This window comes from Streptomyces sp. NPDC000941 (genome assembly GCF_053599555.1).
This window is the reverse complement of the sequence record NZ_JBSFMM010000097.1, coordinates 1-42,066: the sequence shown is the minus strand read 5'-3', so window position 1 is coordinate 42,066 and position 42,066 is coordinate 1. Positions and strand designations below refer to the sequence as shown.

The following is a 42,066-nucleotide window of genomic DNA, read 5'->3' as shown; positions in this document are numbered from 1 at the left end:
GTCCGGCGGGCAGCTTCAGCCGCAGCACGGTCGGGGCGCCGCCGCGTACGTAGTCCCGGCGGACGACATCGAACAGTCCGGTGTCCGTGACGGCGTGTCGCTGTCTCATACTCACCGCAAGTTGGCTACGGCGCCAGGATGTCCAGCTCCCGCAGCGCGCCGACCGTGATCTCCCGTGTGTACGCCTCCGCCAGCGCCGCGTCCCGCGCCCGTACGGCCTCGGCGACCCGTACGTGCAGGGTGACCGCCTCCGGGTCCGGGTCGCTGAACATCACCTGGTGCTCGGTGCGCCCCGTCAGCACCTCCGCGACCACATCGCCGAGGCGCGCGAACATCTCGTTGCCCGAGGACTTGAGGATCACCCGGTGGAACGCGATGTCGTGGATCAGGTAGGCGGGCAGCTGCTGGCCGCGTGAGGTGGCCACCATGTTGAGGGCGTGTTCGGTGAGCTCGGCGCACTGCTCGGGGGTGGCGTGCTCGGCGGCCAGCGCCGCCGCGGCCGGTTCGATCGCCGAGCGCAGCGCGGTCAGCGAGCGCAGCTGGCGCGGCCGGTCGGCGCCCGCCAGCCGCCAGCGGATGACCTGCGGGTCGAAGACGTCCCACTCGTCGGTCGGGCGCACCGTCACCCCGACCCGGCGGCGGGATTCCACCATGTGCATGGACTCCAGGACGCGCACCACCTCGCGTACGACGGTCCGGGAGACGTCGAAGCGCTGCTCCAGCTCGTCCGTACGCAGCACGGTGCCTGGTGGATATTCGCCTGCGGTGATCGCGGGCCCGAGGGATGCCAGCACGCGTGCGTGCTGTCCCCGCCCCTGGTTGTCCATGGGCTCAGCCTACGTGGCGAGCCGCATCTCAAATAAGTATGACTTTTAGGTCACGGACTCTTGAATACGTCGTACCTGTGGGGTTGAGTGTGCCGCGGCGCCGAGGTCGAAGAAGACAGCGCCGGAGAAGACAGCGAGGTATCGATGCAGACCCCCCAGGTTGTCGTGGTCATGGGAGTGTCCGGCACGGGCAAGTCCACGGTCGGCGAGCAGCTGGCCGCCGAGCTCGGCGTTCCGTACGCCGAGGCCGACGACTTCCACCCTCCGGCCAACATCGCCAAGATGTCGGCCGGTGTCCCGCTCGACGACGACGACCGCCGACCCTGGCTGGACGCCATCGGCGCATGGGCCCACGAACACTCCGCGGGTGGCGGAGTGGTCAGCTGCTCCGCGCTCAAGCGCGCCTACCGCGACCGGCTCCGCGCCGCCGCCCCCGGCATCTTCTTCCTCCACCTCACCGGCGGTCGCGAGCAGATCGCCGAGCGGCTGGAGGCCCGCAAGGGCCACTTCTTCAAGCTCGGTCTGCTCGACTCGCAGCTGGCCACCCTCGAACCGCTCCAGCCGGACGAGAACGGCGTCGTGGTGGACATCACCCCGAACCCCGAGGCCATCACCGAGCTGGCCGTCGCCGCGCTGCGGCGGCTCGAAGTCCAGCGCTAGCGCCCGCCCGGTCCCCTATCCCGTCCCTCATCCCGTCCCTCATCCCGTCCCCCTCTCCGTCCCCTCTGCCCCGTCCCCGGGCCGTATCCGGCATACCCGGATAAACAAACGTACGGCCAAGACACACACGGCCAACACACGCACGCAAAGGAAGCCTCCGTGACCAGTCTCAGCGTCGAGATGCTGGCAGCGGATCCCGTCGACCCGATCACGTCGGCCGGTCACGCCCAGCTGGGAATCGCCGTCCTCGTCGGCATCGCCGTCATCGTCCTCCTCATCACCAAGTTCAAGCTGCACGCCTTTCTGTCGCTGACCATCGGCTCGCTGGCCCTCGGGGCCGTCGCGGGCGCGCCGCTGGACAAGGCGATCGCCAGCTTCACGGCCGGGCTCGGCACTACGGTCGCGGGCGTCGGCGTGCTGATCGCGCTCGGCTCCATACTCGGCAAGCTCCTCGCGGACTCCGGGGGAGCGGACGAGATCGTCGACACGATCCTCGCCAAGGCGAACAACCGCACCATGCCGTGGGCGATGGCGCTGATCGCAGGCATCATCGGGCTGCCGCTCTTCTTCGAGGTCGGCATGGTGCTGCTGATCCCGGTCGTGCTGCTGGTCGCCAAGCGCGGCAACTACTCGCTGATGCGCATCGGTATCCCGGCCCTCGCCGGTCTGTCCGTCATGCACGGCCTGGTGCCGCCGCACCCTGGCCCGCTCGCCGCGATCGACGCGGTCAAGGCCAACCTGGGCGTCACCCTCGCGCTGGGTGTGCTGGTCGCGCTGCCCACCGTCGTGATCGCCGGACCGCTCTTCGCGCGTGTCGCCGCCCGCTGGGTGGATGTCACCCCGCCCGACCGGCTCATCCCGGCCCGCCCCTCGGAGGAGCTGGAGCGCCGCCCCGGGTTCGGGGTCACCGTGGCCACGGTGCTGCTGCCCGTCGTCCTGATGCTCGGCAAGGCGCTCGTCGACATCGTCGTGGACGACCCTTCGAGCGGCGTCCAGCGGGTTGCCGACGTCGTCGGCTCGCCGCTGATCGCGCTGCTCGCGGCGGTCATCGTCGGAATGTTCACGCTCGGCCGGGCGGCCGGCTTCACCAAGGACCGGCTGACGTCCACGGTCGAGACCTCGCTCGCCCCGATCGCCTCCATCCTGCTGATCGTCGGCGCGGGCGGCGGCTTCAAGGCGACGCTGGTCGACATCGGCGTCGGCGACATGATCATGGACGTCTCCAAGGACTGGAACGTCTCCGCGCTGCTGCTCGGCTGGCTGATCGCGGTGGGCATCCGGCTGGCGACCGGCTCGGCGACCGTGGCCACGATCTCCGCCGCCGGACTGATGGGCCCGCTCGCGGCCGATATGAGCACCACGCACACCGCGCTGCTCGTCCTTGCCATCGGCGCCGGGTCGCTGTTCTTCAGCCATGTCAACGACGCCGGGTTCTGGCTGGTCAAGGAGTACTTCGGGATGAGCGTCGGCCAGACCCTACGGACCTGGTCGGTGATGGAGACCATCATCTCCGTCGTCTCGCTCGGCTTCGTCCTGCTGCTCTCACTGGTCATCTAGCGACCTGGTCATCTAGCGACCCGGTCATCGCAACCAGCGACACAGCTCATCCAGCGAGACAGCTCATCCAGCGAACTGGGGGAACGCATACCCATGGCGACACATCCGCTCTTCGACATCGCGGGCCGCACCGCCCTCGTCACCGGCTCCAGCCGGGGCATCGGCCACGCGCTCGCCCGGGGCCTGCTGGAGGCGGGCTGCACGGTGGTGCTCAACGGCCGTGACCCGGAACGGCTCAAGGCCGCGGCGGCCGAGCTCACCGAAAGCGTCGACTCCGTGGAGGCGACGAGGAACACCGCCACCGTCCACGCCGCCACCGTCCACACCGCCGCCTTCGACGTCACCGACGGCCCCTCCGTCACCGCGGGGATCGCCGAGGTGGAGGAGCGGGTCGGCCCGCTCGACATCCTGGTCAACAACGCGGGTATGCAGAACCGCGCCCCGCTGCTGGAGTTCACCGACGCCGACTGGCACCAGATCCTGGACACCAACCTCACCAGCGCGTTCCTGGTGGGCCGCGAGGCCGCCCGGCGGATGACCGAGCGCGGACACGGAAAGATCGTCAACATCTGCTCGCTGCAGAGCGAGGTGGTGCGCCCCGGTATCGCCCCCTACGCGGCCACCAAGGGCGCGCTGAAGATGCTGACCAAGGGCATGTGCGCCGACTGGGGCCCGTACGGAATCCAGGTCAACGGGCTGGGCCCCGGCTATATCGAGACGGAGCTGACTCGGCCGCTCGTCGAGGACGAGAAGTTCAGCGCCTGGGTGCGCGGCCGGACCCCGGCGGGCCGCTGGGGGCGCACCGAGGACCTGGTCGGCGCGCTGCTCTATCTCGCGTCCCCCGCGGCGGACTTCGTGAGCGGGCAGATCCTGTACGTAGACGGCGGCATGACGAGCGTGCTCTGAACACGGATGAGCACGATGAGCACAGAGAGGTGTGGGTGGAGGACATGGTGCTTGGCTGTGTGATCCATGGGCAGGGCGATCTGCGGGTCGACGAGCTCCCCGAGCCGACCCCGGCTCCCGGGCAGGCCGTCGTCGCGATCCGCTACGGCGGGATCTGTGGATCCGATCTGCACTACCACCGCCACGGCGGGGTCGGCGACTTCCGGCTGAGCGAGCCGATGGTGCTGGGCCATGAGGTCGTCGGCACGGTCGTCGGATACGGAGAGGGCGCGAGCGGGCCCGCGCCCGGTACGCCCGTCGCCGTCCACCCGGCCACGCCCTGCGGGGTGTGCCCCGAGTGCGCGGACGGCCGGGCCAACGTCTGCCGCGACACCCGCTACCTGGGCAGCGCCGCGCGGACCCCGCACGTCCAGGGCGGCTTCGCGGGCCGTATAGCCGTCCCGGCGGAGCAGCTGCGGGCCCTGCCCGAGGGTCTTGAGCTGCGCCGCGCCGCGCTCGCTGAGCCGCTTGCGGTCGGTCTGCACGCGGTACGGCGCGCCGGTGATCTCAAGGGCCGTCATGTGCTGGTCACGGGCGCCGGGCCGATCGGCTGTCTGGTCGTGGCCGCGGCGCGCGCGGCGGGCGCCGCGCGGATCACGGTGACCGATCTGCTGCCGCGGGCCCTGGAGTTCGCGGCCTCGGCCGGGGCCACCGCATGCGTACGGGCCGACGACCCGGCCGACCCGAACTGGCCGGACGGCGAGGTGGACGTGGCGATCGAGGCGTCCGGCGTGGCGGCAGGCCTCGACACCTGTGTGCGCCTGATCCGGCGCGGCGGCGTCGTCGTACAGCTGGGCATGCTGCCGCCCGGGCAGAGCCCGATCGCGGGGAACCTGCTGGTCAGCCGGGAGATCGAGGTGCGCGGGGCGTTCCGTTTCCACGCGGAGTTCGATGACGCGCTGCGGCTGCTGGCGGCCGAGCCGTCCCTGGAGTCGCTGATCAGCGCGGTCCGGCCGGTACGGGAGTCGGTCGACGCCTTCGCGCTGGCCGCCGACCGCAGCCGCTCCTGCAAGGTGCTGCTGGAGTTCGGCGCGGAGTAGAGCGGTACGGAGTAGAGCGGTACGGAGTAGAGCGGTACGGGGTGGCGCGGTAAGGAGTAGAGCGGTACGGCGTGGCGGAGCTGACTCCGCCACGCCGTCCGTCGTTTGCGGACACGGATGCGGATACGGATGCGCCGCATGCCATGGACATGCCTAGACCAATCGTGGCAGGCTTTCCGCGACGCGGGTTGGACAACGTTGTCGGGCCAGCTCGCGCGGCAATCCGAACGCACCACGCACCCCCCTCAACGGACGTGGAGCCCCTTCCATGAGACGTGCCATCACCTTCTTAAGCGCGATAACCGTCGCCGCCATGGGCTGGACCCTCGGTACCGCCCAGGCCGCGCCCACCCCGCCCCCGCCGCCCAGGTCCGCGCAGGAGACCTCCTTCTCCGCCGAGCAGCAGCGGTCCGCGCTGCGCTTCTGGACCGCCGAACGCCTGCGCACCGCACGGGACGTCACCACACTGCGCCAGACCGGCGCGTCGGCCGCCGGACCGTCGGACGCCGGCGGGTCGGCCGCCGGACCGTCGGCCGCCGGACCGCGGGTGACGGTCCCCCCGGTGTCCGCGCCCAAGTCCATCCCGGCCTCGGTGTCGTCCTCGGGCACCGCCCCCTCGGTGGCCGCCTCCTCGCCCACCCCCTGGACCGGGGGCGGCCTGATCGGCACCACGGCCGGCAAGGTGTTCTTCCAGAACGCCTCCGGAGGCACGTTCGCCTGCTCGGCCACCGTCGCCAACGCCGACAACAAGTCCGTCGTCCTCACCGCCGGGCACTGCGTCGTGGACGCGGGCAGCGGAGAGGTCTACCGCAACTGGGTCTTCATCCCGGGCTACGCCAACGGCAACCGCCCCTTCGGCACCTTCACCGCCAGGTCGCTGTTCCACCTCGGCCAGTACGTCTCCACGGGCGGCAACGCCAACTGGGACCTCGCCTTCGCCGTCATGGGCCAGGTGAACGGGCGGTCGCTGGTCGACACCGTCGGCGCCCAGGGCATCGCCTTCAACTCGCCCACCGGCCGCCACGTCCACTCCTTCGGCTACGGAGGCTCGGCCGCGGAGGGCAACGGCGAGCGCCTGAACCACTGCGAGGGCGACGAGTACCCCGACGCGGGGCGGCCCGGCTCCACGATGTGGGGCATCGACTGCGTACAGACCGGGGGTTCGAGCGGCGGCGGCTTCCTGGCCGACTTCGACACCTCGAACGGCGGCGGCTACCTCGTCGGCAACATCAGCGTGAGCGCGGGCAACAACGAGTACCACCCGACCCTCGGGAACGAGGCGCTGGATCTGTACCGTCAGGCGGGCGCGGCCTAGCCGCCGAGCCCGGCCAGATAGTCACGTAGCCCGGCTTCCTCGTCCGCCGCGAAACCGATGTAGCCGTCGGGGCGGACGAGGAAGAGCCCGCGCTCCCCGTAGCCGGCGCGGATATGCCCGTCGGGGTCGAGCAGATCGGGCTCGGGGCCGCCGATCCGGTACGTACGGACGAAGTCCGCGCGGACGGGCTGGAGTTCGGTGTCACCGAGGGCCAGCAGCGTGAAATGCGGGCCACGGAAGGCGTCGAACAGGCGGAACGGCTCGCCGTCGGGCCGGGCGCACGGCGCGTCCGGGGCCCGGTCGCCCGCGCGCGGACTTTCGTACCGGTCCGCGGAGCGTTCTGCCGCGGCGCTTTCGCGTACGGCGCCTGCCGCCGCAACGTCTTCCGCCGCAACGTCTTCCGCCGCAACGCCTTCTGCCGCAACGCCTGCCGCCGCACCGCCTGCCGCCGCAACGCCTTCTGCCGCGGGCCGTCGGTCCACCGCCAGTCGGCCGCCGCGGTAGTTCAGCCCGAGCTGCCGCACTTCGGGCCCGCGGCGCTCCCCCTCCTCGTCACCCGCCCGATGGGCGCGGTGGATACGGGTGCTGATGCCGAGCACCCCGGCGGCGACCGGCAGCCGCTCCTCCTCGTAGGTGTCCAGCAGCGCCGGGTCCGCCCCGTGCCGCAGCACCTGCCCCAGCTTCCAGCCGAGGTTGTACGCGTCCTGCACGCCGGTGTTGAGGCCCTGGCCGCCCGCGGGGGAGTGGATATGCGCCGCGTCCCCCACCAGGAAGGCCCGGCCCTCGGCGAACCGCTCCGCCATCGCCGCCCGCGCCCGGAAGTCCGAGGCCCACGACACCTCGCGCACATCGGACGCCGCGAGGTGGGTGCGCTCGGCGATCAGCTGCCGCACCGCCTCGGCCGAGGTGTCCGGCGCGGCGTCGGCGTCGGCGTCCTCGTATTGGGCGAACAGCTGGAAGTGGTCGGTCCCGGCGAGCGGGCACAGCGCGACCGTGCCGCCCTTCGCCTTCGGCCATGCGTGCCAGTGGCCGCGGTCGAGCCGGTCATCGTCCAGTCGGACGTCCGCGACCAGCATGGGGCTTGGGTCCACGGTTTTGCCGGTCATGGGGATGCCGAGCGTCCTGCGCACGGTGGAGCGGCCACCGTCGGCGGCCACCAGATAGGCGGCCCGTACGGTCGCGGCCGAGCCGTCGGCGCGGGACAGCCGCGCCTCGGCGCCGTCGGCGTTCTGTGTCAGGCCGGTGAGCTCGGTGCCGAACTCGACGGAGCCGCCCAGCTCTTGGAGCCGCGCGTACAGCAGCCGCGCGGTGCGCCACTGCGGGACCATCCACATGTCCGCGTACGGCGTGCCCGGCGTCGGCCGGCCCCGTTCGATCATGTCGTACGTGCCGAGCCGCGTGCCGTCCTCCCAGCCCAGCATCAGTGGATACGGCCCGCCCGCCCGCCGCACCGCGTCGATCACTCCCAGGTCGTCGAAGACCTCCTGCGTCCGTGGGTTCAGCCCCTTGCCACGCGACCCGGGGAACAGGTCCGCCCCTCGCTCGACCACGCGGGCGCGCACCCCGCGCCGGGCCAGGTCGATCGCGAGGGTCAGACCGGAGGGCCCGGCCCCGACGATCAGTACCGCTTCCTTAACGTTGTTAAGTTCCATGTCGCGAGAGTGCCCTTAACGGCGTTAAATTGTCAAGCGTCATCGGCCGGGCGACGGCCTGGGAGAATCGGCGCATGGCGACGCGACTGGACCGCGCGCAGGTGGTGGACACCGCGCTGCGGCTGCTGAACGAGGTGGGTCTCGAAGGGCTCACGCTGCGCCGGATCGCCAAGGAGCTGAACGTCCAGGCGCCCGCCCTCTACTGGCACTTCAAGAACAAGCAGGCCCTCCTCGACGAGATGGCCACCGCCATGTACCGCGAGATGGCGGCCGGTGCGGCGGCGGCCCCCGCCGCCACCTGGCAGGATCGCGTCGCGGACGCCCAGCGGGCGCTGCGCCGTGCGCTTCTGCGCTACCGCGACGGCGCCAAGGTCTTCAGCGGCAGCCATTTCACGGACACCTCACACGCCCCCGGCCAGAACGAGCACCTGCGCGCGCTCGTCTCGGCGGGCTTCACCCCCGGCACCGCCGCCCGCGCATCCTTCGTCGCGTACGCGTTCACCCTCGGGTTCGTGATCGAGGAACAGGCGGTGGAGCCGATGCCCGGCGAGCGGGCGGAGGGCTACGACGTCCAGGAGCGCGCGAAGCTCATCGGCGAGGAGTACGCGCTGGCGGCGGAGGCGGGCGCGGACCTGTTCACGGATTACGAGGCGCGCTTCGAGGAGGGGCTGCGCGCCATCGTCGCGGGCATCGAGGCGACCATGGGTCCTGACGCACGGTCTTGAGGCGCGGTCTTGAGGCGCCCGGCCCGGTGCCCTGCACAATGACTGCATGACACACCGAATCGAGGCCGACGCCGATACGGCCGCCGAGGCCGACGCCGATACGGCCGCCGAGACCGACGCCGATACGGCCGCCGAGACCGACGCCGATACGGCCGCCGAGGCCGACGCCGATACGGACGCCGCGACCGTGCACGCATGGACCGCCCTCGGTGGCGCCCCGGACCTGCTGGAGAAGGTGTCGTACGTCCCCGCCGGCGGTGTTCTGCCCGCCCGCCTGCCCGTACGCGAGCTGGCCCGCGCCACCGTCGGAGCGTGCTCCCTCGCCGCGGCCGAACTCGCGGCGCGGCGGTCCGGGGGAGCGGTCCCGGCCGTACGGGTGGCGGAGGCCGCGGTCGCCACCGCGTTCATCAGCGAGCGGCATCTGCGGATCGACGGTCGGAAGCCGACGAACTTCGCGCCGCTGTCCGGCTTCTGGCGCGCGGCCGACGGCTGGGTGCGCACCCACGCCAACTACCCCCACCACCGCGCCCGCCTGCTGCCCGCCCTCGGGATAGCCGACGACGGCGATGAGGACGTGCTCGTCAAGCGCCTCGCGGAGGAACTGGCGGCCCGCCCGGCCCAGTGGATCCAGGAGACGGTGTACGAAGCGGGCGGCCTGGCCGTAGCGGTAGCGCTGCCGCCGCAGCCCACCACCGGGGCCGCCGCAGCACCCGCCGCCGGGGCCGCCGCAGCACCCGCCACCGGTCCCGCCGCAGCGCCCGCCATCCCGCTGCCCGGTCCCGCGTTGATCGAATCCCGCCACATCGGAGAAGCCGCCGCCCGCCCCCTGCCGCCCGCGCCCCTGCCCGCGAGCGGGGTACGGGTCCTCGACCTGACCCGGGTCATCGCCGGGCCCGTGGCCACCCGCACCCTGGCGCTGCTCGGCGCGGACGTACTGCGTATCGACTCCCCGCACCTTCCGGAGGACCCGGACGCCCACACCGACACCGGCTTCGGTAAGCGCTCCACCCGGCTGGACCTCGCCGACCCCAGGGACCGGCGGACCTTCGAGGAACTGCTCGACCGCGCCGATGTCGTGGTCACCGGCTACCGCCCGGGCGCCCTCGACCGCTTCGGCCTCGCCCCCGACGCCCTGCTGGAACGCCGCCCCGGACTCGTCGTCGCCCAGGTGTCCGCATGGGGCTGGTCCGGCCCGTGGGCGGGCAGGCGCGGTTTCGACAGCCTCGTCCAGGCCGCATGCGGTATCGCCGCCCTCGAAGCCGCCCCCGACGGCCACCCCGGCGTACTGCCCGCGCAGGCTCTGGACCACGGCACGGGCTATCTGCTCGCCGCTGCGGTGCTGCGGTCCCTGGCCGAACGCCACGAGAGCGGCGGCGGACGCCATCTGCGCTTCTCCCTGGCCGCCACGGCCTCCTGGCTGATGCACGGCATCACCCCCGACACACTCGCCACCTCCGACACACTCGCCACCTCCGACACACTTGCCGCCTCCGCCGCCTCCGCCGCCCCGTACGACCCCGCCCCCTGGCTGGCCGAACGCCCCACCCCGTACGGCCGGCTGTGCTACGCCCGCCCACCCCTCGGCTACGCCGACGGCCCCCGCGACTGGGCCCACCCGCCGACCCTCTGGGGCACCGACGCCCCGGTCTGGCTCTGACACTTCGCGCGCACCTGCTTGCCTCAAGCGGGCTTGCTTGAAGCGCACTTGAAGCTCCTAGCGTGACCGGCATGAGCAACGCCATCGAAAGCAGCGCCATCGAACCGATCAGCAAGGTCGAGCTGGGCACCGGCGGCCCCCTCGTCGGTGTCCAGGGCTTCGGCGCCATGGGCATCAGCCACGCCTACGGACAGACGGACGACGCGGCCGCCCGCGACACCCTGGAGGCCACCGTCGAGGCGGGCGTCACCCTCATCGACACCGCCGATCTGTACGGCATCGGCGCCAACGAGGAATTCCTCGCGCCGTTCGTCGCCGCGCACCGCGACGAGATCACCCTGGCCACCAAGTTCGGCGTCGAGCGCCGCGCCGACGACCCGGGCTACCGGGCCATCCGCAACGATCCCGCTTACGTCAAAAAGGCCGTCGAGGCGAGCCTGCGCCGCCTGAACGTCGAGGTCATCGACCTCTACTACATGCACCGTCGCGACCCCGCCGTCCCGTTCGCCGAGTCCGTCGGCGCCATGGCCGACCTGATCCGGGAAGGCAAGGTCAAACACCTCGGCCTGAGCGAGGTCACCGGCGCCGAACTGCGCGAGGCGCACGCGGTGCACCCGATCACCGCCCTGCAGTCCGAGTGGTCGCTCTTCAGCCGGGACGCCGAGCGCAGCGCGGTGGGCGCGGCCGCCGAACTGGGCGTCGCCTTCGTGCCGTACTCGCCGCTCGGCAGGGGCTTTCTGGCCGGCGCCTTCGCCGACGCGGGCAAGGACCTCTCCAACGACGACTTCCGGCAGTCCCAACCGCGCCTCACCGGCGACAACGCCAAGACGAACGCCGCCCTCCTGGCCCCCCTCCACCAGATCGCAGCCGACCACGGCGCCACCACCGCCCAGATCGCCCTGGCCTGGGTCCAGCAGCGGGCCCAGACCCACGGCCTGACCGTCGTCCCCATCCCCGGGACCCGTAAGCGCAGCCGCCTCCTCGAGAACGCCGCGGCCACCCGGATCACGCTGACCTCCGAACAACTGGCGCTGCTTGAGCCGATCGCCGGCCGGGTGGCGGGCGACCGCGAAGCGGACATGTCACTCACCTCCGCGGCCCGGGAGGGCTAGCGCTATCAGATCGGCCGGTCGCCTTCTGCACGGCATGCGGAACGGCCCCGGAACGGGTGGGCATCCGTTCCAGGGCCGCATCAGAACCGCCCGCCCCCATCAGGCGGGGGATGGCGACACGGGGACGGGCGGTCGTTCTCAGTACCGGTGTCGGCCTCCTGGGTAGTGGACCGGCTGGCGGCATTCGGGTGCGTCTGCGGGTGGGGGCTGGTCGCCCAGTGCGTAGCAGAGGGCTGCGTGCAGTTGCTCGGCCTCGGCGGGGGTCAGTTCTAGTTCGGTGATGGCGTGGCGGTGTCCGTCGCTGCTGATGTGGAGCGGCAGTGCGAGCTCTCCATCGTGCGTACGGTGCAGTCCCCGCCCCGGGACGGGTCCGACCTGCCAGCCGGTCATGATGCCCCCTTGGCGCTCGCAGCGGCGGGGCCCCTGCCCTGGCTCGGGTCGTCCGGATCGGCCGCGCATCTGTCGTCGGGTGTGGGCAGGCGCCCGCCTCTGCTCTCTCGGCCACCCGCAGCACGTCGCGCAGCGCCTCACATGGCCGCTCCGCCAGGAACCGCAGTTCCCGCGCGTCCGCCTTGCAGTCCCCGAGCAGCGCACGGGCGTGGCCGAGGAGTTCCCTCCTCATCGACACCTGTAACGCCTCGATCTCGTCCGCCCTGCGGCTCAGTGGGCTGGTGCCGTCGTCCGTCGCCAGGTAGCACGGCTTGCCGTCGGGGTCGGACCACGGCAACAAGCGCAAGCCATTCATCCTGGGAATCCTGATCCCCCATGGCGGACGTATCGCCTGCCGAAGCAGGGACGGTTGGGGCGTTTCGGCGCTACCGTTGAAAACGCCCAAACGTCCCCAGGGGGAGCCTTGAACACGGCCCTACGATCGGCTATCGAGTCCGCTGGGCTGTCACCGAGGCAGCTCGCTATCCGGGTGGGCGTCTCCGGTAAGACCGTTGAACGATGGATCGCGGACGAAGAGCTCATCCCGCACGCCAGGAATCGGGTAGACACCTCTGAGGTGTTGGGAGCTGACGCAGAGATGCTGTGGCCGAAAGCTGTGAGGGACCGGCTGAAGACCGGCGGCGACCGGGAGCTCGTCCCAAGCTACGCCTACCGGTCCGCATGTCCTTCGACGGTCTGGGCCGACCTGATCGCCGGGGCGAAACGCTGCGGCGGAAGGTGGAGAGCGGTTGCGGGGTCCGCTTCCTGCTCGGCGACCCGGATGGACCGGTGGCCCGGCAGCGCGAAGAGATCGAGGATGTCGCTCTGACGGTCTCCACGCGTATCAAGATGACCCTGGAGCTACTTGCCAAGATAGGTGAGGTGCAGGGTCTGGAAGCACGGTTTTCCGCTCCGGTCGATGCCGTGAACCACGTTTCCCTCTCGGTCTTCCGCTTCGACGACGAGGCACTCGTCACTCCGCACTTGGCCCGGCTCGTCGGCCATGATTCGCCATTGATGCATCTGCGGCGCCATGGTGACGTGGGGATGTTCTCTCGCTTCGCGGAACACGCGGAGGAGCTGTGGTCCGGTGGCGTGCCCATCCCAGAACTCTCGTCGGCCGCCTCGCGATAGCGGCCGCATGCTCCGTGCCGCCGCTCGGGTCATTCGAGGTAGTTGTGGGGTGAGCTGGTGTAGCTGTGGCCAGTGGGCGCGGTCCACGTGGCGATCCCGGTGTCGGCATCCCGGGCGACTCGCCATCCCGGATGGTGGGTCTTCATCACATGGTGGCGTCGGCACAACGGACCCAGGTTTTCCGGAACGGTCTGCCCTCCTGCCGTCGGATCGTCGTGGTTGAAGGGTTGGATGTGGTCGAGGTCGCAGCGGTGGGCGGGCATTCGGCAGGTGGGGAAGGTGCACCGGCCGTCCCGGGCGATCACATGCCGCTCCGTCTCGGCCGTCGGCTTGTACGTCGTCGGGTCGGTCTTGACGAGCATCCCGGTCTTCGGCTCGATGATCAGACGCCGCCAGATCGTCCCCTCGGCGAACGCGATTTCCCTCGCCTGCCCCGCGGTGATCGGCCCGTACCCCTTGAGCTGCGCGGGCTCCTCGCTCTCCCCGATCAGAACATCCAGCGGGACGGTGACCTGCACGACGGCCGCCGACCGCCCACCCGGGACCTGGCCCACACCGCTGCCGCTGGTGCCGCTGGTAACGGCGCGGTTGACGACCAGGTCGAAGAGGGCGTCCACCCGCTTCTGCTCCAGCGTCCGCCCCTCATCCGGCAGCGTGGCCGCATGCGCGTCCACGGCCTGGTTCATGCGGGCAGCCTGCTCGGCCGGCAGGATCGCTCCCCACATCGCCATGCCGTCGTCCTGCGGATAGTGGACCATCTGCCGCTCACGCTTCCGCTTGCGATGCCGCTCCTCGGCCCCATGCGGATCCGCCCGTACGATCTCCCGGGCCAGCGCCCGCCGGGTCTGCCCGGTGGCCAGGCCCGGCATCTTCCCGGCCATGGCGGCTTCGACCTGCGCGGCAAGCAGCGGGTCGAGGACGCCGCAGGCCTCGGTGACAGCAACGGCCTGCATGTAGCAGATCTCACCGCGCTCCAGCATGCCCAGCGTGGTCGGGTAGTGGCTGTCCAGCTCACGGGCCACCTGCAGGCGCTTGGCGGCTGTCGTCCCCGACAGCTTCAGTGCGCAGGCCACTTCCTCACACGCGAAGTTCCATTCGCCCTCGATGCTCTCGTTCCATTTGCCGTCCGGCAGCGCAGCCTGCGCATCGGCGTCCAGGGCCGCCAGGATGTGTACCTGCTGCGCCTGGATCCACGCCGCATGCCGCTCCAGGGACTTCAGCGCGTCAATACGGCCCCCGTGGGACAGCTTCTCCGGGTCCAGGAGCGGCAGCACGACTGCCGTCTGCGGTCCCGGAGCCATGTCGGCCAGATAGGCAGCCCACTCGTCCGGCGACCCCGGAACCACGGGCGGGGCCAGGGCCGGCGCGGGAGCCGGAGCACGGCTGACGGTCTCAGTAATGGTCGTGGTGTTGTCCCCCATGGCGATCACCCCCCAGTGATGCGCTCAACACCCGCCTCCCCCGGCGGGCTCACACGTACACTCTCCCTCACTCTCGGTAATACAGCCAGGTCACGCCCTCAACTCCACCCCTTCGAGTGACTGTTCGGAACCGGGAACTCCATCCATCCCCCGTCGGCCAGCCCCCCGCGTTCCCCTGCACGCTCGATCACCTGTCCCTTGCCGGCCATTGGCACATGCCGCCTTGAGGTATCGGGCAGCTGACGGTCCAGATCGCCAAGGATCGCGGCGCGCACGTCATCGGCACAGCCCGGCGGACCAGGCACGGCGGCTTCCTTGGGGAGGTCCTGCCGCTACAGGAAGTCGCCAAAGCACGCGAGTTGAGTGAGTCCGGCCGGGTCATGGGCAAGATCGTGCTGACCGTTCGGTGACCGCTGACGTACGCACGGTGCCGAAGAGGAAGAGGGCGAGACCACGGGAGAGCGGCATGACTTCTCATGACATCCCAGCTGCCACGCACGAAGGACGGCTGTACGCGCACTTCCTGGACGACGGGAAGGGCGCCGGGAAGGGCGCCGGGAAGGGCGCCGGGAAGGGCGCCGGGAAAGACGACGGGAAGGGCGCCGGGAAAGATGGCGGGGAAGACGGCGGGGACCGGGAAGGCGACGCGGGCCGAGAACTGACACTGGCGGAACGGATACGGCAGCGGGTGCCCAATGTCGGCCTCATCGCCCGCAATCAGCGCCGATTCATGTTGCGGGCGGTGCGTACCGTCGCCCAGCAGTACGGCATCCGGCAGTTCCTGGACATCGGCTCCGGGCCGGATCACGCACCGAACGTCCATGAGGTGGCGCAGGCCGTCGACCCGGCCTGCAAGGTCGTCTACGTCGACCGGGACGAGGCGGTCATGGCGCAGGCGTCGGCCAGGTGGCAGGGGGACGCCCGGGTCGGCTGCCTGATGGCCGACGTGCGCGATCCCGAGTCGATTCTGCGCTCCCCGGTCGTACGGAGGACCATCGACTTCGGCCGGCCCGTCGGACTGTTCCTGGCCTCGGTCTTCCTGTTCGTCCGAGATGAGGACGACCCGGCCGGCATTATCGAGCGGCTGGTCGGGGAGCTGCCGTCCGGCAGCTATGTGGTCTTCTCGCAGGGCACCTACGACTATGACGGCGACCGGCGCACCGTGGAGCTCCTGACCGCCCTGTATGCCGAGGGCGGTATCACCGTCACACCGCGTGACAGGGTCACCATCGCGGGATTCCTGGAACGTGCCGGATTGGAGATCCTTGCTCCCGGCATCGTCGCCACCAACCATTGGCGGCCGGACGCGGACGCCCGGCCGGGTGACGAGGCCGACTCCTGCATTCACGCGGCCCTCGCTCACAAGCCCTGAGCGCGCTGCCGACCGTGCCCCGTCGATCACTACCGGTCGCCCTCGGGTGACGCACTCGACCTGATCAGGCCTCGCGGATCAGACGCTCACACCGCGCGGGACCGTGGCCCGCAGTTCCCTCACCAATGCACGTACGACCGCGGATCCGGCCAGCTCGGAGGTGGTGACGTAGCCGACCTGGCGTGTCGGGCGCCGGGGGCCGAGATCGGCGATCTCGATCGAGTTCGGTGCTCCGGCCAAGGAGAGCGCGGGCATGATCGCCATTCCATGGCCTCCGCTCACCAAGGCGAGCACCGCTCCATCGTCCTCGGCCTCGATGGTCGCCGTCGGGATCCAGTCCTGTGCGGCCCACCAGTCGCGGGTGTACGAGCCACAGTTTTCGGCCCAGTCGACCAGCGGAAGCGAGCGTGGGGCGGTGTGTCCCGCCGCGTGCACTAGGGCGTATGGCTCCTCGAAGAGTCCGCGTGCGACCAGACCCGGTGGAAGCGGCGCAGAGCCGCCCAGCGTGGCGATGGCTATGTCGGCTTTCCCGTCAGCCACTTCGCCCGCGGTGCCGCGCCCCACCTCGCGTACGATCCGCACTCGCGGCTCGATCCCGGGATGCCGGGCGCGCAGCTGTTGGAGGACGGGCGGCAGCAGGTGGAGGGCCGCGCTGCGGAAGGCCGCGATCCGCAGTGGGCCCTCCGCCGCGCCGGACCGGGCCGCACCGCGTGCCTCGGCGGTCAGGAGGTCCAGCAGGCGCAGGATGTGGCGGGCGTGTGCGACGGCCTTCTCGCCGGCGGGGGTGGGGCGGGCGCCGGTGCGGCCGCGTTCGAAGAGCATGGCACCGATCTTGCGCTCGCTGCCGCGTACGGAATGGGAGACCGCTGACTGGGTCAGGCCAAGTGTCCCGGCCGCGGCCGAGAAGCCGCCGGTGTCCGCGACGGCCACCAGGATGCGCAGTTCGTGCGGGGCGAGGTCGGAGTCGGTCGTGCGGGCCACGGGGCGCTCACCTCAATGTATGAGAACTGCTCATGGAACGGGGTGCCGCATGAGCCCAACCTGCTGCCCACCACGAGCATTCCCGCCCTACGGTCCGGTCATGAACGAGACCGCGCTCACCGTGCACCAGACCGCCCGCCCGCACGGCTTTCCCACCGCCGAGCACTTCGTCTTCGTCGAGTCCACGCTTCCCGACCCCGCGGTCGGCAGCGCGCTGGTGGAAAACCTCTACTGGTCCGTCGACCCCTATCACCGCGAGATGATGGACGACGTGCCCGGCGGCTTCGCGCTCGGCGCGCCGTTGGAGGGCCGGACCATCGGGCGGGTCATCGCCTCGCGCACGCCCCGGCTGGCCGAGGGTGAGATCGTGTTCCACCGGCAGGGCTGGCGTACGCACGCGGTGGTCACGCCCGAGGAGATCCGGCGGCTGCCCCACTTCGACGGGGTGCCCCTGACCGCGTACCTGAGCATCCTCGGCGGCACCGGCCTGACCGCCTATGTGGGCCTGACCAGGATCGCCCGGCTCCAGGAGGGTGAGGACCTGTTCGTGTCGGCCGCGGCCGGCGGGGTGGGCACGGCGACCGGGCGGTTCGCCCGGCTGCTCGGCGCCGGCCGGCTCGTGGGCAGCGCGGGCTCGGCGGCGAAGGCCGGCCATCTCATGCGGGAGGTCGGCTATGACGCCGTCTTCGACTACCACGACGGGCCCGCCGCCGCCCTGCTCGGCAAGGCCGCACCGGACGGCATCGACGTGTTCGTCGACAACGTCGGCGGCGAGCAGCTGGCCGCGGCGGTGGGAGCGCTGCGCGAGTTCGGGCGCATCGTACGCATCGGCACGATCAGCCAGTACAACACCCCCGACGCGCCGCCGCCGCGCTTCGACCACGCGGACATCGTGGAGAAGAGCATCCGCATGGAGGGCTTCCTGGTCAGCAACTACCGGGACGTGCAAGAGGAGTTGTACGAGTTTGCGGTACCGCATCTGCAGAGCGGGCGGCTCGCTCTGGACGAGACGGTGGTCGACGGGTTCGAGTGCATCGTGGACGCGTTCCTGGGAATGCTGCGCGGTCACAACACCGGCAAGATCATTGTGCGCGACCGCACGCAAGCCCCGTGAAGCGGCCGGCGGCCTGCGCGCACGGCGGCCTGCGCGCCCGGTACAGGCGCGCAGGCAGCCGGGTCAGGGGCTCAGCCGTCTTCGCCGGGTGGGGTGCCGCAGCTCGGGCCGCCTGGGCCGTCGAACTGGACGGAGCTGAGGAAGTCCCGGTAGTCGGGGAAGAGATTGCCCTTGCCGGTGGGGCCGGAGGAGGTGACGACCGTGCAGCCCGTGTAGTTCGCGTCGGACCACAGGTAGATGGTGGAAGAGGTCCGGTTCCAGTCCGACTTGGCACGGTCGTTCATGCCGAGCGCCGCGAGGTCCGGTGTGCTGCCCTTCAGCTGGATCATGTCGCCGGTGCCGTCGAGGCCCGAGAACATGCAGTAGTAGCCGTCAGGACACCGGTCGTACCCGTCGGCCGCGGTGGCCGCATGGGCCGTGGTGGCCGGCAGTGCGGTGGCGGCCGCGAGGGCTGCCGGCACGAGCAGGGCACGGAACGTGTTCCTCATCTATTTTGCCTCCTTGGCCCGATCGGGCCCGATTGGGCCCCATCGGGTGATGCGCCGAACGAACGGGACAAGACCCTAGGGCGGGCCGGGCCGTCAGCGCACCCGAACGGCCGTCAGCGACCGCTTGATGACAGGAGTCAGGCGTTGCTCCACGAAGCGGTAGAGCAGCCAGGCGAGGAACAGCATCACCAGGATGGTCAGGGCGAAGGTGCCGTACGAGGGGATGTTCAGCTTCTGGTGGAGCACTTCGACCACCACCCAGCCCAGGTGCTCATGGACCAGGTAGAAGGGGTAGGTGAGCGCGCCCGCGAGGGTGAGCCAGCGCCAGTTGGCCCAGTGGAACTTGCCCAGGGCGATCAGGGCGACCGCCAGATAGCCGAAGGCCACGATCGCGACGATGCCGAGCGTGGAGCGGTAGGAGAAGAAGGAAGGATTCGGCGCGTGCCACAGCTCGGCCACCGCGTAGTGCTGGCCGATGAGGAAGCTGAGGCCGACGATGCCCCAGGCCAGGGCGTCATGGCCGTAGCGGTGGATCAGGTAGATGCCCATGCCGCCGATGAAGTACGGGGCGTACTCCGGCATCAGGACCAGCTCGAGGAAGGGCTGGTTCGCGGCGTCCGCGAGGGCGGCGCCCAGGGTCCATACGGCGCAGAAGAGGATGACGCGTTGGCGGTTCGCGCCGGGGAGGACGACGAAGAGCGCGAAGAGGGCGTAGAAGCGCAGCTCCGCCCAGAGGGTCCAGCACACGCCCAGTACCCGGTCCACGCCGATGGGCTGCTGCAGCATCGTGAGGTTGACCAGCGTGTCGCTGGGCGAGACCGACTTGAACGCGACCCAGGGGAGCGCGAAGACGGCGGTGACGATGAGGATCGCGGCCCAGTAGGCGGGGTACAGCCGGGAGACGCGGGAGGCGAAGAAGGAGCGCAGGGGGCGGCCCCAGCCGCTCATGCAGATCACGAAGCCGCTGATGACGAAGAAGATCTGGACGCCGAGACACCCGTACGCGAAGTAGGTCGAGGCGGTGGGGAACTGCTCGCGGGGGGAGGTGCCCCACGCCTGGCTGATCTCCCCGCCCCGGCCGCCGTAGTGGTACGCGGCGACCATCAGGGCGGCGAGCAGCCGCAGCCCGTCCAGGGCGCGCAGCCGTACGGGCGCGCCGCGCGACGGGCGCGAGCCTTCGGGGGAGGGCGCGGGGGTCTGCGGGAGCGCGGGGGGCAGGGGGCGCGCGGCGGTGGGGGACGCGGGGGACGCGGGGGATACGGGGGAGTCGGCGGGGGATATCGCGGATATCGGGCCTGTGTCGGCCGACTCCTTGCCCGCGTCGTCGGACGGGCCGCCGCCCTGGCCCGTGGACGAGGGGGCGGGTGCGCCTGCGGTCGCGGTCACGAAGCCACCTCGTTCCGCGTCGCCCCGTTCAGTGCCACCCCGTCACCCTCAACGCGTATTCGGCCGAGCTCTCTGCCCGTGGTCATGATGCCGTTTCCGTTTCTTCGCACTCGTCGACTGTCTGTTCCGTACGGTGTCTGTCCCGTACGGCCCGCTCAGTTCCCCCGGCTCACCCGGCTCCCCGGCTCACTCGGCTCCCCGGCCCGCTCAGTTCCCCCGGCTCACCCGGCTCCCCGGCTCACTCGGCTCGCCGGCTCACCCCGTGGCCGCTCGCTTCAGCGCCGACCGCTTGAGCGCACGCGCCCGGCGTGCGACCCGGCGCACGGTCTCGTTGCGCGGGATGAAGGCGAGCTGGGACGGGACCGCGCCGGGCAGGGCGAGCGCCGTCAGGCGGCGGCGCTTGAAGTAGCGCCAGGTGTGCGAGTCCAGATGGGTGCCCAGATAGCGCTCGGCGGCCGGACGCAGATTCGGGTAGATCTTCGCCTGCATGGCGAAGCCGACGGCGGCGACCAGCCCGGTCAGCCGCTGGCCGGTGCGCTCGTCCGTGGGCGGGGCCCACGCGGCGACGGCCTTGTGGTCCTCGAGGTCGGGCAGCAGCGCGTCGACGATGGTGACGGGCACCCGGTTGCTGTTCTGGTAGGGGGTCAGCCGCTCCAGCAGCACCTCGGTGCCGATCCGGGCGACCGGCAGCCCGTAGAAGACGCTCGCGGTGAGCAGCGCGGTGGAGAAGCAGCCGATGACCAGGGCCGGGGCCATCCGCTGGTACAGCACCTCGGCGAGGACGGGCGTGTCCATGACGGTCAGCTCGGCGCCCAGCTCCGCGGCCTTCTTCTCCAGCATCCGCGACCAGCGGGCCGGCGCGGTGGGGTGCGGCTTGAAGACGACGCTGCGGTGGCCGAGGGCCACGGCGCCGCGCAACATCCGTACATGCAGCTCTTCCTCCTCCTGCGGAGTGAGGATGTCGAGCGCGGAGAGGTACTGACCGAGCATCAGGGCCGGGCCCACGCCGGTGGCGATCCGCTCGCTCGCGGAGATGACGCCGCGCGGGGCCGCGTCGCCGATCTCGGCGAGCACCTTGGTGAAGACCTCGGTCGGGATGACCTCCGCCGTGACGCCGAACTCGGTGAGCAGCAGCGGCCGCAGGCCCGGTACGAGGTCGAGGTGGAGCAGTCGGCGGATGCGGGTGCCGAGCAGCGGGTCGAGCTTGTTACGGGTGGGGCCGTAGCTCATCAGCCCGTCGGCGTAGACGTCGATGGGCGCGCCCTGGAAGACACTGGCGATCGCCATGGCCGGGTTGACCTGGATGGACTCCAGGACGATCTCGATGTCGTCGTCGTCGAGGTTCCACAGCAGCCGCAGATGGCGCTCCCACAGCGGGGCGTCGTCGGCGCGCGGGGACCAGCCGCCCGGGTGGAAGGGGCTGATCGTCTCGTTCCAGGACAGGATGCGGTCGAAGCGGCCGCGCAGCCGCTCGAAGCCCGGCATGTCGTCGATGGCGGGCGTGGTCTCGGGCGTCGCGGCGTTGTTGCTGATGAGCAGCAGGCGGCGGTCGGCCGGGCCGATGCGCTCCGAGTCGATGGCGGCGGCGATGGTCGCGGCGCCGTAGAGCGTGGAGGCGAGGAAGATCTGGGTGCGCTTGCGCACGGCGCGGGGGCGGTGGGCGGGGAGGGCGGACATCAGGCCGCCACCTCCGTCCCCGGACGGCGCTTGAGCCGGCGGAGCCGGGCGGCGCGCTCGTAGTCCATCGAGTCCAGCGCTTCTTTGAGTACGTCCTGTGGCATGCGCTTCAGCGCGGCCGCGGACATGGAACGCAGTTTTTTGGCCACGGCCGGCTCGAACCTTTCGATGTTGCCGAGATGGTGGGAAATGATCGCGCAATAGGTGCGCACGGCCTTCGGGAGAAGGGTGTCCGCGTCCTGGTCCTGGGCCGTTTCTTCGATTACCTGATCGAATGCGCGAATGAAGTCGAGCTGTCGTACGTCGCCGATCTGGGTCAGCGAGGACGCGACACCGCGCCGGTAGAAGACGCCGAGCAGGCCGACCACCGCGAATGAGCGCGCCTCGCGATGCAGCTTCCAGATCCAGGGGCGGTCCTCGGCGGTGCGCAGACCGTGGGTGAAGTGCAGCAGGCCCTGGTCGGCGAGGCGGCGGTGGTAGATGCCGGCCCAGGCGTAGGCGTAGTCGACGGAGGTGGAGCGGTCGGCGGGGAGGATGACGTCGCGCGGGTTCATGACGACGTTGCGCAGACCGTGCGGCACGCGCTGGATCGTCCGCGCCCGGCCGGTCACCTGGACGTGGTCGGTGCGCAGGAAGTCGCAGTCCAACTCCTCGATGGCACCGAGCAGTTGCTCGTAGTAGCCGGGCGCGAGCCAGTCGTCGCCGTCGAGGAAGGTGATGTACTCGCCGCGGGAGGCGTCAAGGCCGGTGTTACGGGCGGTGGCGAGCCCGCCGTTCTGCTCATGCCGCACATAGACGGCCCCCGGAAGATCGCGCTCGGCGCGCTCCAGGATCTCCGGCGTCCCGTCGGTGGCACAGTCGTCGACGAGAATGAATTCGAAGTCGTCGCGCGCGTTGGCGCGCAGACTTCTCAGCGTATCGGGGGCATAGGTCTGCACGTTGTAGAACGGCACGATGACGGAGAGCTTAACCACTCGCGTGACGCTAGGTCGCCGTCTGGCATTCGTCTTGACGAGGGGTGTACGTAAAGGTGAACGAAGGACGTCAGGACGGTTAACCCGCCGTCCTTGTCAGAACATCTGCACGGTTTGCCGGGTGTTCCGGCCGGGCTCCTTCAGGCTTCCCTGAGGCTTCCCGACAGCTTCCCGACGGCTTTCCGATGGGCTGCCGTCGGCTCTCGTCGGCCGATTCGCCAATCGTCGACGTGCTGTTAACCCTTTGTTGCTCTTGTGTTGGGCCGTGAATCGAAATCCCTTCCTAGCGTCAGCGTCGTGCCCTCACGTACCAATTCCCCCCTCCGAGTCGCCGTGCTCGCGGACTCCGACACCCGGTGGAAATGGGGTGCGCTCACCGCGCACCGCCTCGTACCGGATGACCTGGACTCCGCCTCCGCCCGCCGCCTGGACGGCTTCCTGCTGCGCGGCCGGGCGACGCCCACCGTCCGGCAGCTCGCCGAGGTCGGGGTGCGCGCGGACTCGCTGCGCGAGGTGACGGGGGTCGAATTCGTCTCGGCGGTGGACCGCGAGCGGTACGACGTGATCGTGCTGTCCCTGGTCGGCGGCGCCGTCCAGGCCATGCTGCACGGCCTCGCCCGCGCCTGGGAGGGCGCCGAGCGCCGGCCCGTCGTGATCACCGGCTATGTGGGCGTGGTCTACGAGAAGCTGGCCGACGGCCTGCTGCTGCGCCACGGCGCCGACGTCGTGCTCGCCAACTCCCGCCATGACGCCGAGCGGTTCCGCGACGTCTACACGGGCGTCGGCGCCTCGGCGGACAGTGTCGTGGAGTGCGCGCTGCCGTTCCTGGGCGGCGCCCCGTACGACGCGAAGGCGCGCGAGGGGCGCGCGTATCCCGGGGGCACCGTGGTGTTCGCGGTCCAGCCGTCCGTCCCGGACAACCGCGCCGACCGGATGTATCTGCTGCGCCGCGCCGTGGAGCACGCCCGGGCGCACCCCGACCGCGAGGTCCTGGTCAAGCTGCGCAGCAAGCCCGGTGAGCACACCACGCATATCGAGGAGCTGCCGTACCAGAAGCTGGTCGGCAAGCTCGGCGACGACGTGCCGAAGAACTTCCGCCTCGCCTACGGCAACATGGGCGAGGTCCTGGACACCACGGACCTGCTGGTCACGGTCAGTTCCACGGCCGCCCTGGAGTCCCTGCACCGCTCCATCCCGACCGCCGTCCTCACCGACCTCGGGGTGCGCGAGGTGCTGGGCAACCACCACTTCCTCGGCTCCGGCTGCCTCGCATCCTGGGACCAGCTGGACGCGGGCCAGCTGCCCCGGCCCAACGCCGACTGGGTGAGCCGCCAGGGCGTCGCGGCCGACGGCGCGTACGAGACGGCCTTCGACGCCGCGCGGGAGCGGGTCGCCGAACTGGCCGCGGCGGACGAGCTGCCGCCGCTCGCCCCCTACTACACACGGGCCACCGCGCCCGGCTATCTGCCCGCGAGACTCGCCCGCTACGGCTTCGAGCCGGACGGCCGGCCCCGGCCGGGCGCGGCGGCCGGGGACTCCGCGCAGGTCAGCGGGTTCCGGCGGGTCGTACGCAACACCATGCGGGAGGCGGCGCGGGGCGCCTACCGGCACGGCGTCCAGCGGGTGGCGCCGGTGATCCGGCGGATGGGGGAGCTGTGAGCGTCGCGCGCGCGGCCGCCGGGCCGCACCTGCCCCTGATGGCCGCACCTCTGTGCCGCGCGGGCGGCAGTTCCCGCGGCGGAGCCGCTGATGTGACGAGCAGCCGCTGCCGTGGCGGGGCGAACGGGTGGTTGCGGTGAGCGCTCAAGAGAACCCCGAAGGCGCAACGAAGCGAGGCGCAGAAGGCGCCGAAGGCACTGAAGGAGCCGCCATGTCCCCCTCCGACCGGCGTGTCGTCGCCGTCATTCCCGCCCGTGGCGGTTCGAAGGGCGTGCCCGCCAAGAACCTCGCCGCCGTGGGGGGCGTGCCGCTCGTCGCGCGTGCCGTGCGGGAGTGCCTGGCCAGCCGCCTGGTGACGGACGTGGTCGTCTCCACCGACGACGCGGGTATCGCCGCCGTGGCGCGCGGCGCGGGCGCGGAGGTCGTGCAGCGGCCGACCGCCATCGCGGGCGACACCGCGACCAGCGAGGCCGCCGTGCTGCACGCGCTCGACACCTACGAGGCGGCGCACGGGATCAGCGCCGAGGTCGTGCTGCTGGTGCAGTGCACCAGCCCGTTCATCGTCCGCGAGGACGTGGACGGCGTCGCCGAGGCGGTGCTGGACGGCGGGGCGGACACCGCGCTGACCGTGGCCCCGTTCCACGGCTTCGTCTGGCGGGACGCCGAGGACGGGACGACGAGTGACGCGGGGCCCGACGCGGAGACAGCAGCCACGGCCGACGGCGGGTACGGCATCAACCACGACAAGTCGTACCGGCCGCGCCGCCAGGACCGGCCGCAGGACCTGCTGGAGACCGGCGCCGCGTACGGGATGCGGGTGGAGGGCTTCCGCGCCGAGCGGCACCGCTTCTTCGGCCGCACCGCCCTGGTCCGTACCGACGCCGCCCGCGTCCTGGAGATCGACGACCCGCACGACCTGGCGCGGGCCCGCGCGCTCGCGCCGCTCCTGGACGCCCCGCGCCCCGGTGCGCTCCCCACCCGTGACGACATCGACGCGGTGGTACTCGACTTCGACGGCACCCAGACGGACGACAAGGTGCTGATCGACTCCGACGGACGCGAACTCGTCGCCGTGCACCGCGGCGACGGGCTCGGGATCGCCGCCCTGCGCCGCGCTGAGCTGGCGCTGCTGATCCTGTCCACGGAGCAGAACCCGGTCGTCGCCGCACGCGCCCGCAAGCTGCGGGTCCCCGTGCTGCACGGCATCGACCGGAAAGACCTCGCACTGAAGCAGTGGTGCGAGGAGCAGGGCATCGCGCCGGAGCGCGTGCTCTATGTCGGCAACGACGTCAACGACCTCCCGTGTTTCGGCCTCGTCGGCTGGCCCGTGGCGGTCGCAGGTGCGCACGACGTCGTGCGCGGCGCCGCACGCGCGGTCACCTCCACCCCCGGAGGTGACGGTGCGATCCGCGAGATCGCCTCGTGGATTCTTGGAAAGGAACTGTCTTAAGTGAGCTCCAACAATCGCCTCCGTCAGCTCGGTGACAAGATCGCCGGCCCCGGCCACCCGGTCTACGTCACTGGTGAGATCGGCATCAACCACAACGGCGACCTGGAGAACGCGTTCAAGCTGATCGACGCCGCCGCCGCCGCCGGCTGTGACGCGGTCAAGTTCCAGAAGCGCACCCCGGAGATCTGCACCCCGCGCGACCAGTGGGACATCGAGCGGGACACCCCCTGGGGCCGGATGACCTACATCGACTACCGGCACCGCGTCGAGTTCGGCGAGGACGAGTACCGCGCCATCGACGAGCACTGCAAGAAGCGCGGGCTCGCCTGGTTCGCCTCCCCGTGGGACACCGAGGCCGTCGCCTTCCTGGAGAAGTTCGACGTCCCCGCCCACAAGGTGGCCTCCGCCTCGCTGACCGACGACGAGCTGCTGCGCGCCCTGCGCGCGACCGGCCGCACGATCATCCTGTCGACGGGCATGTCCACCCCGAAGCAGATCCGCCACGCGGTCGAGGTGCTGGGCAGCGACAACATCCTGCTCTGCCACGCCACCTCGACGTACCCGGCCAAGGCCGAGGAGCTCAACCTGCGCGTGATCAACACGCTGCAGGCCGAGTACCCGAACGTGCCGATCGGCTACTCCGGCCACGAGACCGGTCTGCAGACCACCCTCGCCGCCGTCGCGCTCGGCGCGACCTTCATCGAGCGCCACATCACCCTGGACCGCGCGATGTGGGGCTCCGACCAGGCCGCCTCGGTCGAGCCGCAGGGCCTGCAACGCCTGGTCCGCGACATCCGCACCATCGAGGAGTCGCTGGGCGACGGCGTCAAGAAGGTCTACGAGAGCGAGCTCGGGCCGATGAAGAAGCTGCGCCGGGTCGCGGGTGTGGTCGCCGAGGGCGAGACCGCCGCGGCCGACCGCGAGCCCGCCGGAGTCTGAGAGGCCAAGGAGCCGTCAGCCGTGAACTCACCGGCCGGTCAGCCCGGCCCACGCCCGGAAGCGGCGGGTCCCCGTGACTCCGCGGGGGCTGCCCGCCGCTTCCGGGCCCCGTCCCGGGACGGCGCCAAGCGCGCCGAGCGCCCCGGTCCCACCGGTCCCGGGGGCACCCTGGCCTTCGTCGAGAGCCCGGTTCAGCTGCTGAACGTTCTGGAGTGGGCGTACGCCGACGGGGGTGACCCCGAGGCGCTGACGGTCGTGGTGCTGTCGCCGCACGACCCGATGACGCGCGGCCAGCTGCGCCGGATGGCGGAGCTCGCGCGGGACGAGGGCATCGCGGTGCGGTGGGAGGAGGCGCGCGGCGGGGCGGGCGCGCCGCTCAAGACCATCGGGGGGCTGCGCGGGCCGCTGCGCCGCGCCGACCGGATCGTCATCGGCGATCCGTTCTCGCGCTATGTGCAGCTGCTGCTGATGCTCACCCGCGCCCAGGACCTGGTCGTCGTCGACGACGGCACGGCCACCATGGAGTTCGTCTCCCAACTGGCCAGCGGTGAGCCCCTGGTGCGCTGGCACCGGCGGGGCACCGGCCGGGGCGCGCGCGAGATGGTGTTCGCGCCGGTGTCGGCGACCGCGCGCCGCCGGCTCACCCCGGGCGGAAACCGGCGGGTCGAGGTGTTCAGCTCGATGCCCGTCGAGCCGCCCGCCGGGGTGACCGTCACGGCCAACTCCTTCGCCTGGACCCGGGACCGCTTCGGCCCGCCCACGCTCACCCGCGGCACCGACCTGGTGGGCACCTCCCTGGTGGAGACCGGGGTGGTCGATCTGGAGCGCTATCTGGAGGCGGTGGCCTCCCTGGCCCGTACGCACGGGGCGACCCGCTATTTCGCGCACCGCCGCGAGAGCGCGGAGAAGCTTCACCGGGTCGCGGGCGAGATCGGGCTTGAGATCGTACGGCCGGACCTGCCGCTGGAGCTGATAGCCCGCCGCGGCCCCATCGGCCATACGATCGTCAGCTTCCCGTCGACCGTCGTGCACACGCTTCCGCTGGCGCTCGTGGGCACCGGGGTCAAGGTCGCGGTCTGCGATGTGGACCCCGCCTGGCTGCGGAGCGACGCTTCGCCGCGCGCCCAGGGGTTCCTGTCGGGGGTCACGGGCACGGCCCGGGACGCGCACCGGCTGCAGTCGATGCCCGCGGTCACGCCGTAAGCGGTCATGCCGTAAGCGGTCATGCCGTAAGCGGTCAGGAAGGGAGGGCCGCCGACCACATCCTGAGATGGTGGCGGCAACTTCCTGTCAGGGGTTCACCTGTACGCCATGTGGCGCTCGTCACTACCAGGCGGTGATGAAGGGGCCTGGTATACCCCCTGACTAGGGAGATCATGCGCAAGGGGTGGCAGTTTCCTGTTCCCGAACGGGTTGAAGTTTTGTTGATCGACATCCGGTCGCCCCACCAGCCGTTCTACGCTTGATCGGGTGAAGCAACTGATGTCCCCCGAGACCGATTCCGTCATCGCCACCGTTGAGGCCGAGGTCCTCGCGCTGCCCGGCAGGCTCCCCGATGAGCTGCGGACGGAACTGATCGCCTTCCGGCGGGACATCCACATGCACCCGGAGCTCGGCAACCGCGAGTTCCGCACCACCGCCGCCATCAAGGCCCGGCTGGAGCAGGCCGGTCTTGAGCCCCGCGTACTGCCCGGCGGCACCGGCCTCATCTGCGACATCGGCACGGCGGCCGGTACTGGCACGGCGGCCGGTACTGGCACAGCTGCCGGTACTGGCACGGCGGCCGGTACTGGCACAGCCGCCGGCACAGGCACAGCTGCCGGCACTGGCGCGCTGCCCATGCTGGCGCTGCGCGCCGATATCGACGCGCTGCCCATCCCGGACACCAAGTCCGTGCCTTACCGCTCGACCGTGCCCGACCGGGCCCACGCCTGCGGCCATGACGTCCACACCACCGTCGTCCTCGGCGCCGGTCTGGTGCTGGCGGAGCTGGCCCGCGAGGGCCGGCTGCCGCGCCCCGTACGGCTGCTGTTCCAGCCCGCGGAGGAGGTGCTGCCGGGCGGTGCGCCCGATGTGGTCGAGGCGGGTGTGCTGGACGGCGTCGGCCGGATCCTGGCGCTGCACTGCGACCCCAAGGTCGACGTGGGCCGGATCGGGCTGCGTATCGGCGCGATCACCTCCGCCTGCGACCGCCTGGAGGTCTCCCTCGACGGCGCGGGCGGCCACACCGCGCGCCCCCACCTCACCACCGATCTGGTGACGGCCGCCGCGAAGGTGATCACGGAGGTGCCCGCGGTGCTGTCCCGCCGCGTCGACACCCGCTCGGGCCTGGCCGTCACCTGGGGCCGGGTGGAGTCGGGCCACGCCTGCAACGTCATCCCGCAGCACGCCGAGCTGTCCGGCACCGTCCGCTGCCTGGACCTGCCCGCCTGGCGCGAGGCGCCCGATCTGGTGCACGCCGCGGTCGACGAGATCGCGACCCTGCACGGCGCCAAGTCGGAGATCAACTACGTCCGCGGGGTGCCGCCCGTGGTGAACGAGGAGAGCTCGGTCGAACTGCTGCGCCGTGCGATGGAAACCCGCCGCGGATCGTATGCGGTCGAGGGCACGGAGCAGAGCCTCGGCGGCGAGGACTTCTCCTGGTACTTGGAGCAGGTGCCCGGCGCGATGGCGCGGCTGGGCGTCCGCAGGGTCGGTGACACGGCCCGGCGTGATCTGCATTGTGGCGATTTCGACGTGGATGAGGGGGCCATCGACGTTGGTGTGGAGCTGTTCACCGCCGCTGCTCTGCTCGACTGAGCCGCGACTTTGCCTGAATGACATGTCCCGGAGACCCCCGGGACAAGTCAGATTCGCGACGATCCGATAACGGCTTCCGGACGCCCCTTTATCTGGCATCTACGCGCGTTACGATGCGGCGAAACCAGCGCCGAAGGAGGCGCGCTCAAGCCGAAGGGGAACCCTCGTGCGCCGGGTATCCAGCATCGCCGTAGCGGGCATAGGCATCACCGCCCTCGCGTTCACCACCACGGCCTGTGGTGGCAGCAGCAGCTCGTCCGACTCCAAGAAGGATAAGGGCGTCGCCATCGCCTATGACGTCGGCGGGCGTGGCGACCAGTCCTTCAACGACGCCGCGTACGCGGGCTTCGTCAAGGCCAAGAAGGAACTGGGCGTCAAGGGCGACGACATCGAGCCGTCCGAGGGCGAGTCCGACGCCGACAAGGTGCAGCGCCTGACCGAGCTGGCCCGCGAGGGACACAACCCGGTCATCGCCGTCGGGTTCGTCTACGCGCCGGCGGTGAAGGAGGTCGCCAAGAAGTACCCGAAGATCACCTTCGGCCTCGTCGACGATGACACCGTCCACATGAAGAACGTCGTGAACATGGTGTTCAACGAGGAGCAGGGCTCCTACCTGGCGGGTGTGGCGGCCGCCCTGACCACCAAGTCCAAGACGGTGGGCTTCGTCGGCGGTGTGGAGAACCCGCTGATCAAGAAGTTCGAGGCGGGCTACGTCCAGGGTGTGCACGACACCGACAAGTCGGTCAAGGTAAAGGTCCAGTACCTGACCCAGCCGCCGGACTACAGCGGCTTCAAGAAGCCCGACGCCGGCAAGGACACCGCCAACGGCCAGCTGGACGGCGGCGCGGACATCATCTACCAGGCCGCGGGCGACTCCGGCAGCGGCGTCATCGAGGCCGCCGCCACGCGCGGCAAGTGGGCCATCGGCGTCGACAGCGACCAGTACACGCAGAAGGGCCTGGCCAAGTTCAAGACGAAGATCCTGGCCTCGGCGACCAAGGCCGTGGACGACGCCGTCTTCAACCTGGTCAAGTCCGTCAAGGACGGTAAGCCGGAGTCCGGTACGGTGCGCTACGGCCTCAAGACGGGCGGCGTCGGCCTGGCCGACTCCAACCCCGAGTACAAGAAGATGACCAAGGTCGTCGAGGCGGTCGAGACCGCGAAGAAGAAGATCATCAGCGGTGAGATCAAGGTCAACACGACGCCGTAAGCGGCGTGCGATCTCTTGAACATCTGCTGAGTACGTGCTGAGCATCTGCTGAGTAGACAAGCGGGGCCTGGGGAGGGAGCTTTGGGCACACCACCTCAGGTCCCGCTCGCTGTGCGGCGGCCACTCGCCGCCCCGCATAATCCCCCAGCGGCAGCTGGGAGGTGCCCCCACCACCGCCGAGACTCCTTCTTTGAGGAGAGTGCGCCATCAACGCGTCCAGCAGTCCGCCCGCAGTAGAACTCAGCGGGATCACCAAACGTTTCCCCGGCGTCGTCGCCAACCACGACATCCACATCGCCGTCCGCAAGGGCACCGTGCACGCGATCGTCGGTGAGAACGGCGCGGGCAAGTCCACCCTGATGAAGACCCTCTACGGCATGCACAAGCCGGACGAGGGGACCATCGAGGTCGATGGTGAAGAGGTCTCCTTCCACAGCCCCGCCGACGCCATCGCCCGCGGCCTGGGCATGGTGCACCAGCACTTCATGCTCGCCGACAACCTCACCGTCCTCGAGAACGTCGTGCTCGGCGCCGAGAAGCTGTACGGCATCGGCGCCAAGGCCCGTGCGAAGATCAAGGAGATCTCGGACGCGTACACCCTCGGGGTGCGCCCCGACGTCCTCGTCGAGGACCTGGGCGTGGCCGACCGGCAGCGCGTGGAGATCCTGAAGGTGCTCTACCGGGGCGCCCGGACGCTGATCCTGGACGAGCCGACCGCCGTGCTGGTCCCGCAGGAGGTCGACGCGCTCTTCGACAACCTCCGCGAGCTCAAGGCGGAGGGGCTGACCGTCATCTTCATCTCGCACAAGCTCGGCGAGGTGCTGTCCGTCGCGGACGACATCACCGTCATCCGGCGCGGCACCACGGTCGGCTCCGTCGTCCCCTCCGAGGTCACCGCGCGGCAGCTGGCCGAGATGATGGTCGGCAGCGAACTGCCCTCGCCCGAGACGCGCGAGTCCACCGTCACCGATGTGCCGATGCTCCAGGTCGAAGGGGTGACGCTGACCACGCAGGACGCCGAGCACGGCGCCCGCACGGTGCTGGACGACATCACCTTCACCATCCGCAAGGGCGAGGTGCTGGGCCTGGCCGGGGTCGAGGGCAACGGCCAGACCGAGCTGATCGACGCCCTGATAGGCACCCGCAAGTCCGACAGCGGCACCGTCCTCCTCGGCGAGGAGGACGTCACCGGCTGGCCCACCCGGCGGCGCCGCGAGGGCGGCATCGGCTATATCCCCGAGGACCGGCACCGCCACGGCCTGCTGCTGGAGGCGCCGCTGTGGGAGAACCGCATCCTCGGGCATGTCACCGAGCGGCCCAACAGCAAGGGCTTCTGGCTCGACCTCCAGGGCGCACGGGCGGACACCGAGCGGATCGTCGCCGAGTACGACGTACGCACCCCCGGTATCGAGGTCACCGCGGCCTCGCTGTCCGGCGGCAACCAGCAGAAGCTCATCGTGGGGCGGGAGATGAGCCACCGTCCGCGGCTGCTCATCGCCGCGCATCCCACCCGCGGCGTGGACGTCGGCGCGCAGGCGCAGATCTGGGACCAGATCCGCGAGGCGCGCCGGGAGGGCCTGGCCGTGCTGCTGATCTCCGCCGACCTGGACGAGCTGATCGGGCTGTCCGACACCCTGCGGGTCATCTACCGCGGCCGACTGGTCGCGGACGCGGACCCGGCGACGATCACCCCCGAGGAGTTGGGCTCGGCCATGACCGGCGCGGCCACGGGCCATCTGGAGCACTCCGCCGAGGAGGGGGCGGCGCGATGAAGAAGACCGACGAGGCGAAGCCGATGAACGGCGACGCGAGCAACGGCGACGCGAAGAACGGCGACGCGAAGACCAGTGACGCGAGCAACGCCGACGCGAAGACCAGTGGCGGCGCGGGCACGGCCGGCGACGCACCGGAGAAGTCCGGCGACGGCCTGAACGAATCCGGGCGTACGCCCGCCAAGTCAGGCAGCCCCGAGGGCACACCCGCGGGCGGCGCCGCCAAGTCCGGTGGCTCCGCGGGCAAGAGGTTCAGCCGAGACCGGCTGCTGCTGGCGGTGGCCGGCCCGGTGCTGGCCCTGGTCGTGGCGGTGCTGCTGACTTCCGGAGTGCTGTTCGCCTCGGGCAAGAGCCCGTTCGAGCCGTACCAGCTGATGCTCGATTACGCGGGCAACGCCGATATCCAGGTGCTCATCGTCAACCAGGCGAGCTCCTACTACCTGGCGGCCCTCGCGGTGGCGATCGGCTTCCGGATGAATCTGTTCAACATCGGCGTGGACGGCCAGTACCGGGTCGCGGCGATGGCCGCGGCCCTGGTCGGCGCCAATGTCAATCTTCCCGGCCCGCTGAGCATCGCGCTGATCGTGATCGTCGCCATGCTGGTGGGCGCCTTCTGGGCGGGCATAGCGGGCATCCTCAAGACCACCCGCGGCGTGAGCGAGGTCGTCTCCACGATCATGCTCAACGCGATCGCCACCAGCCTGATCGCGTATCTGATCCTGCCCGAGCAGTTCGGTGTGCAGCCCAAGGGCAGCAACAACCTCACCACCGGCGACCTGCCCGAGTCCTCCTGGTTCCCGGGCCTCCACGTCAGCGATGTGGCCGGTGACATCTACGGCTTCGTGTTCGTGGCGATCGGCTGCGGCGTGGCGTACTCGCTGGTGCTTGGCCGCACCCGATTCGGCTTCGACCTGCGCGCCACCGGCGCCAGCGAGAGCGCGGCGGCGGCCAGCGGCGTCGACGCCAAGCGCATGGTGCTCACCAGCATGCTGATCTCCGGCGCCGTGGCGGGCCTGGCGGGCATGCCGGTGCTGCTCGGCGACTCGCATACGTACAGCCTGAACTTCCAGACCGGCATCGGCTTCACGGGCATCACCATCGCCCTCCTCGGCCGCAACAACGCGGTCGGCATCGCCTTCGGCGCGCTGCTGATCGCGTTCCTCGACAAGGCGTCCCAGACGCTGGACTACAACGGCTACGAGAAGGAGATCGCCACGATCATGCAGGGCCTGATCGTGATCTCCGTGGTCGTCTCCTACGAAACCGTGCGCCGGTACGCCCTGCGCCGCCAGCAGCGGAAGGTCGGCGAAGAGCTCGCCGCCGCGGCCCGTACGACGACGACCCGTGAGGAGGTGGCAGCGTGAGCGTGTCTTGGCGCGCTGTGCGGGCTGGACTGAGGAGCCGCGCAGCGACGGAGGAGCGAGCAGTGACGAAGGAAGCCCGCGCGTGGAAGCGCGCCAAGACTGAGCGGGAGGAGGGCGCGTGAGCACCATGACCACCTCTGTGACAGACAAGCCGCAGTCGCGAAAGCCCGTGCGCCAGAAGCTGACCCTGCCCGTCATTCTGCTGATCGTCGCGGGCGCCCTGGTCCTGGTCTCGGTGGTCCGGCTGATCACCGGGGCCGACGACATCACCTCGGTGGGCCAGGTGTCGGGCGCGCTGGAGCTCGCCATCCCCATCGGGCTGGCCGGGCTCGGCGGCCTCTGGGCGGAGCGGGCCGGCGTGGTCAACATCGGCCTCGAGGGCATGATGATCCTCGGCACCTGGCTCGGCGCCTGGGCGGGCTACCAGTGGGGCCCGTGGGTCGGCGTGCTGTTCGGCATCCTCGGCGGCGCGCTCGGCGGGCTGCTGCACGCCGTGATCACCGTGACGTTCGGCGTCAACCACATCGTGTCCGGTGTGGCGATCAACATTCTCGCCGTCGGTGCCACCCGCTATCTGTCCAACTTCACCTTCCTCGAGAGCTCTGGGTCCGCCCGGAAGTCGCCGGCCATCGATCCGATCACCCAGATCACCGTGCCCGGGCTGTCCGACGCGATGAAGACACTCAACGGCAAACACTGGTTCCTCGTCTCCGACCTCGCGGGGTTCCTCGGGGGCGTGGTGACGGAGCTGTCGCTGCTCACCGTCGTGGCGCTGCTGCTGATCCCGGCCACGTGGTGGGTGCTGTGGCGCACCTCGTTCGGCCTGCGGCTGCGGTCCTGCGGAGAGAACCCGGTGGCGGCGGAGTCGCTGGGTGTCAACGTCTACCGGTACAAGTACCTGGCCGTGATCATCTCCGGCGGGTTCGCCGGGCTCGGCGGTGTCTTCCTGGCCGAGGTGGCCTCCAACATCTACCAGGAGGGCCAGACCGGAAACCGCGGCTACATCGGCCTCGCCGCCATGATCTTCGGCAACTGGATGCCCGGCGGGCTCGCCATGGGCGCGGGCCTGTTCGGCTACACCGACAGCCTCAACCTGCGCTCCGGCGGTACGAACGTGCACGCGCTGCTGCTGTTCCTGGTGGCCGTGCTCGCGCTGGCCGCGCTGTGGCAGTTGTACCGGAAGAAGTACCTGGCCGCGGCCATCGGCGCGGCGTTCTCGGCGCTGCTGCTGGTCTGGTATTCGCTGACCGAGGAGGTGCCGAGCCAGTTCGTGACCGCGGCACCGTACATCGCCACGCTGCTGGTGCTGGCGCTGTCCGCACAGCGGCTGCGTGCGCCCAAGGCGGTGGGGCTGCCGTACCACAAGGGAGGCGGATGATGACCACGGGCGCGACCCCGACCGCGAGCGCGCCGGTCGACTGGGAAGCGCTGCGCGCACAGGCCCGGGGCGTGATGTCCCGGGCCTACGCCCCGTACTCCCGCTACCCCGTGGGCGCCGCGGCGCTGGTCGACGACGGCCGTACGGTGACCGGCTGCAATGTGGAGAACGCGGCGTACGGTGTCGCGCTGTGCGCCGAATGCGGCCTGGTCTCCGCCCTGTTCGCCTCGGGCGGCGGCCGGCTGACCGCGTTCACCTGCTGCGACGGCCACGGCGCGGTGCTGATGCCCTGTGGCCGCTGCCGCCAGCTGCTGTGGGAACACGGCGGCCCGGAGCTCCAGGTGGACACGGCCTCCGGCATCCGCCCGCTCGCCGAACTCCTCCCGGACGCGTTCGGTCGCAACGACCTGGAACGCTGAGCGAGTTCTCCCCGCTCTCCCCGATGAAAGGCCCGCACCTCACCATGGACGCCATCACCGTCATCCGCGCCAAACGCGACGGCGGCCGTCTCACCGACGCCCAGATCGACTGGATCATCGACGCCTATACGCGCAGTGAGGTCGCCCACGAGCAGATGTCCGCGCTCGCGATGGCGATCTACCTCAACGGCATGGACCGTGCGGAGATCGCCCGCTGGACAGCCGCGATGATCGCGTCCGGCGAGCGCATGGACTTCGCCTCCCTCGCGCGCCCGACCGCCGACAAGCATTCGACCGGCGGCGTGGGCGACAAGATCACCCTGCCGCTGGCCCCGCTGGTGGCCGCCTGCGGCGCGGCCGTACCGCAGCTGTCCGGGCGCGGCCTCGGCCACACCGGCGGCACGCTGGACAAGCTGGAGTCCATCCCCGGCTGGCGGGCGCAGTTCTCCGGCGAGGAAATGCTGCGGGTGCTCGAGGACGTCGGCTCCGTCATCTGCGCGGCGGGCGAGGGGCTGGCGCCCGCGGACCGCAAGCTGTACGCGCTGCGCGATGTGACCGGGACCGTGGAGTCGATCCCGCTCATCGCGAGCAGCATCATGTCGAAGAAGATCGCCGAGGGCACGGGCTCGCTGGTGCTGGATGTGAAGGTCGGCTCCGGCGCCTTCATGAAGGACCTGGCCTCGGCGCGGGAGCTGGCCGCCACCATGGTGGGCCTGGGCACCGACCACGGGGTCCGTACGGTCGCCCTGCTCACCGGCATGGCCACCCCGCTCGGCCGCACCGCGGGCAACGCCCTCGAGGTCCGCGAGTCCGTGGAGGTCCTGGCGGGCGGCGGCCCGGCCGACGTCGTCGAGCTCACCCTCGCCCTCGCCCGCGAGATGCTGGACGCGGCGGGCCTGCCGGACGCCGACCCGGCCAAGGCCCTCGCGGACGGCTCCGCGATGGACCACTGGCGCCGCATGATCGCCGCCCAGGGCGGCGACCCGGACGCGCCGCTGCCCGTCGCCCGCGAACAGCACGTCGTGACGGCCGAGTCGACCGGGGTGCTGACCGGCCTGGACGCGTACGCGGTCGGCGTCGTCGCCTGGCGGCTCGGCGCGGGCCGGGCCCGTAAGGAGGACCCGGTGCAGGCGGGAGCGGGCGTGGAGATCCACGCCAAACCGGGGGACGCGGTACGGGCGGGCGATCCGGTGCTGACGCTGCACACGGACACGCCGGAGAAGTTCGACTACGCGCTCGAGGCGCTGGCGGGGGCGGTGAGCTACGCCCCGCCGGGGACGGAGTTCACGGCCGAGCCGATCGTTCTGGACCGTATCGCGCGGTAGAACCGCATCGCGCGGTAGAACCGCATCGCGTAGCAGAACGGCATCGCGTAGCAGAACGGCATCGCGTAGCAGAACGGCATCGCGTAGCAGAACCGCATCGCGCAGTAAAAGGGACAGATGGGCGAAGGGGCCGCTCCGCCGGGACAGTGGCGGAGCGGCCCCTTCGGGCTCTGTGGTTCTGGTCGGCTGCCGGGGCGTTACGCCTGTGCGGCCAGCCGACGCAGGCCCTGCGTGGTCTCGTTGGAGGACGCGCGCTCGGACTGCCGCTCCGACCGGGCCACGATCTCCGCACGCCGCTCGGCCAGCGCCTTCCGCGTCGCGTAGAGCGTGATCGCCGCCGCACCGGCCACGGCCACCAGACCGAGTACGACCGTGCCGCTCCAGCCGGCCGCGTGGAAGGCCAGCGCGCCGAGGGTGCCGCCAACGCTGCTGCCGATGTAGTACGCGGTCTGGTAGAGCGCCGAGGCCTGGGCGCGCCCGGTCTTGGCGGCCCGGCTGACCGAGGAGGAGGCCACGGCGTGGCCCGCGAAGAAGCCCGCGGTGATCAGCACCAGGCCCAGCAGCACCGCCACCAGCGAGTCACCGAGGCTCAGCAGCAGCCCGGCCGTCGTGGTGGTGACCGCCACGTACAGCGCGCCGCGCCGGCCCAGCCGGCCGACCAGCTTTCCGGCCGCCGCGGAGGACGCCGTACCGACCAGGTAGATCAGGAAGATCGAACCGACCAGGGACTGCGAGAGGTTGAAAGGCTCGGCGACCAGGCGGTAGCCGATGACCGTGTAGACACCCCCGAAGACGGTCATGAACAGCGCGCCGATCGCGTACAGCCTGCGCAGCAGCGGATCGGACAGATGCCCGCCGACCGTACGGGCCAGGGCGCGCGGGCTGACCGCGGACGGGGTGAAGTGGCGCGCCTTGGGCAGCAGCAGCCGGAAGGCGATCGCGCAGACCAGCGACAGAACGCCGACCGTGGCCAGCGATACGCGCCAGCCCCAGCCGTCGGCGACCCAGCCGGTGAGCAGTCGGCCGGTCATACCGCCGAAGCTGTTGCCCGCCACGAACAGGCCGATGGCGCTGATGAGGGAGGAGGGGCGTACCTCCTCGGAGAGGTAGGCCATCGCGGAGGCGGGGATACCGGCGATCGCGGCACCCTGGACGGCGCGGAGCGCGATCAGCCAGCCCAGGTCCGGGGCGAAGGGCACCGCGAGGCCGACGGCGACGGCCACGGCGAGCGAGCCGGTCATCATGGCGCGGCGGCCGAAGCGCTCGGACAGGGCGCTGAGCGGAAGCACCGCGAGGGCCAGCGCGAGGGTGGCCGCGGAGACCGTCCAGCTCGCCTGGTCGGGCTGGACGTCGAGGTCGGCGGAGATCGCGGGCAGCAGTGCCTGGGTGGAGAAGAGAAGGGCGAACGTCGCAAGACCGGCGGCGAAGAGCGCGAGCCGCATCCGGCCGAAGCCGGGGTCTCCGGGGCTCATTCGATCGGGGGTCGACGACGTGGTGACGAAGGCGTCCACAGGGGTTCCGGTGGACGCCTCGGTATCAGCAGGAGGCATGTCTCGACCGTATGTGGCGCCTTTTGATGCGTCCAATGCACGGAATTGCCATAATCGATGCTGTGCAGCATCAGCCGAGGTCAGCGAGGTCATTGTCACGCCCCCGCAATGAAAAAGACTTTCCCGTGACAAACGGGTCCACAGCCGGGCCCACAGTCGGGTCCACAGCCGGGTCCGCGGCCGGATCCCAGGCCGCCGATCGCATCATGGCCGAGTTCGAGGCCGACTCCTGGGCCGCGTCCCTGACGCCCCGCCTGGTGCAGTTCGCGGCGGTGGCCCGGCACGAGCACGTCACCCGGGCCGCGCAGTGGCTCGGCGTACCCCAGTCGACGCTCAGCCGGGCGATGGTACGCCTCGAAGCGGACCTGGGCGTAGCCCTGTTCGCCCGCCGCGGCCGCACCGTCGCGCTCACCCCCGCCGGGCGTACGTTCTTGCGCGCGGTGGAACGGGCGCTGACCGAGGTCGAGCGCGCCGCCGAGACCGTACGGGCGGATGCCGACCCCGCCGCGGGCAAGATCGCCTTCGGCTTTCTGCACACCCTCGGCCCGGAGACGGTACCGGGTCTGATCCGCGCCTTCCGGGTCGACCATCCGCGGGCGCGCTTCCAACTCGTCCAGGGCTACGGCGAGGCGATGATCGAGCGGATGCGCACGGGCGACCTCGACCTCTGCCTCACCTCACCCGTCCCCGACGCCCCGGACCTGGTGGCCCGCCGCCTCGACGAGCAGCGGCTGCGCCTGGTGGTGCCCGACGACCACCGGCTCGCCGACCGTAAGCGGATCCGGCTGGCCGAGGCCGCCACGGAGCTCTTCGTCACCCTCGAACCGGGCTACGGGCTGCGGCGCATCACCGACGCGCTGTGCGCCGAGGCGGGCTTCAAACCGAAGATCGCCTTCGAGGGGGAGGAGGCCGAGACCCTGCGCGGCCTGGTGGCCGCGGGGTTCGGGGTGGCGCTGCTGCCGCCCCCGGCGGTGCCGCGCCCCGGGGTGGCCGAGCTGACCGTGACGGCCCCGCGGGCGGTCCGCGAGATCGGCGTCGCGTGGCTCGACGGCCATCCGGACACCGCACCGGTCGCGGCCTTCAAACGCTTCCTGCTCAGCCGCCGCGGACAACTCCTGCCGCGCTGACCTCGGCCGGGTCAGGCCCGTAAGGCCGGGGCTCAGCTCGGCAGCGTCGAGCCGAACCCCGCCGCCAGCGGCATGCGCAGCCCCAGCGGCGGCGGGGCCGCGAGGGCGTCCTCGACCGGGCGGGAGAAGCCGTGGCCGAAGAGCGAGCCGAGCAGGAAGTCGGCGGCCAGCGCCTGTACTTCGGAGCGGTGCTGATGCAGGCCGTGTCCGTCCGCGTGCACCTCGAAGCGGCACACATCCCGGTTGGCCTTCTTGGCCCGCTCCGCGAGCCGGTAGGACAACTCGGGGTCGGCCCGCTGGTCGTTCGTCCCATGAGCGATCAGCACCTGCCGCCCGACGAGCTGCTTGACCGGCTCGGGCTCCAGTGCGGACTCGGCCGGCGGCAGCCACGGGGCCAGCGCGACCACCGAGACGACGGCGTCGTGTCCGGCGGCGCGCAGGGCGGCGCGGGCGCCCATGCCGTGGCCGACGAGGCACACCGGCACATCGCCGTAGCGCCGTATCACCTCGTCCACCGCCCACTCGGCGTCCGCGGCCGGGTCGGCCGCGGTGTCGTTCCAGCCGCGGTGGCGGTAGTGGACGACATGGGCGGTCAGCCCTTCGGCGCGGCCCGCCCGGACCAGCCGCCGGGCCAGGGGCAGCACCGCGGCCACCGACAGCCGCGAGGGTCGTCCGGTGCCGGTCTCCGGACCCCCGGGAAGCAGTAACACCACACCGTGCACGGTCTCCTGTGCGGCGGCCGCGCCTTTCGGCCGCCCCAGCCTGGCGCCCCGCTCGGGCAACGCTTGCTGAACCATGGCGACACGATCGCAGAAGGAGCGGTGTACTCCACCACTCGTGCGGGTCACTGTTGCATATCTATCGGGGCCATGCGGGCGGAGCCACACAGCGACACGATCTGCACGATCTACGCGCGTAGGGGTATGGTGCGCAGATGACGAGCGAGTACCAGGACCGCACCACCCCCGAGCAGATCCGCCGCGCCCCGAAGGTGCTGCTGCACGACCATCTCGACGGCGGGCTGCGCCCCGCCACCGTCGTCGACCTCGCCCGTGAGACGGGCTATGACGGGCTGCCGAAGAGCGATCCGGCGGAGCTCGGCCGCTGGTTCCGGGAGGCCGCCGACTCCGGTTCGCTCGAGCTCTACCTCGAGACCTTCGCACACACCTGCGCCGTCATGCAGACCCGCGACGCGCTGTTCCGGGTCGCCGCCGAATGCGCCGAGGACCTGGCCGAGGACGGGGTCGTCTACGCGGAGGTGCGCTACGCCCCCGAGCAGCATCTGACCCGGGGACTGACCCTGGAACAGGTCGTCGAGGCGGTCAACGAGGGCTTTCGGGAGGGGGAGCGGCGGGCGAGGGAGAAGGGTCTGCGTATCCGCGTCGGCGCCCTGCTCACCGCGATGCGCCACGCAGCCCGCGCCCTGGAGATCGCCGAACTCGCCAACAGCTACCGCGACCACGGCGTCGTCGGCTTCGACATCGCGGGCGCCGAGGCGGGCTACCCGCCCACCCGCCACCTCGACGCCTTCGAATATCTCAAGCGGGAGAACAACCACTTCACGATCCACGCGGGCGAGGCGTTCGGACTGCCCTCCATCTGGCAGGCGCTCCAGTGGTGCGGCGCCGACCGGCTCGGCCACGGTGTCCGCATCATCGACGACATCGAGGTGGCGGACGACGGGAGCGTGACCCTCGGCCGGCTCGCCTCGTACGTCCGGGACAAGCGCATCCCGCTGGAGCTGTGCCCGACCTCGAACCTCCAGACCGGCGCGGCCCGTTCGTACGCCGAGCACCCCATCGGGCTGCTGCGCCGACTGCAATTCCGGGCGACCGTGAATACGGATAATCGTCTGATGAGCGGCACAAGCATGAGTGATGAATTCGAGCACCTCGTTTCGACGTTCCACTACACGCTCGACGACATGCAATGGTTTACGGTCAATGCAATGAAATCGGCGTTCATTCCTTTTGATGAACGTCTGGCGATGATCAATGACGTGATCAAGCCCGGGTATGCCGAATTGAAGTCCGAATGGCTGTTCCGTCAGATGGCCTCCGCATCGCCCCTGACCAGGTGGTCTCACGTCGAGGGCGGCTGACGGCGGCTGATCTCGCGGAGCGGGAAACGGACGGGGATAAACGGCCGGAAGGCAAGTGGAGGGCGCTTTTCCGGGTTTGCAGAAGGCCGAAATCCATGGCTACGTTGCCGTACCGGTCAAGCCCCCGTCTCAAGGACAGATTTCTGATGAAGCAGGGAACCATCAAGACCCTCGGTGCCATTGCCCTCGGTGCGGTCGCCGTCATTGCCGGAGGCGGCGCCGCGGCTGCGGCCGGCAACGCTCCGGTCGGGCCCGCGAGCCCCAGCATGGCGGGCATGGGCGCCGGGCAGGCGAAGGCGGCCGTCGGGCAGGGGCCCGCACCCGCACCCGGACCCCAGGCTCAGGCCCCGCGGCCGGGTCAGCCCGGCCCCAACAAGACCCTGTTGGACAACCTTCCCATCCCCGCCAACGCCCTGAAGACCGGCGGTCTGCCGGGCGGTCTGCTGGGCTGACCCGCGTACCGTCGGGCAAGTGGGGCCCGCACACCCGGTCCATCCGGTCCGGGTG

Annotated in this window: 35 protein-coding genes and 1 pseudogene; 25 read left to right on the top strand and 11 right to left on the bottom strand. The window is 70.8% G+C overall.

Going from position 1 to position 42,066, the window contains the following annotated elements; translation table 11 throughout:
- Positions 1 to 125: 125 nt before the first annotated feature.
- Positions 126 to 827, bottom strand: coding sequence for a FadR/GntR family transcriptional regulator (locus ACWDSL_RS28385; protein ID WP_089513189.1), 702 nt, complete (start codon positions 825 to 827; stop codon positions 126 to 128).
- Positions 828 to 971: 144 nt separating this feature from the next.
- On the opposite strand from ACWDSL_RS28385, the gene ACWDSL_RS28380 reads away from it, so the two are divergent.
- The 5 genes from ACWDSL_RS28380 (at position 972) to ACWDSL_RS28360 (ending at position 6,344) form a co-directional block, all read left to right on the top strand.
- The gene (locus ACWDSL_RS28380) at positions 972 to 1,487 is read left to right on the top strand and encodes a gluconokinase (protein WP_450490084.1); all 516 of its coding nucleotides are present in this window, start codon (positions 972 to 974) and stop codon (positions 1,485 to 1,487) included.
- Between the two features lie 159 nt (positions 1,488 to 1,646).
- A complete protein-coding gene (locus ACWDSL_RS28375; RefSeq protein WP_450490082.1) occupies positions 1,647 to 3,044 on the top strand; it encodes a GntT/GntP/DsdX family permease in 1,398 nt (465 codons plus the stop codon).
- A 93-nt stretch (positions 3,045 to 3,137) separates the two neighbouring features.
- Positions 3,138 to 3,950 (top strand): SDR family oxidoreductase, encoded by an 813-nt coding sequence (locus ACWDSL_RS28370; protein WP_450490080.1) that lies wholly within the window; start codon positions 3,138 to 3,140, stop codon positions 3,948 to 3,950.
- A 44-nt stretch (positions 3,951 to 3,994) separates the two neighbouring features.
- Positions 3,995 to 5,029: an L-idonate 5-dehydrogenase gene (locus ACWDSL_RS28365; RefSeq protein WP_450490096.1), complete on the top strand. Its 1,035-nt coding sequence runs from the start codon at positions 3,995 to 3,997 to the stop codon at positions 5,027 to 5,029.
- Positions 5,030 to 5,297: 268 nt separating this feature from the next.
- The gene (locus tag ACWDSL_RS28360) at positions 5,298 to 6,344 is read left to right on the top strand and encodes a hypothetical protein (protein ID WP_450490078.1); all 1,047 of its coding nucleotides are present in this window, start codon (positions 5,298 to 5,300) and stop codon (positions 6,342 to 6,344) included.
- Here ACWDSL_RS28360 and ACWDSL_RS28355 read toward each other — a convergent pair.
- A complete protein-coding gene (locus tag ACWDSL_RS28355; RefSeq protein WP_450490076.1) occupies positions 6,341 to 7,996 on the bottom strand; it encodes an FAD-dependent monooxygenase in 1,656 nt (551 codons plus the stop codon). The two genes, ACWDSL_RS28360 and ACWDSL_RS28355, sit on opposite strands and share 4 nt — an antisense overlap.
- Positions 7,997 to 8,070: 74 nt before the next feature.
- Between ACWDSL_RS28355 and ACWDSL_RS28350 the strand changes: the two genes are divergently transcribed.
- The 3 genes from ACWDSL_RS28350 to ACWDSL_RS28340 all read left to right on the top strand — a co-directional run bounded on the left by ACWDSL_RS28350 (position 8,071) and on the right by ACWDSL_RS28340 (position 11,490).
- Positions 8,071 to 8,721: a TetR/AcrR family transcriptional regulator C-terminal domain-containing protein gene (locus ACWDSL_RS28350; RefSeq protein WP_450490074.1), complete on the top strand. Its 651-nt coding sequence runs from the start codon at positions 8,071 to 8,073 to the stop codon at positions 8,719 to 8,721.
- 46 nt (positions 8,722 to 8,767) lie between these two features.
- Complete coding sequence (locus tag ACWDSL_RS28345; RefSeq protein ID WP_450490072.1) at positions 8,768 to 10,378, top strand: CoA transferase; 1,611 nt, start codon at positions 8,768 to 8,770, stop codon at positions 10,376 to 10,378.
- Between the two features lie 71 nt (positions 10,379 to 10,449).
- Complete coding sequence (locus tag ACWDSL_RS28340) at positions 10,450 to 11,490, top strand: aldo/keto reductase (protein ID WP_450490070.1); 1,041 nt, start codon at positions 10,450 to 10,452, stop codon at positions 11,488 to 11,490.
- A gap of 138 nt (positions 11,491 to 11,628) precedes the next feature.
- On the opposite strand, the gene ACWDSL_RS28335 is transcribed toward ACWDSL_RS28340, so the two are convergent.
- Positions 11,629 to 11,880, bottom strand: a complete 252-nt coding sequence (locus ACWDSL_RS28335; protein WP_450490068.1) for a hypothetical protein — start codon at positions 11,878 to 11,880, stop codon at positions 11,629 to 11,631.
- 637 nt (positions 11,881 to 12,517) lie between these two features.
- Between ACWDSL_RS28335 and ACWDSL_RS28330 the strand changes: the two are divergent.
- A pseudogene (locus tag ACWDSL_RS28330) lies at positions 12,518 to 13,053 on the top strand (XRE family transcriptional regulator).
- A gap of 29 nt (positions 13,054 to 13,082) precedes the next feature.
- Here ACWDSL_RS28330 and ACWDSL_RS28325 read toward each other — a convergent pair.
- Positions 13,083 to 14,474, bottom strand: coding sequence for a DUF222 domain-containing protein (locus tag ACWDSL_RS28325; RefSeq protein WP_450490066.1), 1,392 nt, complete (start codon positions 14,472 to 14,474; stop codon positions 13,083 to 13,085).
- Between the two features lie 466 nt (positions 14,475 to 14,940).
- Here ACWDSL_RS28325 and ACWDSL_RS28320 point away from each other — a divergent pair, with 466 nt between their 5' ends.
- Positions 14,941 to 15,846, top strand: a complete 906-nt coding sequence (locus tag ACWDSL_RS28320) for an SAM-dependent methyltransferase (RefSeq protein ID WP_450490064.1) — start codon at positions 14,941 to 14,943, stop codon at positions 15,844 to 15,846.
- Between the two features lie 78 nt (positions 15,847 to 15,924).
- Here the strand turns inward: ACWDSL_RS28320 and ACWDSL_RS28315 are convergent, their stop codons facing one another.
- A complete protein-coding gene (locus ACWDSL_RS28315) occupies positions 15,925 to 16,827 on the bottom strand; it encodes a LysR family transcriptional regulator (protein ID WP_450490062.1) in 903 nt (300 codons plus the stop codon).
- 100 nt (positions 16,828 to 16,927) lie between these two features.
- On the opposite strand from ACWDSL_RS28315, the gene ACWDSL_RS28310 reads away from it, so the two are divergent.
- Positions 16,928 to 17,941: an NADP-dependent oxidoreductase gene (locus tag ACWDSL_RS28310; RefSeq protein ID WP_450490060.1), complete on the top strand. Its 1,014-nt coding sequence runs from the start codon at positions 16,928 to 16,930 to the stop codon at positions 17,939 to 17,941.
- Positions 17,942 to 18,012: 71 nt separating this feature from the next.
- Here the strand turns inward: ACWDSL_RS28310 and ACWDSL_RS28305 are convergent, their stop codons facing one another.
- From ACWDSL_RS28305 to ACWDSL_RS28290, 4 genes are all read right to left on the bottom strand, one after another.
- Entirely contained in the window at positions 18,013 to 18,429 is a 417-nt protein-coding gene (locus ACWDSL_RS28305) for a peptidase inhibitor family I36 protein (protein WP_450490059.1), read from the bottom strand.
- 93 nt (positions 18,430 to 18,522) lie between these two features.
- Positions 18,523 to 19,647, bottom strand: a complete 1,125-nt coding sequence (locus tag ACWDSL_RS28300) for an acyltransferase family protein (protein WP_450490094.1) — start codon at positions 19,645 to 19,647, stop codon at positions 18,523 to 18,525.
- Positions 19,648 to 20,070: 423 nt separating this feature from the next.
- Positions 20,071 to 21,492: an alpha-2,8-polysialyltransferase family protein gene (locus ACWDSL_RS28295; protein WP_450490057.1), complete on the bottom strand. Its 1,422-nt coding sequence runs from the start codon at positions 21,490 to 21,492 to the stop codon at positions 20,071 to 20,073.
- Positions 21,492 to 22,466, bottom strand: coding sequence for a glycosyltransferase family 2 protein (locus ACWDSL_RS28290; RefSeq protein ID WP_450490055.1), 975 nt, complete (start codon positions 22,464 to 22,466; stop codon positions 21,492 to 21,494). The genes ACWDSL_RS28295 and ACWDSL_RS28290 overlap by 1 nt, the downstream gene beginning before the upstream one ends.
- 297 nt (positions 22,467 to 22,763) lie before the next feature.
- On the opposite strand from ACWDSL_RS28290, the gene ACWDSL_RS28285 reads away from it, so the two are divergent.
- From ACWDSL_RS28285 to ACWDSL_RS28235, 11 genes are all read left to right on the top strand, one after another.
- Complete coding sequence (locus ACWDSL_RS28285) at positions 22,764 to 24,125, top strand: DUF6716 putative glycosyltransferase (RefSeq protein WP_450490053.1); 1,362 nt, start codon at positions 22,764 to 22,766, stop codon at positions 24,123 to 24,125.
- A gap of 211 nt (positions 24,126 to 24,336) precedes the next feature.
- The gene (locus ACWDSL_RS28280; protein WP_450490051.1) at positions 24,337 to 25,575 is read left to right on the top strand and encodes a cytidylyltransferase domain-containing protein; all 1,239 of its coding nucleotides are present in this window, start codon (positions 24,337 to 24,339) and stop codon (positions 25,573 to 25,575) included.
- A complete protein-coding gene (locus ACWDSL_RS28275; protein ID WP_450490050.1) occupies positions 25,576 to 26,514 on the top strand; it encodes an N-acetylneuraminate synthase family protein in 939 nt (312 codons plus the stop codon).
- Positions 26,515 to 26,535: 21 nt separating this feature from the next.
- On the top strand, positions 26,536 to 27,717 hold the full coding sequence (locus ACWDSL_RS28270; protein ID WP_450490048.1) for a hypothetical protein: 1,182 nt from the start codon (positions 26,536 to 26,538) through the stop codon (positions 27,715 to 27,717).
- A gap of 279 nt (positions 27,718 to 27,996) precedes the next feature.
- Complete coding sequence (locus ACWDSL_RS28265; protein WP_450490092.1) at positions 27,997 to 29,313, top strand: amidohydrolase; 1,317 nt, start codon at positions 27,997 to 27,999, stop codon at positions 29,311 to 29,313.
- A 166-nt stretch (positions 29,314 to 29,479) separates the two neighbouring features.
- Positions 29,480 to 30,523, top strand: a complete 1,044-nt coding sequence (locus ACWDSL_RS28260) for a BMP family lipoprotein (protein ID WP_450490046.1) — start codon at positions 29,480 to 29,482, stop codon at positions 30,521 to 30,523.
- A 206-nt stretch (positions 30,524 to 30,729) separates the two neighbouring features.
- Positions 30,730 to 32,295: an ABC transporter ATP-binding protein gene (locus tag ACWDSL_RS28255; protein WP_450490090.1), complete on the top strand. Its 1,566-nt coding sequence runs from the start codon at positions 30,730 to 30,732 to the stop codon at positions 32,293 to 32,295.
- Entirely contained in the window at positions 32,292 to 33,659 is a 1,368-nt protein-coding gene (locus tag ACWDSL_RS28250; RefSeq protein WP_450490044.1) for an ABC transporter permease, read from the top strand. Before ACWDSL_RS28255 ends, ACWDSL_RS28250 begins: the two co-directional genes overlap by 4 nt.
- A 127-nt stretch (positions 33,660 to 33,786) precedes the next feature.
- The gene (locus ACWDSL_RS28245; protein WP_450490088.1) at positions 33,787 to 35,037 is read left to right on the top strand and encodes an ABC transporter permease; all 1,251 of its coding nucleotides are present in this window, start codon (positions 33,787 to 33,789) and stop codon (positions 35,035 to 35,037) included.
- The gene (locus ACWDSL_RS28240; RefSeq protein WP_014177243.1) at positions 35,037 to 35,456 is read left to right on the top strand and encodes a cytidine deaminase; all 420 of its coding nucleotides are present in this window, start codon (positions 35,037 to 35,039) and stop codon (positions 35,454 to 35,456) included. Before ACWDSL_RS28245 ends, ACWDSL_RS28240 begins: the two co-directional genes overlap by 1 nt.
- 44 nt (positions 35,457 to 35,500) lie before the next feature.
- Entirely contained in the window at positions 35,501 to 36,781 is a 1,281-nt protein-coding gene (locus tag ACWDSL_RS28235; RefSeq protein ID WP_450490086.1) for a thymidine phosphorylase, read from the top strand.
- Between the two features lie 197 nt (positions 36,782 to 36,978).
- On the opposite strand, the gene ACWDSL_RS28230 is transcribed toward ACWDSL_RS28235, so the two are convergent.
- Entirely contained in the window at positions 36,979 to 38,331 is a 1,353-nt protein-coding gene (locus ACWDSL_RS28230; RefSeq protein WP_450490041.1) for an MFS transporter, read from the bottom strand.
- A gap of 206 nt (positions 38,332 to 38,537) precedes the next feature.
- Here ACWDSL_RS28230 and ACWDSL_RS28225 point away from each other — a divergent pair, with 206 nt between their 5' ends.
- Positions 38,538 to 39,458 carry a LysR substrate-binding domain-containing protein gene (locus ACWDSL_RS28225; protein ID WP_450490039.1) on the top strand — a complete coding sequence of 307 codons (921 nt, stop codon included), beginning with the start codon at positions 38,538 to 38,540 and terminating at the stop codon, positions 39,456 to 39,458.
- 32 nt (positions 39,459 to 39,490) lie between these two features.
- Here ACWDSL_RS28225 and ACWDSL_RS28220 read toward each other — a convergent pair whose 3' ends face one another.
- On the bottom strand, positions 39,491 to 40,255 hold the full coding sequence (locus ACWDSL_RS28220; RefSeq protein ID WP_450490037.1) for an alpha/beta hydrolase: 765 nt from the start codon (positions 40,253 to 40,255) through the stop codon (positions 39,491 to 39,493).
- Between the two features lie 137 nt (positions 40,256 to 40,392).
- Between ACWDSL_RS28220 and ACWDSL_RS28215 the strand changes: the two genes are divergently transcribed.
- Together ACWDSL_RS28215 and ACWDSL_RS28210 are read left to right on the top strand one after the other, a co-directional pair.
- On the top strand, positions 40,393 to 41,559 hold the full coding sequence (locus ACWDSL_RS28215) for an adenosine deaminase (protein ID WP_450490035.1): 1,167 nt from the start codon (positions 40,393 to 40,395) through the stop codon (positions 41,557 to 41,559).
- 146 nt (positions 41,560 to 41,705) lie between these two features.
- Positions 41,706 to 42,011, top strand: coding sequence for an ATP-binding protein (locus ACWDSL_RS28210; RefSeq protein WP_450490033.1), 306 nt, complete (start codon positions 41,706 to 41,708; stop codon positions 42,009 to 42,011).
- The last annotated feature ends 55 nt before the right edge of the window (positions 42,012 to 42,066 follow it).

Bases quoted from the DNA above. Each gene is read 5' to 3' on its own strand.
- ACWDSL_RS28385 (WP_089513189.1), bottom strand. From the start codon at position 827: ATGGACAACCAGGGGCGGGGACAGCACGCACGCGTGCTGGCATCCCTC.
- ACWDSL_RS28380 (WP_450490084.1), top strand. From the start codon at position 972: ATGCAGACCCCCCAGGTTGTCGTGGTCATGGGAGTGTCCGGCACGGGC.
- ACWDSL_RS28370 (WP_450490080.1), top strand. From the start codon at position 3,138: ATGGCGACACATCCGCTCTTCGACATCGCGGGCCGCACCGCCCTCGTC.
- ACWDSL_RS28365 (WP_450490096.1), top strand. From the start codon at position 3,995: ATGGTGCTTGGCTGTGTGATCCATGGGCAGGGCGATCTGCGGGTCGAC.
- ACWDSL_RS28360 (WP_450490078.1), top strand. From the start codon at position 5,298: ATGAGACGTGCCATCACCTTCTTAAGCGCGATAACCGTCGCCGCCATG.
- ACWDSL_RS28355 (WP_450490076.1), bottom strand. From the start codon at position 7,996: ATGGAACTTAACAACGTTAAGGAAGCGGTACTGATCGTCGGGGCCGGG.
- ACWDSL_RS28350 (WP_450490074.1), top strand. From the start codon at position 8,071: ATGGCGACGCGACTGGACCGCGCGCAGGTGGTGGACACCGCGCTGCGG.
- ACWDSL_RS28345 (WP_450490072.1), top strand. From the start codon at position 8,768: ATGACACACCGAATCGAGGCCGACGCCGATACGGCCGCCGAGGCCGAC.
- ACWDSL_RS28340 (WP_450490070.1), top strand. From the start codon at position 10,450: ATGAGCAACGCCATCGAAAGCAGCGCCATCGAACCGATCAGCAAGGTC.
- ACWDSL_RS28335 (WP_450490068.1), bottom strand. From the start codon at position 11,880: ATGACCGGCTGGCAGGTCGGACCCGTCCCGGGGCGGGGACTGCACCGT.
- ACWDSL_RS28325 (WP_450490066.1), bottom strand. From the start codon at position 14,474: ATGGGGGACAACACCACGACCATTACTGAGACCGTCAGCCGTGCTCCG.
- ACWDSL_RS28320 (WP_450490064.1), top strand. From the start codon at position 14,941: ATGACTTCTCATGACATCCCAGCTGCCACGCACGAAGGACGGCTGTAC.
- ACWDSL_RS28310 (WP_450490060.1), top strand. From the start codon at position 16,928: ATGAACGAGACCGCGCTCACCGTGCACCAGACCGCCCGCCCGCACGGC.
- ACWDSL_RS28305 (WP_450490059.1), bottom strand. From the start codon at position 18,429: ATGAGGAACACGTTCCGTGCCCTGCTCGTGCCGGCAGCCCTCGCGGCC.
- ACWDSL_RS28295 (WP_450490057.1), bottom strand. From the start codon at position 21,492: ATGTCCGCCCTCCCCGCCCACCGCCCCCGCGCCGTGCGCAAGCGCACC.
- ACWDSL_RS28280 (WP_450490051.1), top strand. From the start codon at position 24,337: ATGTCCCCCTCCGACCGGCGTGTCGTCGCCGTCATTCCCGCCCGTGGC.
- ACWDSL_RS28265 (WP_450490092.1), top strand. From the start codon at position 27,997: ATGTCCCCCGAGACCGATTCCGTCATCGCCACCGTTGAGGCCGAGGTC.
- ACWDSL_RS28250 (WP_450490044.1), top strand. From the start codon at position 32,292: ATGAAGAAGACCGACGAGGCGAAGCCGATGAACGGCGACGCGAGCAAC.
- ACWDSL_RS28245 (WP_450490088.1), top strand. From the start codon at position 33,787: ATGACCACCTCTGTGACAGACAAGCCGCAGTCGCGAAAGCCCGTGCGC.
- ACWDSL_RS28240 (WP_014177243.1), top strand. From the start codon at position 35,037: ATGACCACGGGCGCGACCCCGACCGCGAGCGCGCCGGTCGACTGGGAA.
- ACWDSL_RS28235 (WP_450490086.1), top strand. From the start codon at position 35,501: ATGGACGCCATCACCGTCATCCGCGCCAAACGCGACGGCGGCCGTCTC.
- ACWDSL_RS28230 (WP_450490041.1), bottom strand. From the start codon at position 38,331: ATGCCTCCTGCTGATACCGAGGCGTCCACCGGAACCCCTGTGGACGCC.
- ACWDSL_RS28225 (WP_450490039.1), top strand. From the start codon at position 38,538: ATGGCCGAGTTCGAGGCCGACTCCTGGGCCGCGTCCCTGACGCCCCGC.
- ACWDSL_RS28220 (WP_450490037.1), bottom strand. From the start codon at position 40,255: ATGGTTCAGCAAGCGTTGCCCGAGCGGGGCGCCAGGCTGGGGCGGCCG.
- ACWDSL_RS28215 (WP_450490035.1), top strand. From the start codon at position 40,393: ATGACGAGCGAGTACCAGGACCGCACCACCCCCGAGCAGATCCGCCGC.
- ACWDSL_RS28210 (WP_450490033.1), top strand. From the start codon at position 41,706: ATGAAGCAGGGAACCATCAAGACCCTCGGTGCCATTGCCCTCGGTGCG.